The sequence below is a fragment of the Mycobacterium sp. genome (assembly GCF_035274705.1).
In the GTDB taxonomy this organism is placed as follows: Bacteria; Actinomycetota; Actinomycetes; order Mycobacteriales; family Mycobacteriaceae; genus Mycobacterium.
Genome location: NZ_DATENY010000078.1, coordinates 1 through 54,655, shown reverse-complemented (window position 1 = coordinate 54,655; position 54,655 = coordinate 1). Strand labels below are relative to the sequence as shown.

Genomic DNA, 54,655 nt, shown 5'->3' with positions numbered 1-54,655 from the left:
AGGGGGCGACAAGGTCGCGCGGTCCGCCGGCGTCGGGAGCGATGACCGGCAGGCCGGACGCCATCGCCTCCTGCACGGCCTGGCAGAACGTCTCGTGTTCGCCCGGATGCACGAACACATCCATGCTGGCGTAGGCCGTCGCGAGCGCCTGCCCGTACAGTGCGCCGGTGAAAACCGCTGACGGCAGGATTGATTCGAGCTTGGCGTGGTCGACGCCGTCGCCGACGACCACCAGCTGAACGTCGTCGCGATTGGCGAGCACTGCAAGCCGCTCGACGTGCTTCTCCGGCGCGAGCCGACCGACGAAGCCTACGATCGGCTTGCCGTCCGCCGACCACCTGTGGCGCAGCTCTGCATCGCGCGCCGACGGCGCGAAGCCCGTCACGTCTACACCCCGGGCCCATCGGTGCACCCGCGGAATGCGGTGCGCAGCAAGATTTTCCATCGCAGATGTCGACGGCGCGAGCGTACGGTCGGCCCGCTTGTGCAGATGACGCGTCCACGCCCAGGCAGCGCGCGACGCCACGCCAATGCCGTAGCTCTCGGCGAAACCCGCGACGTCCGTTTGGAATACCGCGACGGTCGGGATGCCGAGATACCGTGCGGCGTGCACACCGCCGTACCCGAGCAGCGCGGGTGACGCCAAATGTACGACGTCAGGCCGGAATCCGCGCAACACTCCGACCATTCGGGGACGCGGAACACCCAGCGGCAATGACGTGATCTTTGGGAACATACGCGACGGCACCCGGTGTATCCGAACCCCGTCATGCACCTTCTCCGCGGGCGGCTCGCCGCGCGGTGTGTCGGGGGCGATGACCAGAACTTCGTGACCGGTGCGGCGGAGATGCTCGATTACCCGAAGCACCGAGTTGGTGACGCCGTTGACATTCGGGAGGAAAGACTCTGCGACGATCGCAACGCGCACACCAAGAGCATGCCATCACCGCCTGTCGCCAAGGTTGCGCCCAGTTATACGACACGCGAAAACCGAGTGCGGATGATCGGCCGATCCATTGCTCGCGATTCGCGTATCGTGCGCACAAAGAAGGGCGGTTGACATGCGGATTTCTCGGGCTGTAGCGGTACTCATGATAGGCCTGATGTTCGCCGGCGTCGCCTGCTCGCGACAAGTCGCCGGCTCGGCCCAGCCCGATCCGAACAAGGCCCCGCTCACGGTGACCAAGGACGGCTACGGCATCGCCGCCGGTTTCGACAATGCCCCGGTCAAGATCGAGATCTACACCGAGCCCCAATGCAATCACTGCGCCGACCTGCAGCACGACTTCGGCGATCAGCTGGCCTACTACATCGCGGTCGGCCAGCTGCAGGCGACCTATCGTCCGATGACGTTCATGGATGACAAGGACGACGGATACTCGGCGCAGGTCAGCAATGCGTTGTTCTTGGCCACCGACGGGGCAACGGGCACGCAGTTTCAACGGTTCGTCGAGCAGCTCTGGGCCAACCAGCGTCCCGGCGGAAAGCCGCCGACCAAAGACGAATTGCACGAGTTCGCGACGAAGGCGCGTATGTCGGAGGACGTGGCCAAGAAAATCAGCGACGGCGGTTCGGCGGTCAACGTCAAGGACATGGACGACGCGAATTTCGGATACCTCTACGATATCGACAACGAAAACATGGGAACACCAACCGTTTTCGATCTCAAAAAGAGTGAAAAGGTCGATATCTACGACAACGACTGGCTGAACAAGCTCATGCAGTCGTGATGCGCCGCTCCACGACCGTCACACCCATCAGCGCCGCGCCCGCAACCAGCCAGCCCACCACGGCAATTGAGCCTGCCGGGATGATCGCCAGCGACGAGTTGCGGTCCTGAACCCGCACCAAGTCGGGATTGTTCTTGTCGTATTCGACGTAAATCCGCATGCCCGTGTCCAATTCGGACGGATACAGCACACCGAGCTCCGGGCGGTACGTGACCCGGTCGGGTGTGACGAATTCGATCGTCGAGCGCCGCGGACCCGCACTGAGCACATTGGCTTCGGCCACACCCATGTGGCGTTCGATCTGGCGGTCGTTGCGCCATGCGCCAAGGACCAGCAGCACCGACTGCAACGTCACCAAACACGCCGCGACCACGATCCCGATGCGAACGCGCCGCAGGATCCGTGCCGATCGTGTCTCGGTCTCGTCGCCGTACAACCGCGGAAAAAACTTGCGCACCAACGCCATCAGACGCGTCACAGCGCGGCCTTGATCGATGCGTGCAGGGCGCGCAGCGACGACCGGTCGGCCTTCACCTCCAACACCCGCATGCCCTCGAACGGCTCGGCCAACGCGTCGCCGAGTTGGCCGGCCTCGATCTGGCGGCACTCGACGTGATACGCGCGGCACAGCCCGCCGACGTCCACGTCGTGGGGGGTGCCGAAGATCCGCGACGACACATCGGAGAACCGCGGATCGCCCTGCTCGAGCAGCTCGAAGATGCCGCCGCCGTTGTCGTTGGACACGACGATCGTCAGGTTGTGCGGCGTCGGCTCCGTCGGCCCGATGAGCAGACCGGAACTGTCGTGCACGAACGTCAGGTCACCGATCAACGCGATGGTGCGCGCAGGCCCGATAACGCCGGCCGAGCGGCTCCGATCGTGCGCCAGCGCCGCGCCGATCGCCGTCGACACCGTGCCGTCGATGCCCGCCACACCGCGGTTCGAGCGCACCTTGATGCCCTGCGCGTTCAGGCCGACCAGTGCCGCGTCGCGGACCGGGTTCGATGCGCCGAGCACCAGCTGGTCGCCGGGCTTGACGGCGTCGGCGACCGCGGCGGCCACGTGCAGGCCCGTGGTCAGCGGATGAGCCTTCAGCTGACTGCGGACCGCCTCGGTCGCATGCCGGTTGACCTCAGCGCAGCGCTTGAGCCAATTCGCGTTCGGCTCACCGGTAGTGACCGCGCGGGTGCCGGTGGCCTGCGAGTTGCCCGACACGTCCGGCCAGCGCGGGCCGGTCGTCAGCGCATAGACGGGCACCGACGGATCGGCCAGCAGCGCCGATACCGGACGGTGCAGCGTCGGGCGGCCCAGCATGATGACTTGCTGCGGGTGGACCAGCCGCAGGGCGAATGGGTGCAGCGGATTGGCGGCCGGCGGCGCGGTCGGCTCGGCGACCGTCGGCAGCTTGGCGAGATTGGGATGCACACCCGCGCCGTGCCCGGCGATCACGACGGTGTCGGGCGTCAGGTCGATGTCGAGCGGCTGGTCGAACGTGACCGGCGGCGTGTACGTCCACGGCTTGCCGCCGGGACGGCCTTCAGGCGCGTATGGGCCGCTCTCGTCGGCGTCGGGCACCAGCGGCTCACGCAGCGGAATGTCGAACTGCACCGGGCCCGCGTTGGCGGAGCGAGATCCGGTGGCGGCCACCAAAACTCGGCATGTCGCCGAGCGCCACTGCGCGTTCAAGGTAGCCAGATCGCGAGGCGCCGCTCCAGTCAATTCCGGGGCCAGGCCGAGGCTGATGTTCGCGCGGACCTGCGTGCCGAAGTAGCCCAGCTGCTCGAAGGTCTGGTTGGCTCCGGTGCCCAGCAGCTCGTAGGGCCGGTTGGCGCTCAGCACGACCAGCGGCACCCGCGCGTAGTTGGCCTCGACGACCGCGGGGCCGAGGTTGGCCACCGCCGTGCCCGACGTCATCGCCACACATACGGGGGCCCGCTCGGCAACGGCCAAGCCGATCGCCAGGTATCCCGCGGTGCGCTCATCGATGCGCACGTGCAGCCGCAGGCGGCCTGCCCGGTCGGCGTCCTGCAACGCGAACGCCAGGGGCGCGTTGCGCGACCCGGGGCACAACACGACGTCACGCACACCGCCGCGAATCAGTTCGTCGACGACCACGCGGGCCTGCGCCGTCGATGGGTTCACCACTACAGCCTATCGGCGAAGGTTTTCAGTGACGCTTGAGCGTTTCCCAGTCGTGCTCGGCTTCCAGTTTCGCGATCGCGTGCGAGGTGCGTTCACGAAGGAACAGCGTCATGCCGATTCCGATGGCGACGGCGATCACGAGGGCGATCCACGAGAATCTGGACAGCCATTTCTCCGCGGCCAGGCCCGCGTAATACACGACGGCCGTGGTGCCCCCGGCCCAGACCAAACCACCGCTGGCGTTGGCGGCGAGGAAGTGCGGGTAGCGCATCTTCAGCGCGCCGGCCAGGGGGCCGGCAAAGATCCGCAGCAGGGCGATGAAGCGCCCGAAGAACACCGCCCACACCCCCCAGCGCGCGAACAGCTGCTTGGCCAGCGCCACGTGTCCGGGTCCGAAGTGCTTCGGGAAGCGTTTGCCCAGCCGTTCGAACAGCGACATGCCGAACTTGCGGCCGATGCTGTATCCGATCGAATCGCCGATCACCGCCCCGCACGTCGCGGCCACGCCGACCCACACCGGGCTGATGTCGAGCGTGTGGCGTGACGCGAGCAGTGCCGCGCTGACGAGCGCGATCTCACCGGGAAGCGGAATGCCAAGGCTTTCGAGGCCGATGACCATCCCGACGACCAGGTACACGGCAAACGGCGGGATCGTCTGCAGCAGCGCGTCCACATTCACGCCGCCAACAATGCCATTAGGCAGGCGAAACTCGCTGAGTTCAGGTCGCGTCGGCGAAGAATTTCAGCGCGGCGGTGTTGACGGCCTCAGGTTGTTCGATGAATCCGAGATGTCCGGTGTCGGGAATCTCCAGGTAGCTGCCGTTGCGAAGGGCGTCGGCGACCTCGCGGCCGAGGTGCGGCGGCAGCACCACGTCGTCGGCGAACCCGATCACCAGCGTCGGGGTGGTGATGCTTCGGTAGGCGGACAGCCGGCTCCCCTGGGGTCCGATACCCAGCTGGGTGCGCAACCCAGGTGTCTGCTTGGTCGGCCAAATGGTGAACATGTCGATCCATTCGGCAACGGCGCGGTCGTCGTTGAGCGTCCTTGGTGAAAAGCTTTCCAGCAGGCGCACTTTCGCGTCATAGCTCTTCGGTAGGCGGACACCGGATTCGGCGAGCTCCCATTCGGCGACACGGAAGAAGTCGCGAGTGCGGTCCTGGCGGCCGCGGGTGGCCATCAGCACCGCCCTGCTGACCAGTTCCGGGCGCGCCAGCATCAGCTCCTGGGCGATGAACGCGCCCATAGACACGGCGACGATGCGCACCGGAGCGGCGTCGAGCTTTTCGATCAGCGCGGCGGTGTCGGCGATCATCGTCTCGGTCGTGAAGCCGCTGGCGTTCTCGGTCGCGCCCACACCCCGGTTGTCGAAGGTGATGCAGCGGTAGCCCGCCCGCTGGAACTGCGGGACCTGATGCAAATGCCAGGTGCGGCCGGCGCCGCCGCGACCCGCGATGAACAGCACGGCATCGCCGCTGCCGCGATCGTCGTAGGCCAGATTCACCCTGGCGACCGTACTAGAGAGTGGTTTGGGCGCGACTGCGCACCGGAGCACATGGTCAAACACATGCTTTCGAGAAGCGTCAACAATTGCTGACGACGCAAAGAGCCGTGTTCAGTCCCTGAGGACTGTCGCGAGAGAACGAGCCTTCGGATCCCGCCGTTTGCGACGGCCGCGAGCCGCGCGGATCGCGCCCTCCCACAGCAGGGCGGTCATGGCCTTGAGCTGCGCCGGCTTGACCATATCCTTGCCCAACAGCGCGGTGGCCGCGGCTTTGGTGGCCGCCGACGCCTTGGACATGTGGCCGGAGTCGAACGGCGGCTGCGGGTCGTATTCGATCGCCAGCTGGATGGTCTTGGCGCGGCCTTCGCCGCCGATCTGCCCGGCCAGCCACATCGCAAGGTCGATGCCCGCCGACACTCCGGCACTGGTGACGATGCCGCCTTCATGCACGATGCGCTCGTCGTTCACCGGCACGGCACCCAGCGTCTTCAGCGCGGGCAACGCCATCCAGTGCGACGTGGCCCGCTTGCCGTCGAGCAGACCCGCGGCGGCCAGGATGACCGATCCTGAGCACACCGACGCCGTCCACGTCGCCGTCTGATGGGCCCGTCGCACCCAGTCGAGCAGCTTCGCGTCGCGGGCGTGCTCCATGGTCGTCATGCCGCCGGGAATCAGGATGATGTCGGGTGACGGCGTCTCGTCGAAGGTATGCGTGGCGCCGATGAGCAGCACGCCGGAGTCGGCGGCGATGGGGCCGGACTGATGCCAGAGGAATCGGACCTCCGCATCGGGCAGGTTGCGCAACACCTCGTAGGGCCCGATGAAGTCCAGGGCGGTAAAGCCGGGATACACCACAATTGCGATCTGCATGTCGATCTCCTTCTGTCAGGCGAATGTCTTGCGGTACTGATCAGGTGAAATGCCCAGCCGCCGAACGAAATTGCGCCTCAGCGTTTCGGCTGTTCCGAAGCCGCACCGAGCCGCGATCACCGTGAGTGTGTCGTCGGTTTCCTCCAGTTGGCGGCGCGCGGCTTCGGTGCGGATCCGCTCGACGTAGGCGCCCGGCGCCTCACCGACCTCGTCGGTGAACACGCGGGTGAAGTGGCGCGGGCTCATCGCCGCGCGACGGGCAAGCTCCGGAATACTGTGTGGTCCACCAGGTTCGGATTCGATCGCCTCTTGCACGTCGCGGATCGGCGTTCGCTTGGCGCGCGGCATCCAGACCGGGGCGGCGAACTGCGTCTGCCCGCCAGGCCGTCGCAAGTAGAGCACCAACCAGCGGGCGACGGTCTGCGCGGCTTCCGTGCCGTAGTCGTCCTCGACCAGCGACAGCGCCAGGTCGATGCCTGCTGTCACACCGGCGGCCGTCCACACCTTCTCGGAGGTGCGCACGAAGATCGGTTCTGGATCGACTCTCACGGAAGGGAATTCGCGTGCCATCCGGCCGGCGAACGCCCAGTGCGTGGTGGCGGGGCCGCCATCCAGCAGCCCCGCTTGGGCGGCGATGAACGCGCCGGTGCAGACGCTGACGACGCGGCGGGCGTGCTCGGCCGCAATCTTGATCCAGCCGATCAATTCTGGATTCTGGCGGGCGTCGTCGACGCCGATGCCGCCTGGAAGGACGATCGTGTCGACGGGCCGGCGTGGGTCGGGCAATGGCTGGGCGACGAGCGCAAGCCCGGTGCCGGTGGTGGCAGGTTCGCCGTTCTGCGAGACGACGCTGACGGCGTAGCCTTCGCCGCGGCCCTGGCCTGCGAGGTAGATCGTCGCGCCGGTGAAAACCTCCGACGGGCCGACCAGGTCGAGCGCCTGGACACCCGGAAAGCCCAGGATCAGCACGTCGCGCACCATGTACTCAGTGTTGAGGACCGCGAACGTGGCGTCTATGCCACGTATCCCACAAATTAGGACATCAGCGGATAGCACGCCTTCACACGGTCGATCCACCACTGCCGGCGCTCGGGCCCGGCTTTGAGCGCCTCGAGCCGCGCCGGGTCTGGTGTTGCCCGCTGGACCGGCAGATACCCGTCGGCGGGGACCATCGGCTCGGCGACGTCATCCATGAACAGCGCGCCCGTACCGAGCCCGCAGGCGTGTTCCAGTCTTGGCAGCGCAGCGGCGGCGTGCAGCCCGGTCGCGATCCCAACGGCGGAGTCGAGCGCGCTGGAGACGACGATCGGAATATCGATCTGCTCAGCGATCGTCAGCAGCGACGAGACGCCGCCCAGCGGAGCGACCTTGAGCACCGCGATATCGGCGGCCCCGGCGCGCACCACCCGCAAAGGGTCGTCGGCCTTGCGGATGCTCTCGTCGGCGGCGATCGGCACATCGACCCGGTGCCGCACCTCGGCCAACTCCTCGACCGTCTTACATGGCTGCTCGATGTACTCCAACGGCCCGGATTCGGTCAGCGCATGCGCGGCGGTAACGGCCTCGTCGACGGTCCATCCGCCGTTGGCGTCCACCCTCACGGTCGGAACAAGCGCACGAACCACTTCGATGCGGTCGACGTCGTCGACCAGTGTCTGCCCCGGCTCGGCGACCTTGACCTTCGCAGTACGCACATCCGGAAACCGGGCCAGCACCTTGGGCACCTCCAAGGCTGGTATCGCCGGCACCGTCGCGTTGATCGGGATGCGGTCGCGACGCGTCGGCGGTAGCTCGCCATACGCCGCTTCGATCGCCGACGCCAGCCAAGCCGCGGCCTCCGGCGGGTCGTACTCGAGGAACGGCCCGAATTCGCCCCAGCCGGCTGGTCCGTCGATCAGCGCGACCTCGCGAACCATGATGCCGCGGAAGCGAACCCGCATCGGCAGTGAAAGGACATGCAGGCGATCCAGGATGTCGGCGAGCGGCGGTGTCACGGGCCTAATTCTGCCCGGCGGCTCACACCGTCGCCCGGTCGCGCCCCTCCCAGAACGGCTTGCGCAGATCCTTCTTGAGGATCTTGCCGGTCGGGTTACGTGGCAGCTCGTCGGTGATGTCGACGGTCTTCGGGCACTTGTAGGCTGCCAGATGCTCGCGGCAGAACGCGATGAGCTCCTGCTCCGTCGCCTCACCTTCCAGTGAGACAACGGCTTTCACCACCTCGCCCCACTTCTCGTCGGGCACACCGATCACCGCAACCTCTGCCACCGCCGGATGCTCTGCCAGCACCCGCTCCACCTCGATCGAGTAGATGTTCTCCCCGCCGGAGATGATCATGTCCTTCAGCCTGTCCTCGACGAAGATGTAGCCGCCGTCATCGACGCGGCCGATGTCACCGGTGCGGAACCAGCCGTCGGAGGTGATCGCCTCAGCGGTGGCTTCCGGCTTGTTGTGATAACCCTTCATCAATTGTGGTGAGCGGAACCACAATTCACCCTCCTCGCCGGGCGGTACATCCTCGAGGGTGTCGGGGTCGACGACGCGCACCTCGGCGTTGGGAACCAGCGTCCCGGCGCTGCTCAGCCGCTCCTGACGATCCTCGGTGCGATGCGCCTCAGGAAGGAGATGACTGATGACGCCACACAACTCGGTCAGCCCGTACGCCTGGATGAAATCCGTGTTCGGCCACGCCTTCAACGCCGAGCGCAGCAATGGCAGCGGCATCGGCGAAGCCCCGTAGGCATACGTCTTCAACGCGCCGAACAACTTGACCGCGTCCTCACCGGACTCCAGCACCTTGGCCAGCACCGCCGGCACCAGGAATGTTCTATTGGCGCCCTTGAGAATTGCACCGGCCAGCGACATCCCGTCCACATCGCGAGTCATCACACTCGCCACGCCGTCGTGGATGCCGAACTGTACATACGACGACCCGCCGACGTGGAACAGCGGCATCGACACCATGTTCTTGTCGCCTTCGTCGAACTCGAAGCCTTCGTGCGCATTGACGGTGTGCGCGATCAAGTTCGCCTGGGTCAGCTCGACGCCCTTGGGCCGGCCCGTCGTGCCCGACGAGTACATGATGATGGACACGTCGTCGGGCTCGACATCGGTTGAGCGGCCGACGGGCGTGGCCTTGGCCAGCATCGCCTCATACTCGTCGCCTTCCCCTCCTTCTGGCGTGACAGCGATGACGTGCTCGACGTTGGTGAGCTTGTCGCGGATCTTGTCGATCGACGGCTTCAGTTCCGCGCCGACGATCAGCACCTTGGCATCCGAATCGTTGAGGACATAGTCCAACTCATCGGCGGCCAGCCGGAAGTTGATGATCGCGTTGGCCGCGCCGAGTGAGGCCGCTGCGATCGTCGACTCGACGCAGGCGGGGTGGTTCTTGTCCAGAAACGCGATCACGTCGCCGCGCTTGATGCCGCGCTCGGCCAGCGCGCCCGCTAGCCGACGCACCCTGTCGTTCCACTGCGACCAGGTCCAGCTGCGGTCGAAGTAGTCGAGAGCCTCGGCGTCTGGTTTGGTTTCGGCCCAGTGCGCGAGCCGTTCGTCGAGAAAGCGCGGTTCAGCCAGGTCGGACATGGGTCGAGCGTGCCACGCGACGCGCCGCCTCAGTCGCCTTTCGCATAAACCTGCTGGCCCGCCAGGAAGGTGGCCTGCACTTCCAGGTCCGCGATCTCCTCGGGCGGCACGGCCCGCGGGTCGGCCGACAGCACGACCATGTCGGCGTACTTGCCGACCTCCAGCGAGCCGACGATGTCGTCGGCGAACAGCTGCCACGCCGCGTCGATGGTCTGCGCTCGGATTGCCTGCTCGACGGTGAGCCGCTCCTCCGGCGCCAGCACGCGACCAGAGGGCGCCACCCGCGTGGCCGCGACGCTGATGTTGCGCAGCGGCTCCTCCGGCGTCACCGGCGGGTCGTTGTGTAACGAGATGCGCATTCCGGTGGCCACGGCCGACCCGCACGGCATCCACCGCTCGCCGTGTTCGGGGCCGAACAGCCCGTCGACGATGACGTCGCCCCAGTAGTGGATCTGGTCGACGAACAGGCTGCAAGTCACCCCGAGGTCGTGGGCGCGCTGCAACTGCTCGGGCCGGATCGCGCCGACGTGTTCGAGTCGCAGCCGGTGATCTTGGCGCGGCCAGCGTCGCAGCGCCTCTTCGTAGACGTCGAGGATCGTGTCGACGCCGGCGTCGCCCTGCACATGGCAGGCCATCGGCCAGCCGTTCGGGAAATACGCGCCGACGATCGCGGTCAACTGCTCGCGCGTGTAGTTCGCGTGGCCGCACGAACCCGGGACGACGCCGATGGAGCGGGTGGCATCGGTGTCGAGGTACGGGAACGACAGGTCGATGTTGCCGACCCACGGCGATCCGTCGACCCAGATCTTGATGCCGACCTGACGGAACATGTCGTCGCCGTTGGACGGCGTCATGTCCGTGGCCATCCGCTCAGTGGACATCTCGTAGACGCGCAGCCGCACGGAGAGCTCGTCGCGCATCTGCTCGAGCAACGGCCGGAATATCGGATCGAATGCCATCTCCGAGCACTTAGTCAGCCCGCAGCGGTTCAGCCTTGCGAGCTCGGCGTGCAGCATCGCCGGGTAGTCACTGGGCTGAATGGCACCGCCCAGCAGCGAGAACACCGCAGCGGTTTCCTCGGCCGTGCCGTCGAGGTTGCCGTTGGAATCGCGACCGTACTTGGCGCCCTTGGGATCCGGCGTGTCACGGGTCAGCCCGTAGCGAGCGGCGGCCGCCGAATTGAAGTACGCCTTGTGGCCCGAGTTGTGGATGATCACCAGCGGGTCGTTGGGGGCCATGCCGTCGAGCCACGCGAGCGTCGGCTCGGGAAGACCCTTCTGCAGCAACGGATCCCAGCCATTGAGGTATGCGCCTTCCGGACCGCGCGTGGCAGCCTCGCGCCGGATCGCATCGACGACGTCGTCGGCGTTGGGCAACGTGACCGGCCGGATGTCGACCATCCGGTCCGACAACACCATCGCCTCCAGCACCGGATGGCCATGGGCCTCGACGAGTCCAGGCATCACGCAGCCGTCGATGTCGAGCTTCTGGGTACCGGGGCCGATCCAGCTCTCGACCTCGGAGCGGTCCCCCACCGCGATGATCCGGCCGTCGGAAACCGCGATCGCCTCGGCGGTGGGGGCAAGATCGTCGACCGTGAGAACGGTTCCGAAAATGACCAGGTCAGCAGACGGCATTCGGCCATCCTCGCAGCGCGCGGAAAATTCTTTGAAGAAATGTCGCAACGCGTGTCGATTTGGGCCCGTTGCCGTTCGACGTAGTTGCGAGGGGCGCCCGGGCGATAAGAATGTACGGGCCCCTTCCCAACGAAGAAGGAGACACCACAATGTCGCGTTACATGCTGATCATGCGGTCCACCCCCGAGGCCGAGCAGGCGATGGCCGAACAGAACGTCGACTTCGATCAGGTGATCGAGGCGATGGGCCGCTACAACGAGGAGCTGATCAAGGCCGGTGTGCTGCTGGCCGGTGAGGGCCTGACCGGGCCCGAGGAGGGGTTCGTCGTCGATTTCAACTCCGATCCGCCCGTCGTCACCGACGGCCCGTACACCGAGGCCAAAGAGCTGTTCAACGGCTTCTGGATCCTCGACGTGTCGTCGAAGGACGAGGCCAAGCAGTGGGCGCGCAAGTGCCCGCTGGGCACGGGCGTCAAGCTGGAGGTGCGCCGCGTGTCGGAAACCGAGGAGTTCCCGCAGGACAACGAGTGGATCCAGAAGGAAATCCAGTGGAAGGCCCAGGCCCTCGAGAAGCAGGCCCGCCTGGCCCGCGAGGCCGCCAACCGCTGATTTTCCGGAGGCGCAGTAGCTCGTTCTGTAACACGTTCTAGTCTTAGGAACCATGACACAGGTCGATGCTCCCTCGCTCGAGAGCTCGTCAGGCGAGCTGCTGCGCCATCCCCTGCACTCCGGCCACCTCACGGTCGGTGCTCTGAAGCGAAACAAAGACAAACCCGTGCTGTTCCTCGGGGACACCACGCTGACCGGCGGCCAGCTGGCCGGCCGCATCAGCCAGTACATTCAGGCATTCGAAGCGCTCGGTGCGGGCTCCGGTGCGGCCGTGGGGCTGCTGTCGCTGAACCGGCCCGAGGTGCTGATGATCATCGGCGCCGGCCAGACCCAGGGATACCGCCGCACGGCACTACACCCTCTCGGTTCCCTCGACGACCACGCGTACGTCCTGAACGACGCCGGCGTCACGTCGCTGATCATCGACCCCAACCCGATGTTCGTCGAGCGAGCGCTGGGGTTGTTGGAGAAGGTGCCGGACCTCAAGCAGGTCCTGACGATCGGCCCCGTGCCGGAGGCGCTCGCGGGCGTCGCAGTCGATCTGAACGCCGAGGCCGAGAAGTACTCGCCGAAGCCACTGGCGGCCGCGGACCTGCCGCCCGATCACATCGGCGGCATGGCCTACACCGGCGGCACCACCGGCAAGCCGAAGGGTGTGATCGGCACTGTGCAGTCGATCACCACGATGACGACGATCCAGCTGGCCGAGTGGGAGTGGCCGGAGCATCCGAAGTTCCTGATGTGCACGCCGCTGTCGCACGCGGGCGCGGCGTTCTTCGTGCCGACGATCGTCAAGGGCGGCGAGATGGTCGTGCTGTCCAAGTTCGATCCCGGCGAGGTGCTTCGCGTGATCGAGGAGCAGAAGATCACCGCGACGATGCTGGTGCCGTCGATGATCTACGCGCTGATGGATCACCCGGATTCGCATACGCGCGACCTGTCGTCGCTGGAGACCGTGTACTACGGCGCGTCGGCGATGAACCCCGTGCGGCTCAAGGAAGCCATCCGGCGGTTCGGCCCGATCTTCGCCCAGTACTACGGCCAGTCCGAGGCGCCGATGGTGATCACGTACCTGGCTAAGGGCGATCACGACGAGAAGCGGCTGACGTCGTGCGGGCGACCGACGCTGTTCGCCCGTGTGGCTCTGCTGGGTGATGACGGCAAGCCCGTCAAGCAGGGCGAGGTCGGCGAGATCTGCGTGTCCGGCCCACTGCTGTCGGGCGGCTACTGGAACCTGCCGGAAGCCACCGCCGACACATTCCGCGACGGCTGGATGCACACCGGCGACCTGGCCCGCGAGGACGAGGACGGCTTCTACTACATCGTCGACCGCACCAAGGACATGATCGTCACCGGTGGCTTCAACGTCTTCCCGCGCGAGGTGGAAGACGTGGTGGCAGAACATCCTTCGGTTGCGCAGGTGTGCGTGATCGGCACTCCTGACGAGAAGTGGGGGGAGGCCGTGACGGCGGTCGTGGTGCTACGGCCCGACGCTGATCGCAGCGAAGAAGCGGTGGCGACGATGACCGCTGAAATCCAGGCCGCGGTCAAGGAGCGCAAGGGTTCCGTGCAGTCGCCGAAGCAGGTGATCGTCGTCGATTCCGTGCCGGTGACGGCGCTGGGCAAGCCGGACAAGAAGTCGGTGCGCGCGCAGTTCTGGCAGGGCGCCGAGCGCGCCGTGGGTTGAGCTTCCTGCGCGAGCAGACGCAAAAGTGCCCTAAAACGGCGCAAATTGGGCAGTTTTGCGTCTGTCCCCAGCTTGCGCGAGGGCCCACGGCCTAAAGGGTAACCAAGAAATCCGCTCTGTCGCGGGCGTTTTCGATGCGATCAGCGTTGCGTTCGTCGACGTCGCGCACCCACGCCTCGGCGTCGTCGAGTGACTTGCCGAACGTCACGTGCCTGGCGATCAGGCGGCGACGTCGTTCGTCGCGGGGCACGTCGATGAACCACACCTCCGAGAGTTGCGCACGGATGGCCGGCCACGGCTCCTCGCCGTCGAGCAGGTAATTGCCTTCGGTCACCACCAGGCGGTGCCCAAAAGTGACGGGAATGCTGCCCGCGACGGGCTGCTCGATGGTGCGGTCGAAAGCCGGCGCATAGACGATGTGCTGCGGCTGCGCTCGAATACGTTGCAGCAGAGCGAGATAGCCGTAGGCGTCGAAGGTGTCGATCGCGCCCTTGCGGTTCAACCGGCCCAGGCGCTTGAGCTCTACATCGGCGAGGTGGAAGCCGTCCATAGGCAACTCAACAGCGTCAGCAAATGCCGACGCGACCGACCCGGCTAGTGCCGTCTTACCCGCGCCGGGCGGGCCGGTGATGCCGAGGATGACGCGGCGTTCACCGGCCAGCAGCGCCTCGACTCGCTCAGTCCAAGAGTGCATCGATCTCGGCGGCGATCCGCGCGACGCGTTCCTCTTCGCTCGGTATCCCGCGGGACTCGTCGCTGGCTCGTTGCCAGCCCAATCGCCACATGCGGGCAGCGATCCGGTCCCCGATACCGGCGTAGGGGTTGTTGAGCGTATGGGGAAACGCTTTCCGGCCCTCCCGATAGGCCGTGACGAACAGATGCGCCATGGGTATAACTTTGCTGCGCGAGCAGACGCAAAAGCTCCTTTTTCGTCGGCGTGTCGGGACACTTTGCGCCTGCTGGGCAGAATGGGCGACGTGCCGGATCTGCAGCAGACCGTCGACGCGGTGTGGCGGATGGGGGCCGCCAAGATCGTGGCGACGCTGACCCGCGCGGTCGGCGACGTCGGGCTGGCCGAGGACGTCGCGCAGGAAGCGCTCGTCGACGCGCTCACGCAGTGGCCGCAGACCGGTGTGCCGCGCAACCCCGGCGCATGGCTGACGACGGTCGCCAAACGCAAGGCCATCGACTTCTGGCGGCGACAGGAGAACCTCGACACCAAGTACGCCGCGATGGCGCACGAGCTCGAAACACAGGTCGACGAAGCCTGGGACCCCGACCGCGTCGACGACGACGTACTGCGGCTGATCTTCATCTCCACGCACCCGGTGGTGTCGCGGGAGGGGCAGATCGCGTTGACGCTGCGAGTCGTCGGCGGCCTGACGACCGAGGAAATCGCCCGCGCGTTCCTGACGTCGACGGCAACGATCGCAGCGCGCATCACCCGGGCGAAGAAGACACTCGCCGCGGCCGACGTGCCGTTCGAGGTGCCGGACCGTTCGGAATACCCGCAGCGACTGTCTGCGGTGCTGAGCGTCATCTATCTGATCTACAACGAAGGCTATTCGGCCTCGTTCGGACAGCGCTGGATTCGCGACGAGCTGTGCAGCGAGGCCTTGCGGCTCGGCCGTATCCTGGCTGCGCTCGTGCCGGACGAACCCGAGGTGCACGGCCTGTTGGCGCTGATGGAATTTCAGTCGTCGCGGTTCGCGGCGCGCACCGACGCCGATGGCAGGCCGATCCTGCTCGAAGAGCAGAACCGCACGATGTGGGACCGCGCCCAGATCCAGCGCGGGGTCGCATCGCTGGAGCGCGCGGCTAATGCGTTGCAGCGCAAAGGCGTCGGCTGGGGACCGTATGCGTTGCAGGCCGCGCTGGCCGAATGCCATGCGGTGGCGCCGACCGCGGCTGACACAGACTGGCGGCGCATCGTGTCGCTGTATGACGGGCTGCTTCAGGTAGCACCGTCGCCGGTTGTCGAACTGAACCGAGCGGTCGCGGTCGCGATGGCATCCGGGCCAGCGGACGGGTTGGAATTGGTCGACGGCATCGACGGCATCAACGGCTCGTACCTGCTGCCGAGCGTGCGGGGTGAGCTGCTGTCCCGGATGGGCCGGCATGCCGAAGCGGCCGATGAGTTCGAGCGCGCCGCGTCGATGGCCGACAACGAACGGGAGCGAGAGGTCTTGGCCGACAAGGCTGCTCGCGCACGTGGTTAACATGGGCCCGGTGGACGCCGTGTTGTTCGACTATTCGGGCACGCTGTTCCGCCTCGAAGAGGACGCGAGCTGGTTCGACGGCATCGAGGTCGACAGCCGCGAGGTCGACGGCCATGTGCAGGCCGAGCTGATGCGTCGGCTCACCGCGCCCACGGGCCGGTCCGTGAAGATGACGCCCGAAGCGCATCAGGCCTGGGTCAACCGCGACCTCAAGCCGCACCTGCATCGCGAGGCGTATCTGCACGTATTGCGGGAGTCCGGGTTGGCCGACCACCACGCCCAAACGCTATACGAGCGGGTGATCGACCCGTCGTCCTGGACGCCCTATCCGGACACCGCCGACGTGCTGAAAGGTCTGCATCGACAGGGCATCAAAACCGCTGTGGTGTCCAACATCGCCTTCGACGTGCGGCCGGCCTTCGCTGCGATCGGAGTCGCGGATTGCGTCGACGAGTTCGTGCTGTCGTTCGAGGTCGGCGTCATCAAGCCTGATGCCGCAATCTTCGACACGGCGCTGACCCGGCTGGGCGTCGAGGCGGAGCGCGCCGTGATGGTCGGTGACAGCGACGAGGCCGACGGCGGCGCCAGGGCCGTCGGCTGTGGCTTCGTACTCGTCGACCCGCTGCCGACGGGCGAGCGGCCCGAGGGTTTGCGCAGCGCGCTCACCGACTACGGCCTGGCCATATGACCCGAGCGCCGCGCTGGTTGAAGTTGATCAACCGGCTCTACATGGTGCTGCTGCGTCGTGGCGTGTACTTCAGTGCCGAGTACACCGAACACGTTCAGCTGGTGGAACTCCCGCCCCAGGACGCCCGCCCCGTGCTGCGGCTGGTCCCCGTCCAGGTGCCCGCGGGCATTGGATTCTTGAAGAACTCCGGCTTGGTCAGCGACGGCACGCCCGAGGAGCTGGAGGAGCTGGCCGGCGTGCTGCCCGTGTTCCGCGTCGACGCGGCTTGAGTAGCGTTACGGGCATGTCCAACAGTGAGCGCATCCGGCCGCCGTGGTGGCTGAAGTACGTCAACAAAGTGATGATCGGGGTGCAGCACCTCGGCATCAATTTCGGCCCGGTCGTGCTCACCGTGCCCGGCCGCAAGTCGGGCAAGCCGCGGTCGACGCCCGTCACGCCGATGACAGTGGACGGCAAGGAGTACATCGTCGGCGGCCTCCCGGGCTCGGACTGGTCGGCCAACGCGCGCGCCGCGGGCGAGGGCGCCCTGCAGCGCGGTCGTCACACGCAGCGCGTTCGCCTGGTGGAGATGTCCGTCGAGGAGGCCCGGCCTCTGCTGCGCGAGTTTCCGGTCAAGGTGCCGACCGGCGTCGGCTTCGTCAAGAACGCCGGGCTGGTCACCGGGCCCAACCCCGACGAGTTCGAAGCTCTCGCCGGCCGTTGCCCCGTCTTCCGTCTCGATCCGGTAACCGCATGAGCGACAATCCGTTTGACCCGTCGGTGTGGCGGCCGGTTGAGGGTTTCGAGCTGTCCGACATCACGTATCACCGCCATATCGTCGATGGGAAGCCGCAGCCGACGGTGCGGGTCGCGTTCGATCGGCCGGAGGTGCGCAATGCGTTTCGGCCACACACCGTCGACGAGCTGTATCGCGTGCTGGACCATGCGCGGATGTCACCGGATGTCGGTGTCGTGCTGCTGACCGGTAACGGGCCGTCGCCGAAGGACGGCGGCTGGGCGTTCTGCTCGGGCGGTGATCAGCGCATCCGCGGACGCAGCGGATATCAGTACGCGGCCGGTGAGACCGCGGACACCGTGGATGTGGCGCGTGCGGGGCGGTTGCACATTTTGGAGGTGCAGCGGCTGATCCGGTTCATGCCCAAGGTGGTGATCTGTTTGGTGAACGGGTGGGCGGCCGGCGGCGGTCACAGCCTGCACGTCACCTGTGACTTGACGTTGGCCAGCCGCGAGCACGCGCGGTTCAAGCAGACCGACGCCGACGTCGGCAGCTTCGACGGCGGTTATGGCAGTGCGTATTTGGCCAAACAGGTCGGGCAGAAGTTCGCCCGGGAGATTTTCTTCCTGGGCCGGCCCTATACGGCCGAGCAGATGCATGCGATGGGTGCGGTCAACGAGGTCGTCGACCACGCGAATCTGGAGTCTGTCGGTTTGGAGTGGGCCGCGGCGATCAACGGCAAGTCGCCGCAAGCGGTTCGGATGCTCAAGTATGCGTTCAATTTGACCGACGACGGGCTGGTCGGGCAGCAGCTGTTCGCCGGTGAGGCAACGCGGTTGGCGTATATGACCGACGAGGCGGTCGAGGGCCGCGACGCGTTCCTGGAGAAGCGCGACCCGGACTGGACGCCGTTCCCCCGCTACTTCTAGCGATTGGCACGCCATGACATATATGGGTAAGCCCTATTACCCGGCGTGGCTGGACAACCTGGCCGACGACGTCACGATAGAAGCCGCGGCGATGGACGGCACCGCGCACGGCCCGGAGGACGTCCGGTCAATCGTGGTCACGGCCAAGGAGCTGTATGAGAATCAGCAGTTCAGCTACGCAGGCCCGTTCGGCGACAGCGACGGCTTCCTCGAGATCTACACCACTGACGTTCGCGGTGTGCACATAGGCGTCAACGTCGTGGTTACCTTCAACGCCGCCGGCCAGACCCAACACATCGTGGTTAATCACCGGCCGCGCAGCGCGCTACTGTTCTTCGCGCGAGTGTTGCTCGAGAAATTCGCCGGCACACCCCTAGCCAAACACTGGGAAAGCACGCCGTAAGTCATTCTGCGCCAGACCCTTTCGAAATGAAGGTGTCACGGTGTTGCGCGATGAAATCGCTCAGGGTGACCGCGGGGCGTCGGGTCAGCCGCTCGATGTCGTCGGTAACCAGGTGGGTGTTGTGTGCCCGCAAGGCGACGCTTTGGGCCGACTGATGCGCGGCGACCGTCGTATCGGACCGGCCTGCGGCCGTGGCGTTCGCGATCAGCTCATCGCGCCAGTCCTCTGGTGTGAGCGCTTGGTAGCGCACCGGGCTACCGGTGGCCTTGCTGATGATCTCGGCGATGGTGGCATGGCTGGCTCGTTCGCCGCCGCCGCGATCCCGTCGACCTCAACGGTAAGCGCATCCTGCTGACCGGCGCGTCGTCAGGCATCGGCGAGGCCGCCGCGGAGAAGTTCGCCCGCCGCGGCGCCAAGGTTGTGGTGATCGCGCGCCGTCAGGAGCTACTCGACGCCGTGGTCGACCGGATCACCCGAAACGGCGGCGATGCCACGGCACATGCAGCCGACCTGTCCGACCTGGATGCGGTCGACGAAGTGGTCGCCAAGGTCGAACACGACCTCGGCGGCGTCGACATTCTCATCAACAACGCCGCGAAGTCGATCCGCCGCCCGCTGGCCGAGTCGCTTGATCGCTGGCACGACGTCGAGCGCACCATGACGCTGAACTACTACTCTCCCCTGCGTCTGATCCGCGGCATCGCGCCCGGCATGATCGAGCGCGGCGACGGCCACATCATCAACGTCTCCACGTGGGGTGTGCTCAGCGAATCCTCGCCGCTGTTCGCCGTGTACAACGCGTCCAAGGCAGCGCTGTCGACTGTCAGCAGAGTCGTCGAAACCGAATGGGCCGCAAAGGGTGTGCACTCGACGACGCTGTACTACCCGCTCGTCAAGACGCCGATGATCGAACCCACACGGGAGTACGACGGCCTTCCCGGCCTGACCGCCGCCGAGGCCGCCGACTGGATGATCACCGCGGCGCGGACCCGATCGCGCCTCGCATGGCCGTCACCGCCCACGCGCTCAACAGCGTCGCCCCCAACGCCGTCGACGCGATCATGAAGCGGCAACGGGTCCAGCCGAAAGACTGAGCCGAAAGCCCAAAAGCCCATGCCGCACGCCCGACATCGCCACTATCTCGCTCGGACGCGAACGGCAAGTTGCTGAAGCGAACACTGCGCGAGCCGTACTGGAAGGGTGTCGGGCGTCGGATCGGCTGACTTGACGTGATAGACACAGTTTCATGGAGATCCTGGCCAGCCGGATGCTCATTCGGCCGGTCGACTACGAAAATTCACTGCGGTTCTACCGCGACCAGCTCGGGCTGGCGATCGCCCGCGACTATGGCGGAGGCACCGTCTTCTACGCGGGGCAGTCACTGATCGAACTCGCCGGCCACGGCACGCCCAGCGCGGGCGGCACGATGTGGCTGCAGGTACGTGACGTCTACGCCGCCCAGAAAGAGCTCGAGGGCCGCGGCGTCGAGATCACCAGGGAGGCAAAGCAAGAGCCGTGGGGGCTGCACGAGATGCACGTGACGGATCCCGATGGCGTGCTCTTGATCTTCGTACAAGTCCCCGAAGACCACCCGCTGCGCCGCGACACCAGACGCTGAACGGCCCCCGGCGCATAGCCGAGGGCCGCCCTTGTGACTAGTTCAGCGAGCCGCCGCCAGCGGCCACCCCACCGAGGCAAGCCGGGCCGCGACCTGATGGATCTCTTCTGGATTCGGTTCCTTTTCGATCACGTTGTGGACGGCCTTGCGGATCTCGTCCTCCGTCACGCTGTCCGAATCGGTCGATTTGAGGATCGACTGGGCCGCCTGGACGACCTCATCCTCCGACAGCGACCGCTTCAGCAACGCGAGCAGCGGAAAGTAATCCTTCGGCGGAACGCCTTCCGGGTAGCCGTCGTGCAGCCACCCCAGCACGTTGTCCAGCACACTCTGATTCTGCGTCATATGTTTTCAGCTCACTTCTTGGGCATGAAGGGGAACAGGTCGACTCCGAAGTGGTGGATGATCGTCGTCCTGGTGATCCAGAAGATCGCCGTCACGATCACCCAGCCGACGAACACGAACAGCAGGATGCCCAAGTACTTGAGCACAGGGTTGGGGGCTTGGACGGTGCCGTCTGTCGTTTCGCCGCCGGCGCCGCTCGAGTAGGACACCAAACCGGCGGCGAAGACCGCGGGCAGGCCCGCCCCGAGGATCAGCCCCACCACGAGCACCTTGAGAATGCTTTCTGCGTAAGTCATCAACGTTTCCTTTACTTGTCGCGGCTGGTCTGGTCAGACCGTCGCCGTGTCCTTGGGCTTGGCGCCTTCGCGGACCTCGGCGGGAACGACGGAGTTGGTCGACTCGTCCCAATCGGCGTTGACGTTCTTGTGGTCGACCTTCTGCTGCTGAGCACGCCACCACATGTATCCGGACAGAGCGACCAGGACGAGGAAGATCAGGCCGTCACCCGCCAGTGCCGAATTAGTAAGCGACTTGACCGCGTCGGAGAGCCAATATGACAGGGCACCAACGACTCCCGCAGCGGGCAGGGTCAACAGCCACGCCACCGCCATGCGCCCGGCCACCGCCCAGCGCACCTCCGCGCCAGGCTTGCCGACACCGCTGCCGAGGATCGAGCCGGTCGCGACATGCGTGGTGGACAGCGCCATGCCCGCGGCACTGGAGCTCAGGATGATCGCGGCCGACGACGCTTCTGCGGCGAAGCCCTGCGGCGACTCGATCTCGACAAGGCCCTTGCCCAGCGTCCGGATGACACGCCAGCCGCCGATGTAGGTGCCGAGGCCGATCGCCAACGCGCAGCTGAAGATGATCCAGAACGGCAGGCCGTCCTTCTTCACGTCGCCGGTCAGGTGGCCGGTGGTGATCAGAGCCAGCGCGATGACGCCCATCGTCTTCTGGGCGTCATTGGTGCCGTGTGAGAGCGCAACCAGTGATGCGGTCGCGATCTGGCCCCACCGGAAACCGTCTTCGCGACGCTTCTCCATCACCTTGCGGGTGATCCGGTACACCAGCCAGGTTCCGCATCCGGCGACGAGGCCCGCGATGACCGGGGCGGCGACGGCGGGAATCAGCACCTTCTGCGTGACGCCGCTCCAGTTGACGCCCGCGGCGCCCAGCGCAGCCAGGCCGGCGCCGATCAGGCCACCGAACAGTGCGTGCGACGAGCTGGACGGGATGCCGAACAACCAGGTCAACAGGTTCCAGAGGATTCCGCCGATCAAACCGGCGAAGATGATCGTGAGTCCGGTTGAGGCGTCGATCGACGGAAGCAGATGACCGGTCTTGCTGTCCTGCACCTTGAGGACCGACGTGGTCACGGTGACGGCAACCTCGACAGAGAGGAATGCGCCGACCAAGTTCAGGACGCCGGCCAGCAGCACGGCGGTCTTCGGTTTGAGTGCACCGGTGGCGATCGAGGTCGCCATCGCGTTTCCGGTGTCGTGGAATCCGTTGGTGAAGTCGAATGCCAGTGCTGTTGCTATCAACAGCACAAGGATGATCATCTCTGCGCTCATGGGTGCTAATTCTGGGGGCACGACGGCAAATTTGACCAGCGGCTAGCTACCCTAAATGGACGCTCCCACCAGGTACTTTGCCTCTACCGGCGAGGTGTTCATTCACTGTTCACCTTGCGGTCCAAGGGTGTTTGTCTGCCCCGTCGACTTGGCGGGGCACTACCATCGACCCGTCCAGCGAAACCGAGGCCGCCGGGCTTCCGTGGGGAGTTGACACTGTGACGAAATTTCTCGCCAAGATCGTGGCATGGATAACCGCGGGGTATCCCGAAGGTGTACCTGGCCCTGACCGTGTGCCCCTGCTGGCGCTGCTGAAGCGACGGCTCAGCGATGACGAGGTGACTGCCGTCGTGCGGGAACTGTTGGCGCGCGGCGAATTCGACCACGTGGACATCGGGGTGCTGATCACCGAGATCACCGACGAGCTTCCGCAGCCTGAGGACATCGAGCGGGTGCGCACCCGGTTGGCCGCCCAAGGCTGGCCACTCGACGACCCTCGCGACATCGAGGAGGCCGAATAGCCGTCCTTCGCGCCGTCGCCGTCCCGTCCGGCACTTCGGCACTGTCGGTTCTGACCGCGGTGGAGGACGCGCTGGCGGGGCGGGTTTCGATGCTTCCGGTCCCTGCCGATGATGCGCGCGAAACATCCTTGCTGACAACGTCTCTGCGTGCCGGTTCGGAGATCGACGATGACGTCGCGGTGGTGGTCTCGACGTCAGGCACCACCGGTGCGCCCAAAGGAGCGATGCTGACGCCCGCGGCGCTGACAGCCAGTGCTTCGGCCACGCACGCCCGCCTTGGCGGCCCAGGTCGCTGGCTGCTCGCGTTGCCCGCCTATCACGTCGCCGGCCTTCAAGTGCTGGTGCGCAGCGTCGTCGCAGGGACTGATCCAGTGGCGTGTTTCGACGTGGCCGAATTCCCTTCGGCCACTGCGCAGTTGGGCTTTGGGCGCCGGTACGCGTCCTTGGTGGCGGCTCAGCTGGACAAGGCATTGGCCGATCCTGCCGCCACGGCGGCCTTGGCGTCGCTGGACGCGGTGCTGATCGGTGGCGGGCCTATGCCTGCCGGAGTAGCCGAAAGAGCCTCAACGGCAGGCATACCCGTCGTGCGGACCTATGGTATGAGCGAAACCGCCGGCGGCTGCGTGTATGACGGCGTTCCGCTCGACGGGGTGCGCGTGCGGATCGACGACGGCCGCATTGTGCTCGGCGGCGCGACGTTGGCGAAGGGCTATCGCTATCCCGTCGACCCCGATCCGTTCGCCGAACCGGGCTGGTTTCGCACCGATGACATTGGCACAGTTGATGATTCAGGACTATTGACGGTACTGGGGCGCATCGACGATGCGATCAGTACGGGCGGGTTGACGGTTTTGCCGCAGTTGGTAGAGGCGGCGCTGGCGACGCATGACGCAATTGCCGACTGTGCGGTGTTCGGCGTGGCCGACGAACGGCTGGGGCAGCGAGTGGTCGCGGCAATAGTTGTGGCGACGGGGTGTTCGGCACCGACGCTCGCCGAGCTGCGTTCGCACGTCGCGTCCTCATTGTCGTCGACGGCAGCGCCGCGCGAGATCCATGTCATCGACGAACTCCCCCGTCGCGGCATCGGCAAGGTGGACCGGCGCGGGCTCGCGGCGCGCTTCGGTTAGGGCGATCGCCCGCAATCTCCATGTGATCTCCACACAATCTCCAAGCTTCATGCCCCTCTGACCGGCGAATATTCAGCCATGAAAAACATCGTCATCACCACTGTGACAGCCGGCGCGCTTTCCGCGGCGGCACTCGGCCTGGCCGGAATGGCCGCGGCGTTTCCGAACGCAGGGACGGCGGCCGACGTCGTCAGCGGCCTCAAGGATGAGGGCTACAACGTGCAGGTCAACGGGATCGTCTCCGTTCCCTTGTCGACGTGCGCTGTGACCGGTATCCACCCCACGCTGCCCAACCGTGCAACGCTCGAGGAGAAACAGCACACCCAGGTCTTCGTCGACGTGTCATGCCCGTCGCATGACTGAGCCTTGGCCCGCGAACGGCGGATGCTAACGGTTGCTAGCATCCGTTCGTGATCCGCGCATTGCTGATAACCGCCGCTGCCGCCGCTTTGCTCGGCGGATCGCCGGTCGCCTCAGCAGAACCCGCCGAGCAAGGCACGACCACCTTCGCGATCGGTAAGTGCTACAACCCTGGTCAGGCGATGCAGCAACGGCCCAGCTCCTTCGCGTACAACTGCGACACCACCGGCGTCATGGAAGACATGACCTGGACGTCGTGGGGAGCCGACGGCGCAAGCGGAACTGGTACGGACAGCTCCGTTGAGTGCCAACCGAACTGCGCGGAAGGCCCTCGATTGTTCAATCCGGTCGTGGTGCACGCATGGAACCCCGTGGCATCAACGAGTCCCCTGTGCCCCACGGATGTCGAGTTTTACTCCGACTTGACGATTGCCTATCCCAAAGGCGTTCCGCCCTGGATCAAACCCGGCACGACCTGGTCTCCGGGCACCGATTTCGTCACCGTCGACGGCATGCCCGCGGTGCACTTCTCCGGGCTGATACCGAGCTGCACTCCGCTCTAGACCTTGACCCGCGAACGTTCCGTACCGCTCGAAGTTTCGCCAGAATCTCGAGCGGTACGGAACGTTCGGCAGCGGCTAGACCTTGACGGTTACCGGCAAGACATTCCAGATGTCGTCGCAGTATTCGGCGATGGCGCGATCCGACGAAAACTTCCCGCTACGAGCGGTATTGAGGATCGACATACGTGTCCAGGCCGGGATGTCTCGCCACGCCGCGCTCACCCGCTCTTGGGCTTCGACGTATGAGGCGTAGTCGGCGAGCACGAGGAACGGATCGTCGTAGCGCAGATTGTCGACCAGCGGGCGGAACACCTCAGTGTCACCGCGGGAGAACGCCCCTCCTGCAATCAGATCGAGCACGGCGGCCAGCTCATCGCCGATGTAGGCCGACGGACGGTAGCCGTCGCGCTTGATCCGTTCGACTTCCTCGACGTTCAGACCGAACAAGAAGAAGTTCTCGGCCCCGACCTCTTCGCGCATTTCGACATTGGCGCCGTCGAGCGTGCCGATGGTCAATGCGCCATTGAGCATGAACTTCATGTTGCCCGTGCCCGACGCCTCCTTACCCGCCGTCGAGATTTGTTCCGAGAGGTCGGCGGCCGGATAGATCAGATGCGCGTTCTGCACGTTGAAGTTCGGGACGAATGCGACCTTGAGGAAGCGGTTGACGTCGGGATCGTTGTTGACCGTCTCACCAACGGCATTGATCAGCTTGATGATTCGCTTGGCCATGAAATAGCCCGGCGCCGCCTTGCCGCCGAAGATGAATGCCCGCGGGGGAATGTCCAGATTCGGATTCTGCTTGAGCCGGTGGTAGAGCGTGACGATGTGCAACACGTTGAGGTGCTGGCGCTTGTACTCGTGAATACGCTTGACTTGGATGTCGAAGAGCCAGTCGGGGTTTAGGTCCAATCCCGCGGTCGCCTTCACATAATCGGCGAGGCGCGCCTTGTTCGCCCGCTTGACCTCGCGCCATTGGCCGCGAAACGCTGCATCGTCGGCGAACGGCTCGAGCGCGCGCAGCTTGTCCAGGTCCGCCAGCCAGCCCTCGCCGATGGTGTCGTCGAGCAGATCCCGAAGTCCCGGGTTCGCGAGAGCGAGGAAACGCCGCGGCGTGACCCCGTTGGTCTTGTTCGAGAAGCGCTGCGGCCACAGCTCGTAAAAGTCTTTGAGCACACTGTCTTTGAGAAGTTCGGAATGGAGTGCGGCGACGCCGTTGATTGCGTGGCTGCCGACCGTCGCAAGGTGTGCCATCCGCACGTTCTTGCCGTTGCCCTCGCCGATCAACGACATCCGCCGCAGCCGGTCCTCGTCACCCGGGAACTTCTCGCTGACCTCGTCGAGGAACCTGCGGTTTATCTCGTAGATGATCTCGAGGTGGCGAGGCAGCGACTCGGCGAACATCGCCAGTGGCCAAGTCTCCAGCGCTTCTGGCAGCAAGGTGTGGTTGGTGTATCCGAACGACGCGACGGTGATGGCCCATGCCTCATCCCAGTCGATCTGACGTTCGTCGACAAGGATGCGCATGAGTTCGGCGACACCGATCGATGGATGGGTGTCGTTGAGCTGCAACGCGAATCGGTCAGGGAGATCCTTAACGGACAGATCGGCCAAATCATCGACGATGTGCAGGACATGCTGCAGCGAGCACGACACGAAGAAGTACTGTTGCAGCAGGCGAAGCCGCTTACCGGCCTCGGGCTCGTCGTTGGGGTAGAGGACCTTCGTCACGGTCTCCGAATTGACCTCGTCCTCGACGGCCTTGTAGTAGTCGCCGGTGTTGAAGGCATCCAACGCGAACGACTCGACGGCTCGCGCGCTCCATAGCGTCAGCACGTTGCACGTGTTCACGCCGTAGCCCTGGATCGGCATGTCGTAGGCGACGCCCTTCAGGACTCGTCCCGGCACCCATCGGACGCGGTCGTGGCCGGCGTCGTCGGCGTAGTGTTCGGCGTAGCCGCCCCAGTTGACCCGATAGTTCACATCGGGCTTGGCGATCTCCCAAGGGTTTCCGTTGTCCAGCCAGTTGTCCGTCTTCTCGACCTGCCAACCGTCGTGGATCTCCTGATCGAAGATGCCGAACTCATAGCGAATGCCGTAGCCGATGGCCGGCCGCTCGAGCGTGGCGAGGGAGTCCAGATAGCACGCTGCCAGCCGGCCAAGGCCGCCGTTTCCCAGACCCGGTTCCTCCTCGCATGCCAGCACCTCGTCGAGGTCCTGGCCGAGTTCTGTCAACGCCTGACGGGCGGCATCTTCGATGCCGAGGTTCAGCAGGTTGGAGCCTAGCTGCGGCCCCATCAGAAATTCGGCCGACAGGTAGCAGGTCACCTTCCGGCCGAGATCGAGCGATGTCTGTGTGGACGCCACCCTGTTGTCCTGCATCCGGTCACGAACCGCCAACGCAATCGCCCGGTAGTAATGCTCCGGTCTCAATGCGGCAGCGGGGCGCCCGATCGAGTAGCGCAGGTGGTCGACGATGCCCCGTCGCAACGCATCTGCGGACAGACCGGTGCGGCTGCGTTCGTGGGTGTCGGCAGGGACGGTGTCAGAGTTCTGGACGACGTCGGTCATCGGCGCAGTGTCACAGGCGTGGACGACCGCAAAGTGAACGCTAGGAGGATGATGTAGCAATGCGCCGCGAAGTCACCACCGTCGAAGAGCTCAGGGCGATCGTCGGTCATCCAGACAAGTACGTCGCGAACAAGGTGAACGATCGCCTGTCGGATATCCACAGGGACTGGCTGGCCCATTCCCCGCTGGGTTTCGTCGCGACGACGGATGCGCGTGGCCGCGTCGACGTCTCACCGAAGGGTGATCCGCCCGGCTTCGTGCACGTCATCGATGACCGCACCATCGCGATTCCCGAGCGGCCGGGCAACAAGCGAGTCGACGGTTACGTGAATGTGCTGCAGCGACCGCACGTCGGCACATTGTTCCTCATTCCCGGCCGCGGTGACACCCTGCGGATCAACGGCACCGCGCGCATCCTCGCCGACGCGGAGTACTTCGACGCGATGTGCGTAAAGGGCAAGCGGCCCCTGTTGGCGCTCGAGATCGACATCGAAGAGGTGTTCTTCCACTGCGCCAAGGCGTTTCTCCGGTCAGACGCGTGGGATCCGTCGACCTGGAATCCGACGGCCGTGCCCAGCGTGGCGCAGATCGCCAAGTCGATCCGGTACGACTGGACGCAGGAAGAACTCGACGAGCGCTACAGCGAAGACAACGTTCGCAAGGTCCTCTATTGAGGTCCTAGTGTTTCGCCTCGCGCCACGACCGCTCGAAGGGCAACCGCCAAGCATTGGGCGCGATCAGCTGGTGGATGGCGTTCGGGCCCCAGGTGCCGGTGTGATAGATCTTGGCAGGAGATGGATCGGCCAACAGGTCTTGCGAACGCTCCCATAGGGATTCGATGCCCTCAGCGGTCGTGAACAAGGTGTGGTCGCCGCGCATGGCGTCGAGGATCAGCCGCTCGTAGGCTTCCAGTACGTCGGCGGCGGTGTCGATCTCCTGAGTGGAGAACTGCATGGAAAGCTTGTCCAGTTTCATGCCGGGCCCCGGCCGCTTGCCGTAAAACGACAACGAGACCCTCGACGCGTCTGCGAGATCGAACGTCAGATGATCCGGGCCTTGGGAGCCAACGCCGGAGCCGGCCGCGAACATCGTGCGCGGAGCCTCCTTGAACGCGATGGAGATGATCCGCATGCCCTCGGCCATGCGCTTGCCGGTGCGCAGATAGATCGGCACACCCGCCCAGCGCCAGTTGTCGATGCCGACCTTCAGCGCGATGAACGTCTCGGTGTCGGAATCCTTTGCGACACCGTCTTCTTGGCGATAGCCGGCGTACTGGCCCCGCACGACATTCGCCGGGTCGATCGGCAGCATCGACCTGAACACCTTGTTCTTCTCTTCGCTGATGGCGCGGGGTTCCAATGCCGTCGGCGGTTCCATCACAACAAACGCCATCACCTGGAAGAGATGGGTGACGACCATGTCCTTGTAGGCGCCGGTACTTTCGTAGAAGTTGGCCCGCTGATCGAGTCCGAGCATTTCCGGGATGTCGATCTGGATGTGGTCGATGAAGTTGCGGTTCCAGATCGGCTCGAACAGACCGTTGGCGAAGCGGAAGGCCAAGATGTTGAGGGCGGCCTCTTTCCCGAGAAAGTGATCGATCCGGAAGATCTGCGACTCGTCGAACGTCTCGTGCACAAAGTCGTTGAGCTCGACCGCGCTGGCGAGATCGGTGCCGAATGGCTTTTCCATCACGACACGCGAGCGCTCGACCAGCTTCGCGTCACCCAACATCGTGATGACTGCTCGGGCGGCCTTCGGTGGCACGGACAAGTAGTGCAGCCGACGGACATCAGGACCGAGTTTGGTCTCGGCCTCGGCGACGGCGGCGGCCAGCGCTCCAGGGCCGGCGCTCTGGGGCACATACGTGAGCGTGCTCGCGAAGTTGGCCCACTGCTCGTCGGTGAGCGTGTGGTTTCCGAACGAATCGAGGGCCGACTTAGCCAGTTCCCGGAACTCGTCGTCGGTGAGATCCTCCAGCGAGGTGGCGACGATCTGGATGTGGGGAGCGAGTTCGGACTGATCCAGGTACGCCAGGCCCGGGATCAGCTTGCGTTTCGCGAGGTCGCCGGTCGCGCCGAACAGGACAATGACGTGCGGATCGACCGGGCTGTCGTCGAAGCGGTGCGGGCGGGCGCCAGGCGCGGGATAGGCGATAGTCTGCGGTTTGTTTGCGGCCACGCTCCGCATACTTCCACCGCGGCGTGGCCCGCGCACGGGACTACCGGCGCCGGCCACCATTAATTCACTCGCGCGGCTAGATCTGGTTGATCCCGCCGTCGACGGGAATGTCGGCTCCGGTGGTGAAGCTGCTCAGATCCGAGGCGAGGAACAGCACGGTGTTGGCGACCTCTTCGGGAGTGCCGAAACGGGCCAGTGGCACGATGCTGCGCTGATAGTCCTCGAACTGCTCGACCGCTTTCGGGCCGGGGTTCAGGAGGTTGGCAAGACTGTTGATTCCGGGTGTGTCGGTGGCGCCGGGGCTGACCACATTCACGCGAATCTTGCGGTCCCGCAACTCACTTGCCCACGTTCTGGCGAACGAGCGTAAGGCCGCCTTGATCGCCGCGTACACGCCGATCCCCTCACTGCCCTTGGCATTCGTGTTCGACGAGTTCAGGATCACCGATCCCCCGTCGTTGAGCAGCGGCAGTGCCTTCTGCACGGTGTAGACGACACCCTTGAAATCCACGTCGAGCTGGTAGTCGAGGTGTTCATTGGTGATCTCGCCGATCCGCGCGACGTCGATGACAGCGGCGTTGGCGAACACGACATCGATGCGCCGACCGCTATCGGCCACCGCGGCGTAGAGCCGGTCGAGGTCTTCGGCGTTGCTGACGTCGCCCTGTACGCCGGTGGCGTTGTCGCCAAGTTCTTTGACCGCTGCGTCGAGTTCGGCCTGCCTGCGCCCTGTGATGAAGACATGCGCGCCTTCGTCGACGAATCGCTTGGCTGTGGCGAGCCCGATGCCCGTCGTGCCGCCAGTGATGACGGCCGTCTTGCCGCTGAGGAGTGCCATTGCCCTGCCTTTCGAGCGTTCTGGACCATTCGGTCAAGAACTAAGACACATGGCGTTGCGGTTCTATTCCAAGCCGCGCGGAATCAAGGCGATCATCTCCTCCGCGGCAGCCCTGATCTGCGCGGGTTTCACGCCGCCCTTGTGCAGCGCCTCCAGCCCGCGCATGAAGGTCAGCAGCGTAGTGGCCAGCGGCTGTGCGTTCTGCTCGGCGTCGATGGTTCCATCGCGCTGCGCTTCCTCGATGCACGCGACGAGGTCGGCGTGCCATTCGCTGTAGGCGCGCGTGACCGCCCGCTCGACGTCGTCATCGGTAGCGGCGAGCTCCGCGGCGCTCTTGGCCATCATGCAGCCACGCAGTTTCCTGTCGCCGGCCACAGCTTTGGCCTGCGCACGGATGTGGCGGGTCAGCCGGTCGTAGGCGTCGCGTTGTGGATCGCGCAGTTGTGCGCGGACGGACTCGAGCGCTGTGCCGATGTAGTCGTCGAGTGCGCGGAGGAAAAGCCCGTGCTTATCGCCGAACGCCCCGTAGAGGCTGCCCTTCCCGAGTCCCGTTACCGCGGTTAGATCGTCGACCGACGTGGCCGCGTATCCGCGCGACCAGAATTCGTCGCGTGCCGCGGCGACTACTTCGGTTTCGTCGAATGTGCGAGGACGCGGCATGTCTCCCAGGCTACGCGGTTATGGAACGAGCGGTCCGGATCGAGCCGTCACGAAATTGTCAGGCGGGCGGCCTTGATCCGGCAATAGGCTGACGGGCGTGCGGGTCGGTCCAAGGGAGACGGTGGCGGTCGCCGTCGGCGTGCTGCTCGTCGTCGCGGCGTTCGTCGTACCGCACCTGCATCTCGGCCTCGTCACGCCGCTGATCCACGCCTCGCGTGCGCGGATCCACGCGTTCGCCGATACGGCGCCGATCTTCGGGTGGTGGAACGCCCATGTCGGCTGGGGCACCGTTCCCGCCATCGTCATCGGCATCGCCGCGGTGCTCTGGGGACAGGCGATCGCCCTTCGTCTGCCGTGGCGAGCCGTGCCCTGGGCGACGTGGGCGACGGCATGCGCATGGGCGTTTTCTCTGGCGATGATCGATGGCTGGCAGCGGGGTTTCGCGCATCGGCTGACCGCGCAGCACGAATATCTGCGCCAGGTGCCGACTGTCACCGACATCGGCGAAGCGGTGCGCACGTTCGCCAGCAGAATCCCTGATTTCCAATCGAATTCGTGGATCACGCACGTGTCGGGCCATCCGCCGGGTGCGCTACTGACGTTCGTGTGGCTCGACCGCATCGGGCTTGGCGGCGGCGCATGGGCTGGACTGCTGTGCCTGCTGGTCGGATCCAGTGCGGCCGCGGCGATCGTCGTCGCGATTCGCGCCCTCAACGATGAACACACGGCTCGGCTGGCCGCGCCGTTCGTGGCGGTGGCGCCGACGGCCATCTGGATCGCGGTATCGGCCGATGGTTACTTCGCCGGCGTGGCCGCGTGGGGCATCGCATTGTTGGCGTTGGCCACTCGTCGGGTGCGTGTGCCGGTGCTCGCGGCCGCCGGCTCCGGACTGTTGTTGGGCTGGGGCATCTTCCTGAATTACGGGCTGGCGCTGATGGCCGTGCCTGCCGTCGCGGTACTGATCGCGGCGAGCGGCTGGCGCTCGGCCGTTCGCGCATTGGTTCCGGCGGTGTTGGCCGCCTTGGGCGTCGTCGCGGTGTTCGCCGTCGCGGGGTTCTCGTGGTTCGACGGCTACACGCTGGTGCAGCAACGCTATTGGCAGGGCATCGCCAACGATCGTCCCTTCCAGTACTGGTCGTGGGCCAACTTCGCGTCGGTGGTGTGCGCGATCGGGCTCGGCAGCGTGGCAGGCATCGGCCGGGTCTTCGACATCGCCGCGATCAGGCGGCGCTCCGGCCTGCACCTCATAGTGCTCGCCGCGCTGCTGGCGATCGTGTTCGCCGACCTGTCCATGCTGAGCAAGGCCGAAACCGAACGCATCTGGCTGCCGTTCACCGTCTGGCTGACCGCAGCCGGTGCGCTGTTGCCCCAGCGGTCACACCGCTGGTGGTTGGCGATCAACGTCGTCGGCGCCCTGCTGCTCAACCACTTCATTCTGACGAACTGGTAACAGCCGCAGCGCGAGGTAATACAGCGGTATGCAGGCCCAGACGATCGCCAGCGAAATCCATAGTCCCATCGGGTAATTGCGGTCCAGCACCGTCATGTTGTCCGGCCGCATGCCGGGCTTGCCGTACACTGGGATCGCCAGGAACACCAGCACGACGCTGCAAAGCGCAGCCACCGCGATCGGCGGCCACCACCTTCCTGGGATCAGCCGTCGGCCGGCGAACCCAAGCACGACGCACACCGGCGCGAACACCGCATCGTGCAGGATGACTCCGACCAACGCCCACACCAGGATCCGCGTGATGATCACTGGCGGGTTCTCCCACACCAGTACGGCTCCGTACACGCCGACCACCAAGCCGAGCGAGATCACGATGACGCGGGCGATCACGGCACTACCTCGATCCGGGACAGCCATTTCGTCTGCAGCACACCCGGTCTCGTCGGCGCGATCAGCCGGCACGGATACCCGTGGTCGAGATCCAGCTTCTGCCCGTTGAGTTTCATAGCAATCAGCGTCTTGGAGTCGCGGGCATGGCGTGCCGGCAGCGTGGTCCGCGAGTACGGTCCTGGCGGCTCGAGCGAGATCATCCGCACGTCGGAGTCACCTGAACCCCCGACGGCGGCGACGAGGTCGGCCAGCGCGACACCGGACCATTCGGCGTCGGCGCTCCAGCCTTCGACACAAGCGATCGGGAGCCGGTGCGTCACCTGCGGCATTGCCGCCAATTCGGCGACGGTGAACGCGCGCGCCGTCGGCCCGTTCGTCACCGTCAACCGATAGTCCGGCGACTGAGCGCTGCGCAGCACACCGGCCGCGATCGCCGATCGGTTCACCGGAACACCTTGCGGCCCTTGACCGGATCGCGGCGCCAGCACCGAGACCTTCCGCAACAGCGGCACGGTCTGGCCCGCGGTCACCACCGTCGCAAGGGCCACCGCCAGCCAGGTCCCGCGCAGGACCGTTCGCCGCGTCGGGCCGGAGAGCGCAGGCATGTCGTCGACCGGCTCGCCCAGTGCGCGCCGGATGATCGGCAGCTTCACCCCGATGTGCACCAGCACCGCGCCCGCCGCGACATACGCCATCGCATAGTGACTGGTGGTGAAGAAGAACTTGAACGCATACCACTGGGCGATGTTCAGCAGGCCGGTGGACAACTGAAAGAGCATCGAGCCGACCAGCACCAGAATCGACAGACGTTCGATCTGACGAACCAAACCGCCGATGATGGGACGTTCGAACAGCTTCGGCCATACCGACCATAGCTTGACGACGATCAGCGGAATCGCGGCGATACCCGAGACGACGTGCAGGCCCTGCGTCACCCGGTAGAGCCAGACTGGACGCGTCGGCCAGAAGAACCACGGCTGAGGGTGCTGAATGAAATGACTGATCAGACCGGTGACAAAACACACCGCCACAGCGATGCCCAGCGCCATGCCGACGCGGGCGGTGACGGCGGTGGCGCGCAGCGTATCGGTTTTCATGTCGCCGCCAAACTGGCGACCACACGGCGGCCGATCGGATGGACTCCAGCAACTCGAAGACCGGCCTCGTCGGCCAACCGGGCCACGCAATCGACTCCCACCGATGCCCAGCGGAACCAGGGGCCGATCGTGCGCGACGACTCCAGGCGCACCCACCCGGCGTGGATTCCTTCTGTGGCCGAGTCGAATTCGGCAACGCAGTGCCCATCGCGGCGCAGCAGCTCGCCCGCTCGCCGCAGGATACGCCACGGGTCGCCACCCAGGCCGACGTTGCCGTCGGCGAGCAGCACCGTGTGCCAGCGGCCAGTGCCCGGCAGCGGTTGGAACACGTCACGGCGCAGGGCAGGCGCACCGCTACGGCGGGCCAGTTCGACCGCGGTCGCGGACTGATCGACGCCTAGTGCCGGTACACCGCGCTGGACGAGGTGCGCTACCAAACGACCAGGGCCACAACCTAAGTCGATGGTCGGCCCGTGACACATCCCCACCACGGCATGGTCGAACGACGCGTCGGCGTGATGGCCGCCGAGCCAGCTGCGCACGGGCAGGGCATCCAGCCGCCCGTCGTCGTGGCGAAGCCAACAGCGCTCGCCGTCGAGCGCGCGGTCGTAGAGATTACCGAGCATGTGACACGCCCTCGGTAACCCGCGCGAACCGGCTGTCGGGCGCGCACGCGCGGCGCACGACCTCGATATCGTCGACGGTGTCCACATCGGCCAGCGTTTCAACCAGGCTCACGCGTATACCCGTGTCGCTAAGCGCCGTCAGCGTTACAGCGCCGGTGTCGGATCGCGACATCGGTATCGTCCGCAGGCAGTCGGCCATCTCGGCCTCGGATACGCCGAGCACCCACCAACCGCCGTCACGCGCCAGCCCGAGCACCGCATCGGCGGCCAGAAGTTCCCGCGCGCACTCCCCGATCAGTTCGTCGGTCACCTGCGGCGTGTCCATCCCGATCTGCAGCACCGGCAGCCCGGTGGCCGCAGCGGCATCGACGTGGGCATTGGCCAGCCGCTCGGCGAAGTCCGCGCCACGTTGCGGCACAACGGTGAAATCCTCAATCCGCGCCCGGATTTCGTCGCCGTCAGTCGCCGAGTCCAGATCTCCTGTCAACGCCAGCACCCGTGCCTGAACCGGCGCGGCGGCCACAGCGTCCAACGTGTCCAGGAGCGCCGCGGCGGCAATCTCCGCGGCCACGCGATCACCCACGCTGGCCGCCAGCCTCGTCTTCGCGAGACGCGGCACGGGTGCCTTGGCCACCACAAGAACCGCCACGGGGATCACGAGATCGCCCGCCAAAAGTCCACCGCTGCAACGAGACTCCCCCGCACGGACCCACTTACTTTGGACCGGCCACCGGTACGAGGGCCGTAGGAGACATCACGCTCGACCACCCGCCAACGCGCCTGCGCCGCGCGGACCAACAGCTCCAACGGGTATCCCGATCGCCGGTCCGTCACCCCGAGCGCCAGCAGCGCCTCGCGCCGGGCGACACGCATCGGCGCGATGTCGTGCACCGGCAGTCCGTAGCGAGTCCGCAGCCGCCAACACACCGCCGCGGTACCGAGGCGTGCATGCCACGGCCAGCGCAGTCCCCGCACCGGCCGTCGCCGCCCGATCACCATGTCGGCGTCGTCAAGCTCGGAGACCAATGCCGGAAGCTCACGAGGGTCGAGTGAGCCGTCGGCGTCGAGCACCGCCACGATCGGCGTCGTCGCCGCCTCCACTCCGGCGTGCACTGCCGAGCCGTAACCCGGTCGCGGTTCGGCGACCACGTCGGCGCCGTGCCGCCGCGCCACTTCGGCAGTCTCGTCGGTGCTGTTGTTGTCGACAACCAGCGGCCGGTAGCCGTCGGGCATGGCGGAGAGCACGCCGGGCAGCGACGCCGCCTCGTTGAGGCAGGGCAACACCACCGTGACGTCGGCCATATCACTGGACGTTATGCCGTCCGCGACGCGATCAGCAACGAATCAACAATGACGAGTCCATGACATCGGCGCTGGTAACTGCGCTGCGAGGCTAGGGTTTGAAGCTATGACGCGGGTGTTGATAGCCGACGACGACACCGTCGTGCGCGACGTGGTGCGGCGCTATCTCGAGCGCGATGGCCTCGACGTGTCAATCGCCCGCGACGGCAGCGAGGCGCTGCGGCTGCTGGGCTCCGAACGCATCGATGTGGCGGTGCTCGACGTGATGATGCCAGGTCCTGACGGGCTGACGCTGTGCCGGAGCTTGCGTCAGCGCGGTGACTACACCGTCCCGGTGATCCTGCTGACGGCGCTCGGCGAGGAGGACGATCGGATCGCGGGGTTGGAGGCGGGGGCTGACGACTATCTGACCAAGCCGTTCAGCCCGCGCGAGCTCGCACTGCGAGTGAGGTCGGTGTTGCGGCGTGCGCCGTCGCCGGTGGGTGTGCTGCCGCTGGACATCACCGTCGGCGATCTCGCGGTGTCGACGGCTGCGCGGTCGGTGACCGTCGAGGGTCAGCCGGTGAGCCTGACCAACCGCGAATTCGATCTGCTGATGTTCTTGCTCACCCACACAGACACCGTGTTCTCCCGCGAGGAGCTGTTAAAGCAGGTGTGGCGCTGGGACTTTGGCGATCTGTCCACCGTCACCGTGCACGTCAAACGACTGCGCTCCAAATTGGGCGACCACCATCGGGTGCAGACGGTGTGGGGCCGCGGTTATCTGTGGAGCAGTAGTGCCGGGGAATGACTTCTGGGAGATCGTCGGGTGGGCGCTGGCGTGTTCGGTGCCCGTCGTGCTGGCAGGGGCGCTGATCATTCGCCTCGCCCGATCCTGGTCGCTGGCGGTCAGCATGGTGGCGCTGGTGTTGATCCCTGTCCTGGCGACCTTCACCGGTGTCCTCGGTGCCAGCGGCTTCATGATCACCGAGACGTTCGAGCGCACGGCCGTCGTTCTGGTGATCGTGTCCATCGTGACGCTCCCGGCCGCGGTGATGCTGGCCCGCTACCAGGCGCGGCGCACGGTGTGGGAGGCCGAAATCCGTGACTCGGAGCGGGCGGCCGAGCAGTCGCGGCGCCGACTCGTCGCGTTCGTCAGCCATGATCTGCGCACGCCGCTGGCGGGGATTCGTGCGGTGTCGGAGGCGATCGCCGACGGAGTCGTTCCCGACGACGAAGTGCGGGTGCACGCGAAAACCATTGAGCAAGAATCGATTCGGCTTTCCGAGATGGTCGACGACCTGTTCGAGATGTCCAAGATCAACGCCGGTGCCGTGCAGCCGGCGTTCGACAAGGTAGCGCTGGACGAGGTCGTCGACGACGTGTTGGCAGCACACCGGATCGCCGCCGAGCGTGCCGGTGTGCTGTTGAAGGCCGAACTGCCGGAACGGCCGGTGCGGGTGCTCGGCAGCGATCGCGCGTTGGTGCGGGTGTTGTCGAATCTGGTCGCCAACGCGATCGCGCACACGCCAGAAGGCGGTCGCGTCTCACTGGCGTTGGGGGCCGACGAGAACGGCGCGTGGGCTCGCGTCGACGACACCGGCGTCGGCATCGACGAAGCCGATCTGCCGCGGGTGTTCGACGTCGCATACCGGGGCTCCAACGATCGGGTTCCGCGGGCCGACTCGTCACTGCCCAGCGGGTCAGGCCTCGGCCTGGCCATCGCCGCGGGCCTGGTGCAGGCGCATCGGGGCACGCTGTCGGCGCACAACCTGGCCACCGGCGCACGGTTCGAGGTGCGGCTTCCGCTCGCCGAGGACGGTTAGCTCAGAGGCTCAGGGCCGCACGCACCTGGCGAGGCCACGATGCCGGATCGAGTCCATGCGTCCGCAGCAATGCCAATGCGATGCGCTCCATCCCGAAGGCGACACAGGCGCTGTGCGCGACCGCGCCATCGGGTGTCGACAGCGCGAACGCGTGCCCGAAGTGGTCTAGGTGATAGTTCGCCGAGAAGATCGCGGTGCCGGTGTCGAGGTCTCCGTACAGCTGGACGATCAGTTCAGTCTTCAGTTCGCCCTCACGCTGGTTGGCCGCGAGCATGACGGCCGCACGCCCGAAGAAGGGATCGTTGGCCGCGGCGGGTTCGGCTGCCAGCCCGACTTGGGCGAACATCTCTACAGCCCGAGGAATCCAGCCATCACGATGGGCGCGAGCCTGTTCGGGACTGCCGATCATCACGAATTCATGCATACGGAACGCCTGCATACGCGCCGGGTCGATGGCGGGCTCATGGCGAAAGCAGTAGCCGTAGACGTCGATTAGTTCCCCGGTATACGGGATGTCCTGTGAGACCGCGGAATAGCAGGGATGACACGCCGCCGAGACCAACATCGAGGTAGCCGGATTGAGGTGACCATCCCACGGCCGACCGGCATTGTGGTCGGCCAGCAGCTCCTGATGGGCGGTGTTGTCGCCGGTGAACGTCGAAATGGCGCCGGTGAGGTGAGGAAACGATGCGATATAACCCGTCCGTTCGAATGCCTCTCGTGAAAACACGGGCGGGAACCGCAATACCGTGGCCCGATCACCCTGCAGCGGCCCGGCGTTGTGCCGAATCGCGCGGTCGATTCCGTCTACGATCGCTTCGAAATCCGCACCGCGGCCGTACAATCCGTCGACCGTCATCGGAATCAGGAGTCCAGCCTCGATCAAGGCATCCCTGAACTCCTCGCGGACAGATTCCAGCGAGGCGCCGTGGTCCTCACCGCCGTGGGTCGTGGTGCGCTTATCCACGGTGGGCCAACACAAGTCGTGCGTTGTTGTCACGGATGCGGTCATTGGACACCATCACGGCAGGGGCGAACGCATCGCGCAACAACCGGCCCACCGAAAGCGGGTGATCCTCGCGATACCCGTTCAAACCGATCAGCTGCAGCGCCCCACTGACGACATCGATTACCGCCGTCGATGCCGTCAACTTCAGGTTGTTCATGGCGATCATGAAGCCCATCGTCGGTTCGTTGGAGCCTGATCGGATGAACGCCTCAAATCGCTCGACAGCACCGACAACGCTCGCTTCGAATTCTTGGTGAATGGCAGTGAGGTCGGCCAGCCTGCGGGCTTTCGGCGTGACCTGCCCCCCTGCTCGGGCAGCGGCCTCCCGCGCCGCCCGTCGGGCCTTACCCAGCGCCGCATCGGCCACGCCCAGCCACACGGCGGCCCACAGGGTGTGCGAAGCGGGCACCATCGTGGCCGCCGCCATTGTCGCGTAGTCGCCTGGCAGAAGGTGCTCTGGCGACGTGCGGGTCGAGAGCAGGTAACCCAGGCTGCATGTGCCTCGGAAGCCCATCGCGTCCCAGGTGCCGACCCTGGTGAGCGTGGTGGTCTCCGCGGGGCAGAGCAGGAGCACTTGATCGTTCGGCGGACTGTCAGGTGTTCGCCGGGCGGTGGCGCAGATGTAGTCCGCGTGCTCGGCGTAGGAGATCACCGCCGCTTCTTTTCGGAGAACTACTTCACCGTTTTCGGTGATCAAGGCGCATGTCGATGAACCGATGTCTCCTCCGGTTGTCACCTCTGTCGTCGCTGAAGCAAGCAATAGTTCATTTGCTGAAATTCGCCGCAATATGCGGTCGGCACACGCGCCGGACCCGTGCCGGGCCAGTGTGAGCGCCTGCGCGTGATGCATGGCGAAGACCATGCCTGTCGCACTGCACGCAGCCCCAAGGGCCCGGGCGATCTGGGCGAGTGCCGACACCTGATAGGAGCCCCCTCCACAGCTTCGTGGTAGCGAACAGGACAACAAGTTTGCGGCTCTAGCTGCATCGATCGCTTCTGCCGGAAATCGCGCGCCGCGATCGACGTCGGCGGCGGCATCTGCCGCGATCCGCACCACTTCGCCCAATGCAGGCACCGAAGGCGGGCTCACCACAACAGCGCCCAGCGCACCATGCATACGGGTCCCCGATCATTACCGCCAATTTTTGACGGTTGCGTAACAAAAGTTGCTGAGAACACTACAGCATACTTTCGGCGGGGTACGATCTTGATTGTGTATGAGCGCATTCGTAGGACATTGGCAACCCATGGTCGATTGGCCGTCGACCCGATGGGCGTGGACCGCAACGCCGACCTGTACGAGCACGGCCTGACCTCGCACGCCTCGGTGAACCTCATGATCGGGTTAGAGGATGAGTTCGGAATCGAATTCCCGGACGACGCGCTGAAGAAGTCCACTTTCGCGTCGATAACGCGCATCGCCGAGGTCATCTCGACGCTGTCAACCTCAGCCGCGTGAATCTCGACCACGCGATTTCGGGACAGCCGACCTGGTTTGGACCCAGTTCTGCGTCGCTGTTCGGTGTCATGCACGTACCCCGTGACGGCTACGCCCGGGGAGGGATCGTCATCTGCCCGCCCATCGGCAAGGAGCAGCTCGACACGTATCGGGGGCTGAAGCTGCTCGCGCAGGAGTTGTGCGCAATTGGATTCGCTGTCCTGCGGTTCGATTACGCGGGTACGGGCGACTCAGCCGGAGAACAGGAGGCCGACACCGCCGTTGCGGATTTTCATGCGAGCATCGCAACCGCCGTGAGCTATCTGCAGGACTGCGGCTTGCAGCGGATCGGTCTCGTCGGACTGCGGATGGGAGCACTGCTAGCGGCGTCGACAGCACATTCACTGCCCGGGCTGTCCAGCCTTGTTCTCTGGGATCCGGTCACCGCCGGGCGCAAGTTCCTGCGGGAGCAACGAATCCTCTACAAGATGACCGTCGGCCACGACACCGTCGACATCGATCACGAATCCATTCTCGGGCTCACCTTTTCGGCGACCGCCGCCAATGACCTCAAGCGGTTGAGTCTTGCAACCGAATTCGAATCCAGCACACCCATCTTGGCTCTGATCCGGCCAGACCGCGCAGACGACCCACTCCTCGAAGCGGTAACCTCTCGGCATAACTCCACAGTGGTGGAGGCGTGCGAACAACCGAACTTCGTCGAGTCTGCCAGCCAAGTCGTATCCATTCCGGTCGGAGCCGTCGATGCGATCACAGCTTGGCTTGATCGCGTCGAGCCCGGGGACACCGCCAGACCAGTGACACCCACTTTCCGGCGCACCGCGGGGGTCGCCACACTGCCGGACGGTCGGGTGATCGAAGAGACCATCGACGAGCTCGGAACCAATCGGCTCTTCGCGATCCGAACCGGAGCCACCGACGCGGCTCCCGGTTCGCCGACACTCTTGATCCACCAGACGGCCTGCGAACCCCGCGTGGGCTCTGGTCGCATATGGACTGAAGCCGCACGGGAACTCGCCGCGCTCGGCATGGTTGTTGTTCGCTATGACCGGCGGGGAACCGGTGAAACTGGCTTCGCGACAACCGAGTTCGCCCGCATCTGTTCTGCGGCCTCTCACGAGGACGTGGCCGCAGCCATCGCTGCGACCGGCGCGACTTTCGATCGGCTGATGATGACGGGCATCTGCTCGGGTGCGTGGAATTCCGGCTACGGCGCCATCCGGCACGGCGCTCGATCGATAGTGATGATCAACTCGATTCTGTATTCGCTGCGCCGGGTTGAACACGGCACCGAACTCCTCGGAGGAGCCCCGTCACCTGTGCTCGGCGTAGCACCGGGTACACCGACGCGGGCTCTGGTCCCCCGGATCAACGACTGGTTGCGCCAGCGCATGCCCTATCAACTGTGGCAGCTATTGGGCACACTCGGATTCGCCCAAGTCCCCGAGGTGCTGTTGAAAGCCGTGGGACGCAGGGGCGTCTCGGTGCATTTGGTGTTGACGCCAAACGATATGGCCTATTTCGAGAAGCGTAGGGGGATGCGCGGCGTCCAGCGGCTGAGGCGACGTGGATGCGCGCCGACGATCGTCGCCGCGCCCACCGGTGACCACGCGCTGCTGCAGAGGGATGTTCAGCTGTTCACGCGTGATTATCTCGCCCGGTTGGCTGCCGAGGACTTCGCGCTGACGCTTCCGCGTGCTGACGTGGGCGCAGCCTTGTAATTGAGTGATTGTTCTACTAACGTCGTTAATATGGCTACGGCGGGCTCGCGCAAGGCGCTACGCAAGTTCAAGTTCGAGCGACGGGTGGGCCGCATGGTCGCAAACCCGCTGGTTGCGGCGCTGGACCGGCTAGGCATCCGCTCGTCGTTGGTCGTCGAGCTGGAGACCACCGGTGCCAAGTCCGGCCAGCCGCGGCGAGTACCGCTGACCGGACGCGCCGACGACAACGGCGTGTGGGTGATCTCGCAGCATGGCCGTCGCGCCGGCTGGGCCCACAACATCGCTGCCAACCCGAAGGTACGCGTCAAGGTCAACAATCAATGGCGCAGCGGCACAGCCACTTTCGAATCCGATGACGACGTGCGCGCACGCGCCCGCAGCATCGGCGGCGACGGCAAGCTCAGCCAATCCGCGGCCGCGCTGACCATGCGTGCGATGGAGAGCGACCCGATTTCGGTGCGGATCACATACGGCTAGCGAGGGACGTGGCGAACGTTCGTTACCGCTCGAAGATTTGGCATTTCCTCGAGAGGTAAGGAACGTTCGGCGCCCAGGGTGAGGGGCCTGGAGGCTCAATCCGGCAGCGAGTTGCTCAGCCGTTCCGTCGCGGCGAGGTAATCCTCGATGAACTCACGTACCACTTCGCGGGCCGGCTTGACCTTGTTCATCAGGCCGACACCCTGGCCGACGAAGTATGTGGCCAACGCCTGCGCGCCGGGATGGCCCTGCGACGCCAGCGCGTCGACGCGGCGAATCACCGGCTCGCACAGCATCGACTGCAGCGGCAACGGCAACGGCCGCTGACCACCCTCGTGCGGCAGCCACGCCTCGGTCCAGTCCGACACCAATTGGCGCGCGGGCTTCCCTGTGCGTCCCGCGGAGCGGACGGTATCGCGTGACGACGCGGCCAACATCTTCTGCACGGTGTGCGGCGCCGTCTCCGCCTCCTCCGTCGTCAGCCACACCGAGCCTGTCCACGCACCGTCTGCGCCCATCGCGACGGCCGCGGCCATCTGCCTGCCTGTGACGATCCCGCCCGCCGCGAGCACGGGGATTTTGCTGCCAATCGCCGCCACAGCTTCTAACACCTCGGGGATCAACACCATCGTCGTGACCTCGCCACAGTGGCCGCCGGCCTCGGTGCCCTGCGCGACGATCAGGTCGACCCCGGCCTCCACCTGCTTGACCGCATGTTCCTTGGCGCCGACGAGCGCGGCGACCGGGACGCCGCGCTGCTTGCCTGCGTCGATCATGTAGTCCGGCGGAACGCCCAGCGCGTTGGCAATCAGCTTGATCGGGTGACTGAACGCCACATCGAGCAGGTCGTGGCCGGTATCGCCGGACAAGAACGACGGCCCGATCCGTGGCGACTCTTCGGGTTCGATGCCGTGTTCGGCGAGCAACTCGGCGACGAAGCCCCGGTACGTGTCAGGGATTCTCTCGGCCAGCTGACCGCGCGACAGGTTCTCACCCTTGCCCTCGAACTTGGCCGGCACGATGAGGTTGACGCCGTAGGACTTGCCGCCGACATGGTCGTCGATCCACGACAGCTCCTGGTCGAGCTGCTCGGGCGTGAACGCCGTCGCACCCAGCACGCCGAAACCTCCCGCGTTGGTCACGGCCACCACGACGTCGCGGCAGTGGCTGAACGCGAAGAGCGGGAAATCGATACCGAACTGCTCACAGATGGCTGGCCTCACGCCACCAGTATTACTAAGTGAAACCTGTCGATGACAGGAACCTCGCAATCTCGTCAAACACCGACGCAGGCTCGGGGGCGTTGTGCCCGGCGCCAGGCACTAGCAGCCATCGCTTCGGCTCGGCCGCCGCGTCGTACAGCCGCCGGCTCAACCGGGCCGGGACGATGTCGTCGCGATCGCCCGCGATCACCATTACCGGCGCCTTCACCGATGCGATGCGCTCGATCGACGGATACCGGTCCAGCAGGAGCCGCCGCGCCGGTAGCCACGGGTAGTGCACAGCGGCCACGTCGGCCAGCGATGTGAACGGCGACCGCAGCACCAACGCCGCCGGCGGCTGCTGCGCCGCGAGGCCGATTGCCACTGCGGCGCCAAGGGATTCACCGAAATACACGACTCGGTCGACATCGGCCTGTGCGGCCAGCCATGCCCGCGCGGCACGCGCGTCTGCCGCCAAACCCTGCTCGGACGGGTTGCCCGGATTCCCGCCGTATCCGCGGTAGTCGAACAACAACACGGACAGACCCATCCGGTTCAGCGCCGCGGCCAGCGCCGCCCGCGTCGACCGGTCCCCCGCATTGCCGCTACACACCAACACGGCTGTCCGACCAACCGGGAAATACCAAGCGCCCAAGCGGATTCCGTCTTCGGTATCGAGCACGATATCGCGCCCGCCAGGCAGCACCGCAGCGGCCGGCGGCACCGGGCCGGGCGACGGGAAGTAGATCAGCCGCCGCTGCTGTGACCAGAGCCGGCTCAGCATCTAGCCCCGTAGTGGCGCGAAAGCGAACTCTCGCAGCCCGTCTCGCGGATCCACGGCCGCACGAAAGCCCAACACTTCGGTGGCGAGAGCGGGATCGGCGACGATGTGGCGTACATCGCCACTGCGGTACTGGCCGGTGACCAGCGGCGGCACGTCACCACGGGTGTCGCACAGTTCTGTCGCCACCTCCAGGATCGAAATCGGCCGCCCCGAGCAGACGTTGAACGCCTCGAAACCGCCCAGCTGAGCTTCGACGGCGGCCACGTTCGCGGCGGCGACGTCGTCGACGTGAACGAAGTCACGCATCTGACCGCCGTCTTCGAAAACCCTTGGCACATCGCCTGCTTCGAGCTCGGAGCGGAAGATTGCCGCAACCCCCGAGTATGGGGTGTCGCGCGGCATGTGCGGGCCGTAGACGTTGTGATACCTCAGCGCGACAACCGATCCGCGTGTCGATTCCGCCCAGGCCAACGCATAGTGCTCCTGCGCGACCTTGCTGGCGGCGTAGAGGCTGCGCGGCCGCAGCGGCGCATCCTCGCCGACGAGCAGCCACCGCACCTGCTCGCCGCATAGCGGGCAACGATGTTCGAAGACACCGGCATCCAGGTCGGCGTGGCTGCGCGGCAGCGGTTCGACGGCGCCATGATCGGGGCATTCATAACGTCCCTGCCCGTACACCACCATCGACGAGGCCAGCACCAATCGCTGACAGCCCGCCGCGAACATCTCGGCCAATAGCACGCTTGTGGCGTAGTCGTTGTGGCTTCCGTAGGCGGGCGCGTCACCAGCGTCGACGCCCGCGCCGACAACCGCGGCCTGATGACACACCACATCGACTCCCTTGAGCAGCGGCGCCAACGCGCTCGCGTCGCGGACGTCGACGCCGTGTACCCCGGCCGGCAATTCGGCGTCGAGACCGTGGGCAGCCGGGAGCATCGCATCAACTGCAACGACCTCGTGGTCGGCATCGGCGATTGCGGTGGCGACTCGTGCCCCGATGAACCCGGCAGCGCCGGTCAGCAGAACTCTCATGGCAGATCGAACGGCAACTCGACGCCGTCGTGTGCCAGACAGTGGGCGCAGGTGCGCTCCGAGTCCACCTGAGCCACGTTTTCTATGGCCTCGTGCACAAGCTTCTTGAACGGCACCAAGTTGCGTTCGAACTCCGCGAACACATCAACAGCTCGGACCGCGCTTCCGCTATCGATGCCCGCGTCCAAGTCCGTCACCAAAGCGACGGCGGCGTAACACATTTCGAGTTCACGGGCCAGTACCGCCTCCGGGTAACCCGTCATGTTGACCAAAGTGAAGCCCTGGTTCGCGAACCAGCGACTCTCCGCGCGGGTGGAAAACCGCGGACCTTGGATCACCACCATGGTGCCACCGTCGACCACGCCGGGCAGGTCGGTGACCGCGGCTCGCAGGGTCGGGCAGTAGGGATCGGCGAACCCGACATGGATGCCGCCTGAGTCGAAGTACGTGTCGTCGCGGCCGGTGGTGCGGTCGACGAGTTGGTCGGGTACCACCATTGCGCCGGGCCCCAACTCGGGCGTGAGGCTGCCGACCGCACACGGCCCGAAGATCCGGCGCACGCCCAGCGCGCGCAGCGCCCACAGGTTCGCGCGGTACGGCACGGTGTGCGGCGAGAACTCGTGGTTGACGCCGTGGCGCGGCAGGAACGCGACCTCATGCTGGCCGACGGCGCCGACGGTGATCGGCGCGCTTGGCGGACCGTACGGGGTGTCCAGGCCGACGCTGCGGGCGTCGGAACCGAAGAACGTATAGAAGCCGCTGCCGCCGATGACTCCCAGCATTTGACCATTGTCGGTCATGGGATGACACCGCGGCCGTGGCACGGCGTGGCGAATGTCTGACGTCCGCCTGCGGTGCTTAACTCGCGCTGTGAGCACTCCGGTCTCTCACGACAGGCGGGGGCATGTCATTGCTCGCATCCTCATCGCCGGGCTGGCGGGATTGATCGCGGGGATTGTCGTCGGTGCAAACACGAAATGGCGGTACGGCCCAGCGGCGGGATGGATCCTCGCCGCGGTGATCTATGTCACCTGGACCTGGCTGAAGATCATGCGGATGGGCCCGCGCGAGACCGAAGAACACGCGACGGAGGCCGGCGGCGACTCGACGCGACAGATAACTGAGATCTTCGTGCTTCTCGCGAGCGTCGCGAGCTTGGGGGGCGTGGCTTTACTACTGACGGCGAGCAACTCGAAGGGACTCGACGCCGACATCGCGGCACTCGTCGGTGTGTTGAGCGTGGCCACGTCATGGGCCGTCGTGCACACCGTGTACGCCCTGCGGTATGCGAAGCAGTATTTCCAAGATCCCGTCGGCGGCATCGATTTCGGCGCCACACCAACCTATCGGGACTTCGCGTACCTCGCGTTCACCGTCGGGATGACCTACCAAGTCTCGGATACCGACTTGAAGAGTTCGCCGATGCGTCGCGTCGCACTGCAGCACGCCATGCTGTCGTACGTGTTCGGCACGGTCATTCTTGCCATCACCATCAACCTGGTTGTGAGCCTGGGCAACTCCGGGCCCTGAACCCCGTCATGCGACGATGGCGCTCGTGGCCAGTTTCACCCAATGGGTCGAAGGTGCGCGTCCCCGGACGCTGCCCAATGCGATCGCCCCGGTGATCGCCGGGACCGGTGCCGCGGCCTGGCTGCACGGCGCGTGCTGGTGGAAGGCGTTGCTGGCGTTGCTCGTCGCGGTGGCGATGATCGTCGGGGTCAACTATGCCAACGACTACTCCGACGGCATCCGTGGCACCGACGATGTGCGGGCCGGGCCGCTGCGGCTGGTGGGCTCGCGGCTGGCCGCGCCGCGCGCGGTGCTGACGGCCGCAGTCGTGAGCCTTGGCGTTGCAGCCGTCGCCGGTGTGGTGCTGGCGTTGTTCAGCGCGCCGTGGCTGATCGCGGTCGGCGCCGTGTGCATCGCCGGCGCGTGGCTGTACACCGGCGGCTCCAAGCCGTATGGCTATCTGGGCCTGGGCGAGGTCGCGGTGTTCGTGTTCTTCGGCCTTGTCGCGGTGCTCGGCACGCAGTACACGCAGGCCCTGCGAGTCGACTGGGTCGGGCTGGCGATGGCGGTGGTGATGGGCTCGCTGTCGTCGGCGGTGCTGGTTGCGAACAACCTGCGCGATATCCCGACCGACAAGGAGTCGGGGAAGATCACGCTGGCCGTGCGGCTCGGCGACGCCCGCACCCGGCTGCTCTACCGGGCGCTGGTTGTCGTGGCGTTCGTTCTGACTTTGGTGCTGATGCTCGCGACGCCGTGGTGTGCGGTCGGATTCGTAGCCTTGCCGCTGGCGGTGCGGGCCGCCGCGCCCGTGCGAAAAGGCCTGGGCGGCAAGGACCTTATCCCCGTGCTGCGCGACACGGGTCTGACGATGCTGGTGTGGGCCGTCGCCTCCGCAGCCGCGTTGGCGCTCGGCTGAGCGCCTCGACGACCTACGTTCTTGGGACGGCGGTCATGGATTGCCACTTTCGCGGGCTCGGCAGCCGGATGTCGTCAGTGTTGCCGGGCATGAGCCCCTTACCACTGGCCCCACGGGCACTACCCGCTAGCAGCAAACCTTGCTGACTCAACTGTGAGTTCGTTGCAAGATTGTTGGGACTGCGCCGATTGTCCCGGCGCGGAGAGGACCGATATGTGCGCCGTCCAGGTTGTCGTCGCTGACGACGACGTCCTGCTCCGCGAGGGATTGGCCAGTCTGCTCGACCGCTCCGGATTCGAGGTGGTGGGACAGGCCGCCGATGCCGCTGAGTTGCTCGCCTTGGTGCGCGAGAAGAGGCCCGAACTGGCGATAGTCGACATCCGCATGCCCCCGACGCATACCACCGAGGGGCTGGACGCGGCGCGGGTGATTCGGACGGAATCGCCCGACACAGGGATTCTGGTGTTGTCGGCGCACGTGGACGTCGAGCACGCCACCGAACTGCTGGCCAGCGGCCGCGCCATCGGCTACCTGCTCAAGACCCGGGTCACCGACGTCGCCGACTTCGTCGACACCCTCGAACGCATCGCCAAGGGCGCATCGGTCGTCGACCCGGCGCTGGTGCAGGAATTGGTCTCGGCCCGTCGGCGCAACGACCCGTTGGCCGACCTGAGCACGCGTGAACACGAGGTGTTGATGCTGATGGCCGAGGGTCGGTCAAACGCCGGGATCGCCCGTCGGATCTGGGTCACCGAGGGCACGGTCGAAAAGCATGTCCGCAGCATTCTCACCAAGCTCAATCTGCCTGAGACCGGCGACGATCACCGGCGCGTCCTGGCAGTGGTCACTTATCTCGAGGCCCGGTGACCGACCAGATCGCGGATCGCGTCCGGCGACAGGCTGATCTTCTGCACGAAGCCAACGGCCGGGCTGGTGTCGATCATCTCGGCGAAATCGGCTGCTCCGTAGGTGGAGACCAAGATGACCGCTAACGAGTTGGGTGTGCTCGCTCGATGAAGTCGTTCGGTGAGCTCGAATCCGTCTTCCCCGCCAAGGTTCACGTCGACCAGGGCCACGTCGGGGTGCAAATCCTCGTAACACCTCAGCGCCTCAGCGCTATTGGATGCCATGCCGACGACGTCAATCCCCGCGCTCCGGAGCATCGAACTCGCGGCGTCGCGAAAATTGGCGCTGTCATCGACTATCAAGCACCGCATGTCGCACTCCGCGGCAATACATCAGTACAGCTTCGCAGATCCCTCGTTGCATGCGCATTCCCGCTACCTGGAATTCTGCTGTCAATTGGCCGCCGAGCACGCGCAACAAATATCGGGCCGTCGTGTGTTGCAGGTGGAAAATGAGCGTTCACCCGAATACCCCGCAATCGCCGGATATCAACCGCCCTCGACCGTCGATTCGTGAGCGAATGCTGGCGATCGTGCTGCGGCCGGTGGCACCGCCGACATGGCTGGGGATCGTGGTGGCCGCGGCCTTCATCACCGTCGAAACGGTGCTGGTGTACCAACTCCAGCGCGTCACACCCGACAACGCATTCGGCGCACTGTTCCTGCTCGGTGTGCTGGTCGTTTCCGCCGGGTGGGGCTTCTGGCTCGCGGTGGGGACGTCGCTCGCGAGCGCGGCGGTCTACGTGTACTTCCACATGGATACCAGCGGCGGGTTCATGCCGTTGGAGCTCCAGGACGCCGTATCGATCCTGATCTTCCTTCCGGTGGCGCTACTGGCCAACATCCTTGCCGGCCAAGCCCGCTTGCGAGCGGCGGAGTCCGAACTGCGTCGGCGCGAGGCCAGCGCCCTCGCAGAACAACAAGCGGCGCTGCGTCGTGTCGCCACGCTTGTTGCCCGCGGTGCGCCGCCGTCCGACGTGTATCCAGTCGCAGTCGCCGAGCTGTCCCGCGGTCTCGGTATCGACAATGTGGCGCTGATGCGCTACGAAGCCGATGAAGCTTTGGTGTTGCTGGCCTCGCGTGACCAGCATGACATGGCGAAAATGTCCGTCGGAGAACATATTCCGCTTGACGGTGACAACGTCGCCGCGAAGATCAAACAGGCCGGCGCGCCAGCCCGGATCGACAGCTTCGATGGGGCAGCCGGTGCGGCGGCCGAGCGGGTACGCGAGCTCGGGCTGCGCTCGGCCGTCGGCGCACCCATCGTCGTCGACGGGCGCGTCTGGGGAGCGCTCGTCGTCGGTTCGTCGCAAACCGAGCCGATGCGAGAGGAAACCGAGGCCCGGGTCGGGGATTTCGCGGACCTCGTCGCCACCGCGATCGCCAATGCCGAAACCCGCGCCGAGCTCACCGCGTCGCGTGCCCGCATCGTCACTGCCGCCGATCAGGCCCGTAGAGGCTTCGAGCGCGATCTTCATGACGGCGCGCAACAGCGGCTCGTCTCGCTCGGGCTGAAGCTGCGTGCACTCGAGGCATCGATACCGCCCGAACAGCAAGACCTGCGGGGTCAGGTATCTCGTCTCGTTGACGGCCTGACTGGTGCGTCAGCAGACCTGCAAGAGATCTCGCGCGGAATTCATCCCGCGATCCTGTCGCGAGGCGGCCTGGGTCCGGCGATCAAGAACGTCGCCCGCCGCTCGTCGCTACCGGTCGAGCTGGTCCTCGACGTTGACCGGCGGTTGCCCGAATCGGTCGAAGTGGCCGCGTATTACGTCGTCGCCGAGGCGTTGACCAACGCCGCCAAGCACGCCCGTGCTTCCGTCGTCACGGTGCATGCTTCCGTCGACGAGACGCGGCTGCACCTGACGATCAAGGACGACGGTGTAGGAGGCGCAGCGGCAGGCGGCGGTTCGGGGCTCATCGGTCTCAAGGATCGCGTCGAAGCCCTCGCGGGTCGTTTGGATATCGCCAGCCAGGCGGGCAGCGGGACGACCTTGACGGTCGTCATCCCGCTGCGGCCCGAATAGCTCTACGGCACTGAGCGGTTCAGTTGTGTGGGCCACCGTGGTGGAACACCAGTCCGTACTCTCCGAAGAACGGGTACATCGGCTGGTAATCGATGGGCGGCGGCGTCGCGGTGACTTGCGCGTTACCCGCTGATTGGCACACGCTTGCCGTTCCGCTCGAGGTGCACGTCGGGGCCGCCTCGGCAAGCGGTGCGAACGCGATGGCCACCGCGCTTGCTCCTGCCGCCAGCAGCGGTGCGACGAAGGTCCGGATTCTCATGATGGGCTACTCCTTTGTTGCCATGCGTGTATTGGCAATTCCCAGAGTCGTCCGTGCGCCAGGCGATGTCGTCGATGCTGGCACCCAACTTCCGCTACCCGTTAACCCCCAGGGCGTCGAGCAGCCGATCGACGTCATTCTCCGTGTTGTAGAGGTGGAAGCCGACGCGCAACGCACCGGCGCGCACCGAGGCACGGATGCCGGCTCGGTGAAGTCGCTCGGCCGCGTCGGCGATCGGTATCGACACGATGGCCGAATCCTGCTGCGGCAGCCCCAATTCGCTGCGTACGCGATTGGCCAAACGTAGAGTGCCCGCCTCGACGGCAGCGCGGTCCAACGACGCCATCCACGGCAGGGTCAGCCCGGCGCCCAGCACGGAAAACCAGGCGGGTGAGGTGTCGAAGCGGCGCGCATTGTTCGCCAGCCGCATCGGCAGGCCGTAGATCGTCTGCCACGGCTCCTCGCCGGCATACCAGTTCGCGGCGTGCGGCGTCATCATCCGACTTACCCTGTCGCTCACCGACATCCATGCGGTTCCTCGCGGCGCCAACAACCATTTGTAGACGGCGGCCGCGGTGACGTCGACCCAGCCGATATCGATCTGCTTCCAGCCGAGCGCCTGAGTGACGTCGATCACCGTCAACGTGTCGGTGCCCACCACGGTCTCGCGCAATGCGTCCACGTCGAGCACCGCGCCGTTGGCGGATTGCACGAGGCTCGCCGTCACCACGTCGAAATCCGGTGCTGCCGATACCAATTCGTCGGCCGTCATGTCGGTAACGGTGACACCGCGGCGGGCCTGAGCGGCGAATGGGAACGTGGTGCTGGTGAATTCGCCTGCCAGCGTGGCGACCCGGCTGCCGTCGGGAATAGCCGCCGCGACCAGGCCCAGCACCGCCGACACGGTGCCGCCCATGGCGACCGAGTCGACCGGCACGCCCGTCAAGGCGGCATAACCGGCACGACCGGCGGCCACGTGTTCGTCGAACGACGGGACGTCCATCGTGCCTGCCTGCCACCGGCCGATGCAGTCCTGTAGGGCGTCGATGACGAATCGCGGTGGCAATCCATACGTCGGGGTATTGAGAAACCCGTCGGCACCGACGAATTCGGCCCCGAACGCCTCCCGCGTCAAAACTGCTGTCATTCCGCCGGCGGCGTTTCGCTGCCGGACGTCTGTTCCCCACGCAGCCGGGCCTGCAGCTGCTCGCGGTCCGTGCGCCGGCGCTCGTCCAACGCGGCGACGCTGGCGGTGGCGCGCCGCCGCAGCGGGGCGAACATCCAGATGCCCAGCGGCAGCGCGATCACCAACGCGAACAGCAGCGCCACCACCAACGGAAAATCGCGCACCCCGAGTAAATGTCCGGCGCCGAAGATCACCGCCGTCAGGACGACGACGAGCAGCAGCCGTGCCAACACGTACGCGAACAGATCAAGCGCAAGGCGTGATCGGGGCCGATCCTCAGTCACGAAACCGAGCGTACCGATGGCGCGTATATTCGTTGCAAGGAGGTTTTTGTGGCGTATTTGCTCCTGATTCTCGTTCTGGCCATCTTGATCTACGTCGGCTGGAGGCTCACGCGGGCCGCGAGCCGGCCGAAGTCGCGCGTGATCGGCCCGGACGACGACCCCGACTTCTTGCGACGGCTCGGCCACGGGGACAACAACCCGCGGTCATAGACCTACTCTGATCGGTCGCTGGATCGCTTTGCGCCGGGAAAACCGTCAGCCACCATGGCCGCCAGTTCGATCAACGCCTCCCTGGTCTCCGGGCGCAAACGCTCAAGGCTGATCTCGGCGCCTTCCTCGAGATGCGGGTCGAACGGCACCTGCAGCACCGCCCGGCACCGCCGCGAAAAGTGGTCCACCACCTTCGTCATATCGACCTTGCCGGACCGCGGCCGCACCGCGTTGATGACCGCGATCGAGTTGCGCACCATTTCCTGGTGGCCGTGCGCGTCGAGCCAATCCAAGGTCGCTGAAGCGCTGCGCGCACCGTCGACCGAACCCGAGCTGATCACGATCAGCACGTCGGCGTTGGCCAGCACCGCCGACATCGCCGAGTGCATCAGACCCGTACCGCAGTCGGTCAGCACCAGACTGTAGAACCGCTCGAGGACCTCCAGCGTGCGGGTGTAGTCGTCGGAGCTGAACGCTTCCGACACGGCCGGGTCTTGTTCGGACGCCAGCACCTCCAGCCGGCTCGGGCCCTGCGAGGTGTAGGCGCGGACGTCGCTGTAGGCCGCGATGCCCTCGGCGTCGCGCAGCAAATGCCGGACCGTGGCCGGCGTCTCCAACGGGACCTTCTGGCTCAGCGTGCCGCGGTCGGGGTTGGCGTCGACAGCCACGACCCGATCGCCGCGTGTCGAAGCGAACGTCGCGCCGAGCGTCGCGGTGATCGTCGTCTTGCCGACGCCGCCCTTCAGTGAGAGCAACGCGATCCGGTAGCAGCCGCGCAGCGGGCGCTGCACCTGCGCGACGAGGCTGTTGCGGTGATTGACCTTCGGGCTCTCGCCGACGTTGATCAGCTTGAACGACCCCAGATACAGCCATCTTCGCCAGCCCTCCGACGGCGCCTGCTTGGGCTTGCCCAAGAGTGCGACGGTCGACAGATCGAGGTAAGGCGGCGGGTCGCTTGGCGGTTGCGCGGCGGGGATGGAATGAAGGTTCAGCGGTAATCCGTTCGGCGGTGTCGAGGCCGTCCATTCCGGCGGCACCTCGATCGCCGGATCGCTGAACCGCTGCTGCGCCCGAAAGCCACCCGGCTGGTCAGACAACGGCTAACTCCCCTCTTATCAGCGATTGGCGGGCGTGGTCAGCCGACCCCGGCGTACGAGTGCAACCCGACGGTGACCAGGTTGATGAAGAACAGGTTGAACACCATCGCGACGAAGCCGACGACGTTGATCCAGGCGGCCTTCTTGTCGCGCCAGCCTGCCGTCGAGCGCGCATGCAGGTAGGCGGCGTAGACCACCCACGCGATGAACGACACGGTCTCCTTGGGGTCCCAGCCCCAGTAGCGACCCCACGCCTCCTCGGCCCAGATGGCACCGAAGATGACACCGAACCCGAACACGGGGAAGGCGAAAATTGTTGTGCGATAAGCGATGCGGTCCAGGGTCTGGGCGTCAGGCAACCGTTGGATAATGCGCGCCAGCGCGCCCTCACGGTCGGGTGCGCCCAGCGGCGACATCTTGAGCAGGAACAGGATGCTGGCCACGCCTGCGACCAGAAAGACGCCCGAACCGAGGCTGACGACCGAAACGTGGATCGGCAGCCAGTAGGACTGCAGCGCCGGCATCACCGGTGCGGCGTTGGTGTAGAGCCAGCGGCCCGAAACGGTCAACAAGATCAGCACAGGAACGAGTACGAAGACCCACAGCGCGCGGTACTGCCGCCGGCGCAGCACGACCGCGGCGGCGACCAGACCCGACAAGCACGTCAGGTTGATGAACTCGTACATGTTGCCCCACGGCACGCGCATGGTGGCCGCACCGCGCAGCACGATGCACACCAGCAGCAGCCCGATGCCGACGTAAGTCAGGGCCAGGCCGGCCCTGCCGACGCGCTCGTCGAGCGGACGCTTCGGCTCGTACGCCACGACGCCCGGCGTCG

63 protein-coding genes and 2 pseudogenes (1 of these 65 cut by a window edge) are annotated in these 54,655 nt (G+C 65.7%); 27 read left to right on the top strand and 38 right to left on the bottom strand.

The features are described from left to right. On the bottom strand, positions 1-928 hold the 5' portion of the coding sequence (locus tag VJV41_RS17780) for a glycosyltransferase family 1 protein (protein WP_325336011.1). 200 nt of this gene lie to the left of the window's left edge; only the first 928 of its 1,128 coding nucleotides appear in the window; its start codon is at positions 926-928; the stop codon falls past the left edge of the window. Between the two features lie 175 nt (positions 929-1,103). Here VJV41_RS17780 and VJV41_RS17775 point away from each other — a divergent pair, with 175 nt between their 5' ends. Further along, positions 1,104-1,730 carry a DsbA family protein gene (locus VJV41_RS17775; RefSeq protein WP_325336009.1) on the top strand — a complete coding sequence of 209 codons (627 nt, stop codon included), beginning with the start codon at positions 1,104-1,106 and terminating at the stop codon, positions 1,728-1,730. Here the strand turns inward: VJV41_RS17775 and VJV41_RS17770 are convergent. From VJV41_RS17770 to VJV41_RS17730, 9 genes are all read right to left on the bottom strand, one after another. Next, positions 1,717-2,196 carry a DUF3592 domain-containing protein gene (locus VJV41_RS17770; RefSeq protein ID WP_325336049.1) on the bottom strand — a complete coding sequence of 160 codons (480 nt, stop codon included), beginning with the start codon at positions 2,194-2,196 and terminating at the stop codon, positions 1,717-1,719. The genes VJV41_RS17775 and VJV41_RS17770 overlap by 14 nt on opposite strands. An 8-nt stretch (positions 2,197-2,204) precedes the next feature. After that, positions 2,205-3,872 (bottom strand): 2-succinyl-5-enolpyruvyl-6-hydroxy-3-cyclohexene-1-carboxylic-acid synthase, encoded by a 1,668-nt coding sequence (gene menD / locus VJV41_RS17765; RefSeq protein WP_325336007.1) that lies wholly within the window; start codon positions 3,870-3,872, stop codon positions 2,205-2,207. Positions 3,873-3,897: 25 nt separating this feature from the next. After that, on the bottom strand, positions 3,898-4,551 hold the full coding sequence (locus VJV41_RS17760) for a DedA family protein (RefSeq protein WP_325336005.1): 654 nt from the start codon (positions 4,549-4,551) through the stop codon (positions 3,898-3,900). A gap of 40 nt (positions 4,552-4,591) precedes the next feature. Beyond that, entirely contained in the window at positions 4,592-5,374 is a 783-nt protein-coding gene (locus VJV41_RS17755; RefSeq protein WP_325336003.1) for an alpha/beta hydrolase, read from the bottom strand. Between the two features lie 111 nt (positions 5,375-5,485). After that, entirely contained in the window at positions 5,486-6,244 is a 759-nt protein-coding gene (locus tag VJV41_RS17750) for a DJ-1/PfpI family protein (protein ID WP_325336001.1), read from the bottom strand. Between the two features lie 15 nt (positions 6,245-6,259). Continuing rightward, positions 6,260-7,225: a GlxA family transcriptional regulator gene (locus tag VJV41_RS17745; protein WP_325335999.1), complete on the bottom strand. Its 966-nt coding sequence runs from the start codon at positions 7,223-7,225 to the stop codon at positions 6,260-6,262. Positions 7,226-7,278: 53 nt separating this feature from the next. Beyond that, on the bottom strand, positions 7,279-8,238 hold the full coding sequence (locus tag VJV41_RS17740) for an o-succinylbenzoate synthase (protein WP_325335997.1): 960 nt from the start codon (positions 8,236-8,238) through the stop codon (positions 7,279-7,281). Between the two features lie 22 nt (positions 8,239-8,260). Next, positions 8,261-9,829: a long-chain-fatty-acid--CoA ligase gene (locus VJV41_RS17735; protein WP_325335995.1), complete on the bottom strand. Its 1,569-nt coding sequence runs from the start codon at positions 9,827-9,829 to the stop codon at positions 8,261-8,263. Positions 9,830-9,858: 29 nt separating this feature from the next. Then, a complete protein-coding gene (locus tag VJV41_RS17730; RefSeq protein ID WP_325335993.1) occupies positions 9,859-11,466 on the bottom strand; it encodes an amidohydrolase in 1,608 nt (535 codons plus the stop codon). Positions 11,467-11,615: 149 nt separating this feature from the next. Between VJV41_RS17730 and VJV41_RS17725 the strand changes: the two genes are divergently transcribed. Both VJV41_RS17725 and fadD8 read left to right on the top strand, forming a co-directional pair. Next, a complete protein-coding gene (locus VJV41_RS17725) occupies positions 11,616-12,074 on the top strand; it encodes a YciI family protein (protein ID WP_325335992.1) in 459 nt (152 codons plus the stop codon). Between the two features lie 52 nt (positions 12,075-12,126). Next, on the top strand, positions 12,127-13,761 hold the full coding sequence (gene fadD8, locus VJV41_RS17720) for a fatty-acid--CoA ligase FadD8 (RefSeq protein WP_325335990.1): 1,635 nt from the start codon (positions 12,127-12,129) through the stop codon (positions 13,759-13,761). A gap of 91 nt (positions 13,762-13,852) precedes the next feature. Here the strand turns inward: fadD8 and VJV41_RS17715 are convergent, their stop codons facing one another. Together VJV41_RS17715 and VJV41_RS17710 are read right to left on the bottom strand one after the other, a co-directional pair. Next, on the bottom strand, positions 13,853-14,455 hold the full coding sequence (locus tag VJV41_RS17715) for a nucleoside/nucleotide kinase family protein (protein ID WP_325335988.1): 603 nt from the start codon (positions 14,453-14,455) through the stop codon (positions 13,853-13,855). Then, on the bottom strand, positions 14,439-14,648 hold the full coding sequence (locus tag VJV41_RS17710; protein ID WP_325335986.1) for a ribosome modulation factor: 210 nt from the start codon (positions 14,646-14,648) through the stop codon (positions 14,439-14,441). Before VJV41_RS17710 ends, VJV41_RS17715 begins: the two co-directional genes overlap by 17 nt. A gap of 81 nt (positions 14,649-14,729) precedes the next feature. On the opposite strand from VJV41_RS17710, the gene VJV41_RS17705 reads away from it, so the two are divergent. From VJV41_RS17705 to VJV41_RS17680, 6 genes are read left to right on the top strand one after another with little or no spacing between them, the layout of a single operon-like run. Further along, a complete protein-coding gene (locus VJV41_RS17705) occupies positions 14,730-15,980 on the top strand; it encodes an RNA polymerase sigma factor (RefSeq protein ID WP_325335985.1) in 1,251 nt (416 codons plus the stop codon). A gap of 1 nt (position 15,981) precedes the next feature. Further along, positions 15,982-16,668 (top strand): HAD-IA family hydrolase, encoded by a 687-nt coding sequence (locus tag VJV41_RS17700; RefSeq protein ID WP_325335983.1) that lies wholly within the window; start codon positions 15,982-15,984, stop codon positions 16,666-16,668. Then, complete coding sequence (locus VJV41_RS17695) at positions 16,665-16,937, top strand: hypothetical protein (RefSeq protein ID WP_325335981.1); 273 nt, start codon at positions 16,665-16,667, stop codon at positions 16,935-16,937. The genes VJV41_RS17700 and VJV41_RS17695 overlap by 4 nt, the downstream gene beginning before the upstream one ends. A 14-nt stretch (positions 16,938-16,951) precedes the next feature. Then, positions 16,952-17,404, top strand: coding sequence for a nitroreductase family deazaflavin-dependent oxidoreductase (locus VJV41_RS17690; protein ID WP_325335979.1), 453 nt, complete (start codon positions 16,952-16,954; stop codon positions 17,402-17,404). Further along, positions 17,401-18,312, top strand: coding sequence for a 1,4-dihydroxy-2-naphthoyl-CoA synthase (locus tag VJV41_RS17685; protein ID WP_325335977.1), 912 nt, complete (start codon positions 17,401-17,403; stop codon positions 18,310-18,312). Before VJV41_RS17690 ends, VJV41_RS17685 begins: the two co-directional genes overlap by 4 nt. Positions 18,313-18,334: 22 nt before the next feature. Further along, on the top strand, positions 18,335-18,715 hold the full coding sequence (locus VJV41_RS17680) for a hypothetical protein (RefSeq protein ID WP_325335975.1): 381 nt from the start codon (positions 18,335-18,337) through the stop codon (positions 18,713-18,715). A 1-nt stretch (position 18,716) separates the two neighbouring features. Here the strand turns inward: VJV41_RS17680 and VJV41_RS17675 are convergent, their stop codons facing one another. Continuing rightward, positions 18,717-18,965 (bottom strand): hypothetical protein, encoded by a 249-nt coding sequence (locus tag VJV41_RS17675; protein ID WP_325335973.1) that lies wholly within the window; start codon positions 18,963-18,965, stop codon positions 18,717-18,719. 71 nt (positions 18,966-19,036) lie between these two features. Between VJV41_RS17675 and VJV41_RS17670 the strand changes: the two are divergent. Further along, positions 19,037-19,809 (top strand): annotated as a pseudogene (locus VJV41_RS17670) (SDR family oxidoreductase); the annotation flags it as partial. 152 nt (positions 19,810-19,961) lie between these two features. Continuing rightward, complete coding sequence (locus tag VJV41_RS17665; protein WP_325335971.1) at positions 19,962-20,333, top strand: VOC family protein; 372 nt, start codon at positions 19,962-19,964, stop codon at positions 20,331-20,333. A 42-nt stretch (positions 20,334-20,375) separates the two neighbouring features. Here the strand turns inward: VJV41_RS17665 and VJV41_RS17660 are convergent, their stop codons facing one another. From VJV41_RS17660 to VJV41_RS17650, 3 genes are read right to left on the bottom strand one after another with little or no spacing between them, the layout of a single operon-like run. Continuing rightward, entirely contained in the window at positions 20,376-20,678 is a 303-nt protein-coding gene (locus VJV41_RS17660; RefSeq protein ID WP_325335969.1) for a DUF3349 domain-containing protein, read from the bottom strand. A gap of 11 nt (positions 20,679-20,689) precedes the next feature. Further along, a complete protein-coding gene (locus tag VJV41_RS17655; protein WP_325335967.1) occupies positions 20,690-20,974 on the bottom strand; it encodes a hypothetical protein in 285 nt (94 codons plus the stop codon). A gap of 33 nt (positions 20,975-21,007) precedes the next feature. Then, a complete protein-coding gene (locus tag VJV41_RS17650; RefSeq protein WP_325335965.1) occupies positions 21,008-22,252 on the bottom strand; it encodes an inorganic phosphate transporter in 1,245 nt (414 codons plus the stop codon). Between the two features lie 218 nt (positions 22,253-22,470). Here VJV41_RS17650 and VJV41_RS17645 point away from each other — a divergent pair, with 218 nt between their 5' ends. From VJV41_RS17645 to VJV41_RS17630, 4 genes are all read left to right on the top strand, one after another. After that, positions 22,471-22,773 carry a DUF3349 domain-containing protein gene (locus tag VJV41_RS17645; RefSeq protein WP_325335963.1) on the top strand — a complete coding sequence of 101 codons (303 nt, stop codon included), beginning with the start codon at positions 22,471-22,473 and terminating at the stop codon, positions 22,771-22,773. Positions 22,774-22,823: 50 nt separating this feature from the next. Next, complete coding sequence (gene menE, locus VJV41_RS17640) at positions 22,824-23,900, top strand: o-succinylbenzoate--CoA ligase (protein ID WP_414684986.1); 1,077 nt, start codon at positions 22,824-22,826, stop codon at positions 23,898-23,900. 78 nt (positions 23,901-23,978) lie between these two features. Then, positions 23,979-24,263 carry a hypothetical protein gene (locus tag VJV41_RS17635; RefSeq protein ID WP_325335961.1) on the top strand — a complete coding sequence of 95 codons (285 nt, stop codon included), beginning with the start codon at positions 23,979-23,981 and terminating at the stop codon, positions 24,261-24,263. 47 nt (positions 24,264-24,310) lie between these two features. Beyond that, entirely contained in the window at positions 24,311-24,823 is a 513-nt protein-coding gene (locus VJV41_RS17630) for a hypothetical protein (RefSeq protein WP_325335959.1), read from the top strand. A gap of 75 nt (positions 24,824-24,898) precedes the next feature. Here VJV41_RS17630 and VJV41_RS17625 read toward each other — a convergent pair whose 3' ends face one another. Then, on the bottom strand, positions 24,899-27,394 hold the full coding sequence (locus VJV41_RS17625) for a glycogen/starch/alpha-glucan phosphorylase (protein WP_325335957.1): 2,496 nt from the start codon (positions 27,392-27,394) through the stop codon (positions 24,899-24,901). A 59-nt stretch (positions 27,395-27,453) separates the two neighbouring features. On the opposite strand from VJV41_RS17625, the gene VJV41_RS17620 reads away from it, so the two are divergent. Then, positions 27,454-28,068 (top strand): pyridoxamine 5'-phosphate oxidase family protein, encoded by a 615-nt coding sequence (locus VJV41_RS17620; protein ID WP_325335955.1) that lies wholly within the window; start codon positions 27,454-27,456, stop codon positions 28,066-28,068. A gap of 4 nt (positions 28,069-28,072) precedes the next feature. On the opposite strand, the gene zwf is transcribed toward VJV41_RS17620, so the two are convergent. The 3 genes from zwf to VJV41_RS17605 form a co-directional block, all read right to left on the bottom strand. Beyond that, positions 28,073-29,572 (bottom strand): glucose-6-phosphate dehydrogenase, encoded by a 1,500-nt coding sequence (gene zwf / locus VJV41_RS17615; RefSeq protein WP_325335953.1) that lies wholly within the window; start codon positions 29,570-29,572, stop codon positions 28,073-28,075. A gap of 76 nt (positions 29,573-29,648) precedes the next feature. Continuing rightward, entirely contained in the window at positions 29,649-30,410 is a 762-nt protein-coding gene (locus VJV41_RS17610) for an SDR family NAD(P)-dependent oxidoreductase (protein WP_325335951.1), read from the bottom strand. Between the two features lie 63 nt (positions 30,411-30,473). After that, positions 30,474-31,070 (bottom strand): TetR/AcrR family transcriptional regulator, encoded by a 597-nt coding sequence (locus VJV41_RS17605; protein WP_325335949.1) that lies wholly within the window; start codon positions 31,068-31,070, stop codon positions 30,474-30,476. Positions 31,071-31,167: 97 nt separating this feature from the next. Here VJV41_RS17605 and VJV41_RS17600 point away from each other — a divergent pair, with 97 nt between their 5' ends. Further along, entirely contained in the window at positions 31,168-32,520 is a 1,353-nt protein-coding gene (locus VJV41_RS17600; protein WP_325335948.1) for a hypothetical protein, read from the top strand. On the opposite strand, the gene VJV41_RS17595 is transcribed toward VJV41_RS17600, so the two are convergent. Genes VJV41_RS17595 through VJV41_RS17575 form a run of 5 tightly spaced genes read right to left on the bottom strand, consistent with a single transcriptional unit; the run spans position 32,446 to position 35,935 of the window. Further along, positions 32,446-32,910 carry a hypothetical protein gene (locus VJV41_RS17595; RefSeq protein WP_325335946.1) on the bottom strand — a complete coding sequence of 155 codons (465 nt, stop codon included), beginning with the start codon at positions 32,908-32,910 and terminating at the stop codon, positions 32,446-32,448. The two genes, VJV41_RS17600 and VJV41_RS17595, sit on opposite strands and share 75 nt — an antisense overlap. Beyond that, a complete protein-coding gene (locus VJV41_RS17590; protein WP_325335944.1) occupies positions 32,907-34,007 on the bottom strand; it encodes a molybdopterin-dependent oxidoreductase in 1,101 nt (366 codons plus the stop codon). The genes VJV41_RS17595 and VJV41_RS17590 overlap by 4 nt, the downstream gene beginning before the upstream one ends. Beyond that, the gene (locus VJV41_RS17585) at positions 34,004-34,633 is read right to left on the bottom strand and encodes a class I SAM-dependent methyltransferase (RefSeq protein WP_325335942.1); all 630 of its coding nucleotides are present in this window, start codon (positions 34,631-34,633) and stop codon (positions 34,004-34,006) included. Before VJV41_RS17585 ends, VJV41_RS17590 begins: the two co-directional genes overlap by 4 nt. Next, complete coding sequence (locus VJV41_RS17580; protein WP_325336044.1) at positions 34,623-35,291, bottom strand: TIGR04282 family arsenosugar biosynthesis glycosyltransferase; 669 nt, start codon at positions 35,289-35,291, stop codon at positions 34,623-34,625. The genes VJV41_RS17585 and VJV41_RS17580 overlap by 11 nt, the downstream gene beginning before the upstream one ends. Beyond that, positions 35,288-35,935, bottom strand: coding sequence for a glycosyltransferase family 2 protein (locus VJV41_RS17575; RefSeq protein ID WP_325335940.1), 648 nt, complete (start codon positions 35,933-35,935; stop codon positions 35,288-35,290). Before VJV41_RS17575 ends, VJV41_RS17580 begins: the two co-directional genes overlap by 4 nt. Before the next feature lie 106 nt (positions 35,936-36,041). Here VJV41_RS17575 and VJV41_RS17570 point away from each other — a divergent pair, with 106 nt between their 5' ends. Together VJV41_RS17570 and VJV41_RS17565 are read left to right on the top strand one after the other, a co-directional pair. After that, positions 36,042-36,725, top strand: coding sequence for a response regulator transcription factor (locus VJV41_RS17570; protein WP_325335938.1), 684 nt, complete (start codon positions 36,042-36,044; stop codon positions 36,723-36,725). Then, complete coding sequence (locus VJV41_RS17565; protein WP_325335936.1) at positions 36,712-37,740, top strand: HAMP domain-containing sensor histidine kinase; 1,029 nt, start codon at positions 36,712-36,714, stop codon at positions 37,738-37,740. Before VJV41_RS17570 ends, VJV41_RS17565 begins: the two co-directional genes overlap by 14 nt. Position 37,741: 1 nt before the next feature. Here VJV41_RS17565 and VJV41_RS17560 read toward each other — a convergent pair whose 3' ends face one another. The 3 genes and pseudogenes from VJV41_RS17560 to VJV41_RS17550 all read right to left on the bottom strand — a co-directional run. After that, complete coding sequence (locus VJV41_RS17560) at positions 37,742-38,707, bottom strand: amino acid--[acyl-carrier-protein] ligase (RefSeq protein WP_414684985.1); 966 nt, start codon at positions 38,705-38,707, stop codon at positions 37,742-37,744. Beyond that, positions 38,700-39,485, bottom strand: coding sequence for an acyl-CoA dehydrogenase family protein (locus VJV41_RS17555; RefSeq protein WP_325336039.1), 786 nt, complete (start codon positions 39,483-39,485; stop codon positions 38,700-38,702). Before VJV41_RS17555 ends, VJV41_RS17560 begins: the two co-directional genes overlap by 8 nt. Positions 39,486-39,527: 42 nt before the next feature. Continuing rightward, positions 39,528-39,866, bottom strand: a pseudogene (locus VJV41_RS17550) (acyl-CoA dehydrogenase family protein); the annotation flags it as partial. A gap of 96 nt (positions 39,867-39,962) precedes the next feature. Between VJV41_RS17550 and VJV41_RS17545 the strand changes: the two are divergent. The 3 genes from VJV41_RS17545 to VJV41_RS17535 are packed head-to-tail and all read left to right on the top strand — an operon-like array spanning position 39,963 to position 42,406. Continuing rightward, entirely contained in the window at positions 39,963-40,208 is a 246-nt protein-coding gene (locus VJV41_RS17545; RefSeq protein ID WP_414684984.1) for an acyl carrier protein, read from the top strand. Next, positions 40,205-41,929, top strand: a complete 1,725-nt coding sequence (locus VJV41_RS17540) for a serine aminopeptidase domain-containing protein (protein WP_325335934.1) — start codon at positions 40,205-40,207, stop codon at positions 41,927-41,929. The genes VJV41_RS17545 and VJV41_RS17540 overlap by 4 nt, the downstream gene beginning before the upstream one ends. 30 nt (positions 41,930-41,959) lie before the next feature. Then, positions 41,960-42,406: a nitroreductase/quinone reductase family protein gene (locus VJV41_RS17535; RefSeq protein ID WP_325335932.1), complete on the top strand. Its 447-nt coding sequence runs from the start codon at positions 41,960-41,962 to the stop codon at positions 42,404-42,406. Between the two features lie 95 nt (positions 42,407-42,501). Here the strand turns inward: VJV41_RS17535 and VJV41_RS17530 are convergent, their stop codons facing one another. From VJV41_RS17530 to VJV41_RS17515, 4 genes are read right to left on the bottom strand one after another with little or no spacing between them, the layout of a single operon-like run. After that, positions 42,502-43,629 (bottom strand): nitronate monooxygenase family protein, encoded by a 1,128-nt coding sequence (locus VJV41_RS17530; RefSeq protein WP_325335930.1) that lies wholly within the window; start codon positions 43,627-43,629, stop codon positions 42,502-42,504. A gap of 13 nt (positions 43,630-43,642) precedes the next feature. Continuing rightward, positions 43,643-44,392 carry an alpha/beta hydrolase gene (locus VJV41_RS17525; RefSeq protein WP_325335928.1) on the bottom strand — a complete coding sequence of 250 codons (750 nt, stop codon included), beginning with the start codon at positions 44,390-44,392 and terminating at the stop codon, positions 43,643-43,645. Further along, a complete protein-coding gene (locus tag VJV41_RS17520) occupies positions 44,393-45,424 on the bottom strand; it encodes an NAD-dependent epimerase/dehydratase family protein (protein WP_325335926.1) in 1,032 nt (343 codons plus the stop codon). Continuing rightward, positions 45,421-46,206, bottom strand: coding sequence for an S-methyl-5'-thioadenosine phosphorylase (locus VJV41_RS17515; protein ID WP_325336035.1), 786 nt, complete (start codon positions 46,204-46,206; stop codon positions 45,421-45,423). The genes VJV41_RS17520 and VJV41_RS17515 overlap by 4 nt, the downstream gene beginning before the upstream one ends. A gap of 88 nt (positions 46,207-46,294) precedes the next feature. Here VJV41_RS17515 and VJV41_RS17510 point away from each other — a divergent pair, with 88 nt between their 5' ends. The 3 genes from VJV41_RS17510 to VJV41_RS17500 all read left to right on the top strand — a co-directional run bounded on the left by VJV41_RS17510 (position 46,295) and on the right by VJV41_RS17500 (position 48,716). Further along, on the top strand, positions 46,295-46,954 hold the full coding sequence (locus VJV41_RS17510; protein WP_325335924.1) for a DUF1345 domain-containing protein: 660 nt from the start codon (positions 46,295-46,297) through the stop codon (positions 46,952-46,954). A gap of 25 nt (positions 46,955-46,979) precedes the next feature. After that, positions 46,980-47,849: a 1,4-dihydroxy-2-naphthoate polyprenyltransferase gene (locus tag VJV41_RS17505; protein WP_325335922.1), complete on the top strand. Its 870-nt coding sequence runs from the start codon at positions 46,980-46,982 to the stop codon at positions 47,847-47,849. 213 nt (positions 47,850-48,062) lie between these two features. Next, positions 48,063-48,716, top strand: coding sequence for a response regulator transcription factor (locus VJV41_RS17500; RefSeq protein ID WP_325335920.1), 654 nt, complete (start codon positions 48,063-48,065; stop codon positions 48,714-48,716). Here VJV41_RS17500 and VJV41_RS17495 read toward each other — a convergent pair. Further along, positions 48,698-49,066: a response regulator transcription factor gene (locus VJV41_RS17495; protein WP_325335918.1), complete on the bottom strand. Its 369-nt coding sequence runs from the start codon at positions 49,064-49,066 to the stop codon at positions 48,698-48,700. The genes VJV41_RS17500 and VJV41_RS17495 overlap by 19 nt on opposite strands. Positions 49,067-49,206: 140 nt before the next feature. On the opposite strand from VJV41_RS17495, the gene VJV41_RS17490 reads away from it, so the two are divergent. Continuing rightward, entirely contained in the window at positions 49,207-50,781 is a 1,575-nt protein-coding gene (locus tag VJV41_RS17490) for a GAF domain-containing protein (RefSeq protein WP_325335916.1), read from the top strand. Between the two features lie 19 nt (positions 50,782-50,800). Here VJV41_RS17490 and VJV41_RS17485 read toward each other — a convergent pair whose 3' ends face one another. The 3 genes from VJV41_RS17485 to VJV41_RS17475 all read right to left on the bottom strand — a co-directional run bounded on the left by VJV41_RS17485 (position 50,801) and on the right by VJV41_RS17475 (position 52,510). Then, complete coding sequence (locus VJV41_RS17485; RefSeq protein ID WP_325335914.1) at positions 50,801-51,040, bottom strand: hypothetical protein; 240 nt, start codon at positions 51,038-51,040, stop codon at positions 50,801-50,803. 94 nt (positions 51,041-51,134) lie between these two features. Next, positions 51,135-52,187 (bottom strand): aminotransferase class V-fold PLP-dependent enzyme, encoded by a 1,053-nt coding sequence (locus VJV41_RS17480; protein ID WP_325335913.1) that lies wholly within the window; start codon positions 52,185-52,187, stop codon positions 51,135-51,137. Next, a complete protein-coding gene (locus VJV41_RS17475; RefSeq protein ID WP_325335911.1) occupies positions 52,184-52,510 on the bottom strand; it encodes a DUF4229 domain-containing protein in 327 nt (108 codons plus the stop codon). Before VJV41_RS17475 ends, VJV41_RS17480 begins: the two co-directional genes overlap by 4 nt. Positions 52,511-52,558: 48 nt before the next feature. Here VJV41_RS17475 and VJV41_RS17470 point away from each other — a divergent pair, with 48 nt between their 5' ends. Continuing rightward, the gene (locus VJV41_RS17470) at positions 52,559-52,720 is read left to right on the top strand and encodes a hypothetical protein (RefSeq protein ID WP_325335909.1); all 162 of its coding nucleotides are present in this window, start codon (positions 52,559-52,561) and stop codon (positions 52,718-52,720) included. A gap of 2 nt (positions 52,721-52,722) precedes the next feature. On the opposite strand, the gene VJV41_RS17465 is transcribed toward VJV41_RS17470, so the two are convergent. Next, the gene (locus tag VJV41_RS17465; RefSeq protein ID WP_325335907.1) at positions 52,723-53,817 is read right to left on the bottom strand and encodes a MinD/ParA family protein; all 1,095 of its coding nucleotides are present in this window, start codon (positions 53,815-53,817) and stop codon (positions 52,723-52,725) included. Positions 53,818-53,855: 38 nt separating this feature from the next. Next, on the bottom strand, positions 53,856-54,655 hold an 800-nt coding region (gene ccsB, locus VJV41_RS17460), incomplete at its 5' end, for a c-type cytochrome biogenesis protein CcsB (protein WP_325335905.1).

What these genes read in the sequence shown, in the direction of transcription:
- VJV41_RS17775 (WP_325336009.1), top strand. Translation starts at nt 1,104, where the DNA reads ATGTTCGCCGGCGTCGCCTGCTCGCGACAAGTCGCCGGCTCGGCCCAG.
- VJV41_RS17770 (WP_325336049.1), bottom strand. Translation starts at nt 2,196, where the DNA reads ATGGCGTTGGTGCGCAAGTTTTTTCCGCGGTTGTACGGCGACGAGACC.
- VJV41_RS17750 (WP_325336001.1), bottom strand. Translation starts at nt 6,244, where the DNA reads ATGCAGATCGCAATTGTGGTGTATCCCGGCTTTACCGCCCTGGACTTC.
- VJV41_RS17745 (WP_325335999.1), bottom strand. Translation starts at nt 7,225, where the DNA reads ATGGTGCGCGACGTGCTGATCCTGGGCTTTCCGGGTGTCCAGGCGCTC.
- VJV41_RS17735 (WP_325335995.1), bottom strand. Translation starts at nt 9,829, where the DNA reads ATGTCCGACCTGGCTGAACCGCGCTTTCTCGACGAACGGCTCGCGCAC.
- VJV41_RS17730 (WP_325335993.1), bottom strand. Translation starts at nt 11,466, where the DNA reads ATGCCGTCTGCTGACCTGGTCATTTTCGGAACCGTTCTCACGGTCGAC.
- VJV41_RS17725 (WP_325335992.1), top strand. Translation starts at nt 11,616, where the DNA reads ATGTCGCGTTACATGCTGATCATGCGGTCCACCCCCGAGGCCGAGCAG.
- fadD8 (WP_325335990.1), top strand. Translation starts at nt 12,127, where the DNA reads ATGACACAGGTCGATGCTCCCTCGCTCGAGAGCTCGTCAGGCGAGCTG.
- VJV41_RS17715 (WP_325335988.1), bottom strand. Translation starts at nt 14,455, where the DNA reads ATGCACTCTTGGACTGAGCGAGTCGAGGCGCTGCTGGCCGGTGAACGC.
- VJV41_RS17710 (WP_325335986.1), bottom strand. Translation starts at nt 14,648, where the DNA reads ATGGCGCATCTGTTCGTCACGGCCTATCGGGAGGGCCGGAAAGCGTTT.
- VJV41_RS17705 (WP_325335985.1), top strand. Translation starts at nt 14,730, where the DNA reads ATGGGCGACGTGCCGGATCTGCAGCAGACCGTCGACGCGGTGTGGCGG.
- VJV41_RS17700 (WP_325335983.1), top strand. Translation starts at nt 15,982, where the DNA reads ATGGGCCCGGTGGACGCCGTGTTGTTCGACTATTCGGGCACGCTGTTC.
- VJV41_RS17695 (WP_325335981.1), top strand. Translation starts at nt 16,665, where the DNA reads ATGACCCGAGCGCCGCGCTGGTTGAAGTTGATCAACCGGCTCTACATG.
- VJV41_RS17690 (WP_325335979.1), top strand. Translation starts at nt 16,952, where the DNA reads ATGTCCAACAGTGAGCGCATCCGGCCGCCGTGGTGGCTGAAGTACGTC.
- VJV41_RS17685 (WP_325335977.1), top strand. Translation starts at nt 17,401, where the DNA reads ATGAGCGACAATCCGTTTGACCCGTCGGTGTGGCGGCCGGTTGAGGGT.
- VJV41_RS17680 (WP_325335975.1), top strand. Translation starts at nt 18,335, where the DNA reads ATGGGTAAGCCCTATTACCCGGCGTGGCTGGACAACCTGGCCGACGAC.
- VJV41_RS17665 (WP_325335971.1), top strand. Translation starts at nt 19,962, where the DNA reads ATGGAGATCCTGGCCAGCCGGATGCTCATTCGGCCGGTCGACTACGAA.
- VJV41_RS17660 (WP_325335969.1), bottom strand. Translation starts at nt 20,678, where the DNA reads ATGACGCAGAATCAGAGTGTGCTGGACAACGTGCTGGGGTGGCTGCAC.
- VJV41_RS17655 (WP_325335967.1), bottom strand. Translation starts at nt 20,974, where the DNA reads ATGACTTACGCAGAAAGCATTCTCAAGGTGCTCGTGGTGGGGCTGATC.
- VJV41_RS17650 (WP_325335965.1), bottom strand. Translation starts at nt 22,252, where the DNA reads ATGAGCGCAGAGATGATCATCCTTGTGCTGTTGATAGCAACAGCACTG.
- VJV41_RS17635 (WP_325335961.1), top strand. Translation starts at nt 23,979, where the DNA reads ATGAAAAACATCGTCATCACCACTGTGACAGCCGGCGCGCTTTCCGCG.
- VJV41_RS17625 (WP_325335957.1), bottom strand. Translation starts at nt 27,394, where the DNA reads ATGACCGACGTCGTCCAGAACTCTGACACCGTCCCTGCCGACACCCAC.
- VJV41_RS17620 (WP_325335955.1), top strand. Translation starts at nt 27,454, where the DNA reads ATGCGCCGCGAAGTCACCACCGTCGAAGAGCTCAGGGCGATCGTCGGT.
- VJV41_RS17610 (WP_325335951.1), bottom strand. Translation starts at nt 30,410, where the DNA reads ATGGCACTCCTCAGCGGCAAGACGGCCGTCATCACTGGCGGCACGACG.
- VJV41_RS17605 (WP_325335949.1), bottom strand. Translation starts at nt 31,070, where the DNA reads ATGCCGCGTCCTCGCACATTCGACGAAACCGAAGTAGTCGCCGCGGCA.
- VJV41_RS17590 (WP_325335944.1), bottom strand. Translation starts at nt 34,007, where the DNA reads ATGAAAACCGATACGCTGCGCGCCACCGCCGTCACCGCCCGCGTCGGC.
- VJV41_RS17585 (WP_325335942.1), bottom strand. Translation starts at nt 34,633, where the DNA reads ATGCTCGGTAATCTCTACGACCGCGCGCTCGACGGCGAGCGCTGTTGG.
- VJV41_RS17575 (WP_325335940.1), bottom strand. Translation starts at nt 35,935, where the DNA reads ATGGCCGACGTCACGGTGGTGTTGCCCTGCCTCAACGAGGCGGCGTCG.
- VJV41_RS17570 (WP_325335938.1), top strand. Translation starts at nt 36,042, where the DNA reads ATGACGCGGGTGTTGATAGCCGACGACGACACCGTCGTGCGCGACGTG.
- VJV41_RS17535 (WP_325335932.1), top strand. Translation starts at nt 41,960, where the DNA reads ATGGCTACGGCGGGCTCGCGCAAGGCGCTACGCAAGTTCAAGTTCGAG.
- VJV41_RS17525 (WP_325335928.1), bottom strand. Translation starts at nt 44,392, where the DNA reads ATGCTGAGCCGGCTCTGGTCACAGCAGCGGCGGCTGATCTACTTCCCG.
- VJV41_RS17520 (WP_325335926.1), bottom strand. Translation starts at nt 45,424, where the DNA reads ATGAGAGTTCTGCTGACCGGCGCTGCCGGGTTCATCGGGGCACGAGTC.
- VJV41_RS17515 (WP_325336035.1), bottom strand. Translation starts at nt 46,206, where the DNA reads ATGCTGGGAGTCATCGGCGGCAGCGGCTTCTATACGTTCTTCGGTTCC.
- VJV41_RS17500 (WP_325335920.1), top strand. Translation starts at nt 48,063, where the DNA reads ATGTGCGCCGTCCAGGTTGTCGTCGCTGACGACGACGTCCTGCTCCGC.
- VJV41_RS17495 (WP_325335918.1), bottom strand. Translation starts at nt 49,066, where the DNA reads ATGCGGTGCTTGATAGTCGATGACAGCGCCAATTTTCGCGACGCCGCG.
- VJV41_RS17490 (WP_325335916.1), top strand. Translation starts at nt 49,207, where the DNA reads ATGAGCGTTCACCCGAATACCCCGCAATCGCCGGATATCAACCGCCCT.
- VJV41_RS17485 (WP_325335914.1), bottom strand. Translation starts at nt 51,040, where the DNA reads ATGAGAATCCGGACCTTCGTCGCACCGCTGCTGGCGGCAGGAGCAAGC.
- VJV41_RS17480 (WP_325335913.1), bottom strand. Translation starts at nt 52,187, where the DNA reads ATGACAGCAGTTTTGACGCGGGAGGCGTTCGGGGCCGAATTCGTCGGT.